Annotated in this window: 51 protein-coding genes, 1 tRNA gene, 1 pseudogene and 1 other annotated feature (2 of these 54 only partly in view); of the genes and pseudogenes, 36 read left to right on the top strand and 17 right to left on the bottom strand. The window is 56.5% G+C overall.

Annotation, left to right across the window (positions count from 1 at the left end; translation table 11 throughout):
- From CPJ18_RS10985 to atzF, 7 genes are all read left to right on the top strand, one after another.
- A protein-coding gene (locus CPJ18_RS10985) for a putative urea ABC transporter substrate-binding protein (protein ID WP_103658218.1) crosses the window boundary here: on the top strand, window positions 1–823 show its 3' portion. The gene continues 248 nt to the left of window position 1, outside the view; 823 of the gene's 1071 nt are visible here — the last part of the coding sequence; the start codon falls outside the window, past its left edge; it ends in the stop codon at window positions 821–823.
- A gap of 60 nt (window positions 824–883) precedes the next feature.
- A complete protein-coding gene (locus CPJ18_RS10980) occupies window positions 884–1702 on the top strand; it encodes an ABC transporter permease (RefSeq protein ID WP_103658216.1) in 819 nt (272 codons plus the stop codon).
- Window positions 1699–2442 carry an ABC transporter ATP-binding protein gene (locus CPJ18_RS10975; RefSeq protein ID WP_103658214.1) on the top strand — a complete coding sequence of 248 codons (744 nt, stop codon included), beginning with the start codon at window positions 1699–1701 and terminating at the stop codon, window positions 2440–2442. The genes CPJ18_RS10980 and CPJ18_RS10975 overlap by 4 nt, the downstream gene beginning before the upstream one ends.
- A gap of 83 nt (window positions 2443–2525) precedes the next feature.
- A complete protein-coding gene (locus tag CPJ18_RS10970; protein WP_103658306.1) occupies window positions 2526–3341 on the top strand; it encodes an urea amidolyase associated protein UAAP1 in 816 nt (271 codons plus the stop codon).
- Between the two features lie 16 nt (window positions 3342–3357).
- Entirely contained in the window at window positions 3358–4008 is a 651-nt protein-coding gene (locus CPJ18_RS10965; RefSeq protein WP_103658212.1) for an urea amidolyase associated protein UAAP2, read from the top strand.
- Window positions 4009–4012: 4 nt separating this feature from the next.
- Window positions 4013–7549 carry an urea carboxylase gene (uca, locus tag CPJ18_RS10960; RefSeq protein WP_103658210.1) on the top strand — a complete coding sequence of 1179 codons (3537 nt, stop codon included), beginning with the start codon at window positions 4013–4015 and terminating at the stop codon, window positions 7547–7549.
- A complete protein-coding gene (gene atzF, locus CPJ18_RS10955; RefSeq protein WP_103658208.1) occupies window positions 7549–9354 on the top strand; it encodes an allophanate hydrolase in 1806 nt (601 codons plus the stop codon). Before uca ends, atzF begins: the two co-directional genes overlap by 1 nt.
- Window positions 9355–9824: 470 nt before the next feature.
- On the opposite strand, the gene nagA is transcribed toward atzF, so the two are convergent.
- The 4 genes from nagA to CPJ18_RS10935 are packed head-to-tail and all read right to left on the bottom strand — an operon-like array spanning window position 9825 to window position 13687.
- Window positions 9825–10985 (bottom strand): N-acetylglucosamine-6-phosphate deacetylase, encoded by a 1161-nt coding sequence (gene nagA, locus CPJ18_RS10950; RefSeq protein ID WP_103658304.1) that lies wholly within the window; start codon window positions 10983–10985, stop codon window positions 9825–9827.
- Complete coding sequence (locus CPJ18_RS10945; RefSeq protein WP_103658302.1) at window positions 10982–12004, bottom strand: SIS domain-containing protein; 1023 nt, start codon at window positions 12002–12004, stop codon at window positions 10982–10984. Before CPJ18_RS10945 ends, nagA begins: the two co-directional genes overlap by 4 nt.
- Window positions 12005–12038: 34 nt before the next feature.
- Window positions 12039–12803 (bottom strand): GntR family transcriptional regulator, encoded by a 765-nt coding sequence (locus CPJ18_RS10940; protein WP_103658206.1) that lies wholly within the window; start codon window positions 12801–12803, stop codon window positions 12039–12041.
- Window positions 12800–13687: a glucosamine kinase nucleotide-binding domain-containing protein gene (locus CPJ18_RS10935; protein WP_103658204.1), complete on the bottom strand. Its 888-nt coding sequence runs from the start codon at window positions 13685–13687 to the stop codon at window positions 12800–12802. Before CPJ18_RS10935 ends, CPJ18_RS10940 begins: the two co-directional genes overlap by 4 nt.
- A gap of 206 nt (window positions 13688–13893) precedes the next feature.
- Between CPJ18_RS10935 and CPJ18_RS10930 the strand changes: the two genes are divergently transcribed.
- The 12 genes from CPJ18_RS10930 (at window position 13894) to CPJ18_RS27055 (ending at window position 26584) form a co-directional block, all read left to right on the top strand.
- Window positions 13894–14787, top strand: a complete 894-nt coding sequence (locus CPJ18_RS10930; protein WP_077103206.1) for an N-acetylmuramic acid 6-phosphate etherase — start codon at window positions 13894–13896, stop codon at window positions 14785–14787.
- Between the two features lie 61 nt (window positions 14788–14848).
- Window positions 14849–16108 carry an ABC transporter substrate-binding protein gene (locus CPJ18_RS10925; protein ID WP_103658202.1) on the top strand — a complete coding sequence of 420 codons (1260 nt, stop codon included), beginning with the start codon at window positions 14849–14851 and terminating at the stop codon, window positions 16106–16108.
- 146 nt (window positions 16109–16254) lie between these two features.
- The gene (locus tag CPJ18_RS10920) at window positions 16255–17202 is read left to right on the top strand and encodes a carbohydrate ABC transporter permease (protein WP_103586458.1); all 948 of its coding nucleotides are present in this window, start codon (window positions 16255–16257) and stop codon (window positions 17200–17202) included.
- A gap of 15 nt (window positions 17203–17217) precedes the next feature.
- Window positions 17218–18057 (top strand): carbohydrate ABC transporter permease, encoded by an 840-nt coding sequence (locus CPJ18_RS10915; RefSeq protein WP_077103212.1) that lies wholly within the window; start codon window positions 17218–17220, stop codon window positions 18055–18057.
- Window positions 18054–19112 (top strand): Gfo/Idh/MocA family protein, encoded by a 1059-nt coding sequence (locus tag CPJ18_RS10910; RefSeq protein ID WP_103658200.1) that lies wholly within the window; start codon window positions 18054–18056, stop codon window positions 19110–19112. Before CPJ18_RS10915 ends, CPJ18_RS10910 begins: the two co-directional genes overlap by 4 nt.
- Before the next feature lie 15 nt (window positions 19113–19127).
- Window positions 19128–20129 (top strand): ABC transporter ATP-binding protein, encoded by a 1002-nt coding sequence (locus CPJ18_RS10905; RefSeq protein ID WP_103658198.1) that lies wholly within the window; start codon window positions 19128–19130, stop codon window positions 20127–20129.
- Window positions 20130–20157: 28 nt separating this feature from the next.
- On the top strand, window positions 20158–20886 hold the full coding sequence (locus tag CPJ18_RS10900; RefSeq protein ID WP_103658196.1) for a copper homeostasis protein CutC: 729 nt from the start codon (window positions 20158–20160) through the stop codon (window positions 20884–20886).
- A 123-nt stretch (window positions 20887–21009) separates the two neighbouring features.
- Window positions 21010–21768 (top strand): SDR family oxidoreductase, encoded by a 759-nt coding sequence (locus CPJ18_RS10895; RefSeq protein WP_077103219.1) that lies wholly within the window; start codon window positions 21010–21012, stop codon window positions 21766–21768.
- Window positions 21769–21930: 162 nt separating this feature from the next.
- Window positions 21931–23325, top strand: coding sequence for a 2-oxoadipate dioxygenase/decarboxylase HglS (gene hglS / locus CPJ18_RS10890; RefSeq protein WP_077120001.1), 1395 nt, complete (start codon window positions 21931–21933; stop codon window positions 23323–23325).
- 11 nt (window positions 23326–23336) lie between these two features.
- A complete protein-coding gene (locus CPJ18_RS10885; protein WP_103658300.1) occupies window positions 23337–24755 on the top strand; it encodes an FAD-binding oxidoreductase in 1419 nt (472 codons plus the stop codon).
- Window positions 24756–24794: 39 nt separating this feature from the next.
- Window positions 24795–26321: an L-piperidine-6-carboxylate dehydrogenase gene (amaB, locus tag CPJ18_RS10880; protein ID WP_103658194.1), complete on the top strand. Its 1527-nt coding sequence runs from the start codon at window positions 24795–24797 to the stop codon at window positions 26319–26321.
- Window positions 26322–26425: 104 nt separating this feature from the next.
- Window positions 26426–26584: a hypothetical protein gene (locus CPJ18_RS27055; RefSeq protein ID WP_206780939.1), complete on the top strand. Its 159-nt coding sequence runs from the start codon at window positions 26426–26428 to the stop codon at window positions 26582–26584.
- Here CPJ18_RS27055 and CPJ18_RS10875 read toward each other — a convergent pair.
- On the bottom strand, window positions 26563–27981 hold the full coding sequence (locus CPJ18_RS10875; protein ID WP_103658192.1) for a helix-turn-helix domain-containing protein: 1419 nt from the start codon (window positions 27979–27981) through the stop codon (window positions 26563–26565). The two genes, CPJ18_RS27055 and CPJ18_RS10875, sit on opposite strands and share 22 nt — an antisense overlap.
- A 128-nt stretch (window positions 27982–28109) precedes the next feature.
- Between CPJ18_RS10875 and CPJ18_RS10870 the strand changes: the two genes are divergently transcribed.
- The 4 genes from CPJ18_RS10870 (at window position 28110) to CPJ18_RS10855 (ending at window position 32478) form a co-directional block, all read left to right on the top strand.
- A complete protein-coding gene (locus tag CPJ18_RS10870; RefSeq protein WP_077120008.1) occupies window positions 28110–29642 on the top strand; it encodes an acyl-CoA carboxylase subunit beta in 1533 nt (510 codons plus the stop codon).
- 105 nt (window positions 29643–29747) lie between these two features.
- A complete protein-coding gene (locus CPJ18_RS10865; RefSeq protein WP_103658190.1) occupies window positions 29748–31769 on the top strand; it encodes an acetyl-CoA carboxylase biotin carboxylase subunit in 2022 nt (673 codons plus the stop codon).
- Window positions 31769–32008 (top strand): hypothetical protein, encoded by a 240-nt coding sequence (locus tag CPJ18_RS10860; RefSeq protein ID WP_077103233.1) that lies wholly within the window; start codon window positions 31769–31771, stop codon window positions 32006–32008. The genes CPJ18_RS10865 and CPJ18_RS10860 overlap by 1 nt, the downstream gene beginning before the upstream one ends.
- A 287-nt stretch (window positions 32009–32295) precedes the next feature.
- Complete coding sequence (locus CPJ18_RS10855) at window positions 32296–32478, top strand: hypothetical protein (RefSeq protein ID WP_077103235.1); 183 nt, start codon at window positions 32296–32298, stop codon at window positions 32476–32478.
- 333 nt (window positions 32479–32811) lie between these two features.
- Here the strand turns inward: CPJ18_RS10855 and CPJ18_RS10850 are convergent, their stop codons facing one another.
- The gene (locus CPJ18_RS10850) at window positions 32812–33123 is read right to left on the bottom strand and encodes an ArsR/SmtB family transcription factor (RefSeq protein ID WP_103658298.1); all 312 of its coding nucleotides are present in this window, start codon (window positions 33121–33123) and stop codon (window positions 32812–32814) included.
- A 98-nt stretch (window positions 33124–33221) separates the two neighbouring features.
- On the opposite strand from CPJ18_RS10850, the gene CPJ18_RS10845 reads away from it, so the two are divergent.
- Together CPJ18_RS10845 and CPJ18_RS27620 are read left to right on the top strand one after the other, a co-directional pair.
- Complete coding sequence (locus tag CPJ18_RS10845; RefSeq protein ID WP_103658188.1) at window positions 33222–34313, top strand: NADH:flavin oxidoreductase/NADH oxidase; 1092 nt, start codon at window positions 33222–33224, stop codon at window positions 34311–34313.
- An 83-nt stretch (window positions 34314–34396) separates the two neighbouring features.
- Window positions 34397–34515: pseudogene (locus tag CPJ18_RS27620) on the top strand (IS3 family transposase); the annotation flags it as partial.
- A 220-nt stretch (window positions 34516–34735) separates the two neighbouring features.
- Here CPJ18_RS27620 and CPJ18_RS10840 read toward each other — a convergent pair.
- A tRNA-Ser gene (locus tag CPJ18_RS10840) sits at window positions 34736–34825 on the bottom strand.
- A gap of 201 nt (window positions 34826–35026) precedes the next feature.
- Between CPJ18_RS10840 and CPJ18_RS10835 the strand changes: the two genes are divergently transcribed.
- The 4 genes from CPJ18_RS10835 to CPJ18_RS10820 all read left to right on the top strand — a co-directional run bounded on the left by CPJ18_RS10835 (window position 35027) and on the right by CPJ18_RS10820 (window position 39474).
- Complete coding sequence (locus CPJ18_RS10835) at window positions 35027–35860, top strand: N-formylglutamate amidohydrolase (protein ID WP_245445388.1); 834 nt, start codon at window positions 35027–35029, stop codon at window positions 35858–35860.
- Window positions 35857–37731, top strand: a complete 1875-nt coding sequence (locus CPJ18_RS10830; RefSeq protein WP_103658186.1) for a flavohemoglobin expression-modulating QEGLA motif protein — start codon at window positions 35857–35859, stop codon at window positions 37729–37731. Before CPJ18_RS10835 ends, CPJ18_RS10830 begins: the two co-directional genes overlap by 4 nt.
- An 11-nt stretch (window positions 37732–37742) precedes the next feature.
- The gene (locus CPJ18_RS10825) at window positions 37743–38789 is read left to right on the top strand and encodes a glutathione synthase (protein WP_077103241.1); all 1047 of its coding nucleotides are present in this window, start codon (window positions 37743–37745) and stop codon (window positions 38787–38789) included.
- A gap of 61 nt (window positions 38790–38850) precedes the next feature.
- Window positions 38851–39474, top strand: a complete 624-nt coding sequence (locus CPJ18_RS10820) for a nucleotidyltransferase family protein (protein WP_077103243.1) — start codon at window positions 38851–38853, stop codon at window positions 39472–39474.
- Here the strand turns inward: CPJ18_RS10820 and CPJ18_RS10815 are convergent.
- Genes CPJ18_RS10815 through CPJ18_RS10805 form a run of 3 tightly spaced genes read right to left on the bottom strand, consistent with a single transcriptional unit; the run spans window position 39457 to window position 41095 of the window.
- Window positions 39457–40152, bottom strand: a complete 696-nt coding sequence (locus tag CPJ18_RS10815; protein WP_103658184.1) for an XdhC family protein — start codon at window positions 40150–40152, stop codon at window positions 39457–39459. The genes CPJ18_RS10820 and CPJ18_RS10815 overlap by 18 nt on opposite strands.
- Window positions 40152–40493 carry an XdhC family protein gene (locus CPJ18_RS10810; protein WP_077103247.1) on the bottom strand — a complete coding sequence of 114 codons (342 nt, stop codon included), beginning with the start codon at window positions 40491–40493 and terminating at the stop codon, window positions 40152–40154. Before CPJ18_RS10810 ends, CPJ18_RS10815 begins: the two co-directional genes overlap by 1 nt.
- A gap of 29 nt (window positions 40494–40522) precedes the next feature.
- Complete coding sequence (locus CPJ18_RS10805) at window positions 40523–41095, bottom strand: DUF6030 family protein (protein ID WP_146258672.1); 573 nt, start codon at window positions 41093–41095, stop codon at window positions 40523–40525.
- A 213-nt stretch (window positions 41096–41308) separates the two neighbouring features.
- On the opposite strand from CPJ18_RS10805, the gene paoA reads away from it, so the two are divergent.
- The 5 genes from paoA to CPJ18_RS10780 all read left to right on the top strand — a co-directional run bounded on the left by paoA (window position 41309) and on the right by CPJ18_RS10780 (window position 48259).
- A complete protein-coding gene (gene paoA / locus CPJ18_RS10800; RefSeq protein WP_103658182.1) occupies window positions 41309–41944 on the top strand; it encodes an aldehyde dehydrogenase iron-sulfur subunit PaoA in 636 nt (211 codons plus the stop codon).
- Window positions 41941–42891: an FAD binding domain-containing protein gene (locus CPJ18_RS10795; protein WP_103658180.1), complete on the top strand. Its 951-nt coding sequence runs from the start codon at window positions 41941–41943 to the stop codon at window positions 42889–42891. The genes paoA and CPJ18_RS10795 overlap by 4 nt, the downstream gene beginning before the upstream one ends.
- Window positions 42892–42894: 3 nt before the next feature.
- Window positions 42895–45093 (top strand): aldehyde oxidoreductase molybdenum-binding subunit PaoC, encoded by a 2199-nt coding sequence (gene paoC / locus CPJ18_RS10790; protein WP_103658178.1) that lies wholly within the window; start codon window positions 42895–42897, stop codon window positions 45091–45093.
- A gap of 342 nt (window positions 45094–45435) precedes the next feature.
- Window positions 45436–47202, top strand: a complete 1767-nt coding sequence (locus CPJ18_RS10785; protein WP_103658294.1) for a sensor domain-containing phosphodiesterase — start codon at window positions 45436–45438, stop codon at window positions 47200–47202.
- A 67-nt stretch (window positions 47203–47269) separates the two neighbouring features.
- Window positions 47270–48259, top strand: coding sequence for a sensor domain-containing diguanylate cyclase (locus CPJ18_RS10780; RefSeq protein WP_103658177.1), 990 nt, complete (start codon window positions 47270–47272; stop codon window positions 48257–48259).
- Between the two features lie 69 nt (window positions 48260–48328).
- On the opposite strand, the gene CPJ18_RS10775 is transcribed toward CPJ18_RS10780, so the two are convergent.
- Complete coding sequence (locus CPJ18_RS10775) at window positions 48329–48703, bottom strand: PAS domain-containing protein (protein WP_167397878.1); 375 nt, start codon at window positions 48701–48703, stop codon at window positions 48329–48331.
- 181 nt (window positions 48704–48884) lie between these two features.
- Window positions 48885–48940 (top strand) — a sequence feature (sul1 is cis-regulatory element that is thought to sense ions involved in sulfur or methionine metabolism; They are found in Alphaproteobacteria).
- 69 nt (window positions 48941–49009) lie between these two features.
- On the opposite strand from CPJ18_RS10775, the gene CPJ18_RS10765 reads away from it, so the two are divergent.
- Window positions 49010–50476 (top strand): SulP family inorganic anion transporter, encoded by a 1467-nt coding sequence (locus CPJ18_RS10765; protein WP_103658170.1) that lies wholly within the window; start codon window positions 49010–49012, stop codon window positions 50474–50476.
- 130 nt (window positions 50477–50606) lie between these two features.
- Here CPJ18_RS10765 and CPJ18_RS10760 read toward each other — a convergent pair whose 3' ends face one another.
- From CPJ18_RS10760 to CPJ18_RS10735, 6 genes are all read right to left on the bottom strand, one after another.
- A complete protein-coding gene (locus CPJ18_RS10760; protein WP_103658169.1) occupies window positions 50607–51452 on the bottom strand; it encodes a dipeptide ABC transporter ATP-binding protein in 846 nt (281 codons plus the stop codon).
- Complete coding sequence (locus CPJ18_RS10755; RefSeq protein ID WP_103658167.1) at window positions 51449–52303, bottom strand: ABC transporter ATP-binding protein; 855 nt, start codon at window positions 52301–52303, stop codon at window positions 51449–51451. Before CPJ18_RS10755 ends, CPJ18_RS10760 begins: the two co-directional genes overlap by 4 nt.
- 1 nt (window position 52304) lies before the next feature.
- A complete protein-coding gene (locus CPJ18_RS10750) occupies window positions 52305–53171 on the bottom strand; it encodes an ABC transporter permease subunit (RefSeq protein ID WP_407026484.1) in 867 nt (288 codons plus the stop codon).
- 67 nt (window positions 53172–53238) lie between these two features.
- Window positions 53239–54243 (bottom strand): ABC transporter permease subunit, encoded by a 1005-nt coding sequence (locus CPJ18_RS10745; RefSeq protein ID WP_077103267.1) that lies wholly within the window; start codon window positions 54241–54243, stop codon window positions 53239–53241.
- A gap of 148 nt (window positions 54244–54391) precedes the next feature.
- A complete protein-coding gene (locus tag CPJ18_RS10740; RefSeq protein WP_077103268.1) occupies window positions 54392–55990 on the bottom strand; it encodes an ABC transporter substrate-binding protein in 1599 nt (532 codons plus the stop codon).
- Between the two features lie 285 nt (window positions 55991–56275).
- Window positions 56276–56968: a superoxide dismutase gene (locus CPJ18_RS10735; RefSeq protein ID WP_103658165.1), complete on the bottom strand. Its 693-nt coding sequence runs from the start codon at window positions 56966–56968 to the stop codon at window positions 56276–56278.
- A 134-nt stretch (window positions 56969–57102) separates the two neighbouring features.
- On the opposite strand from CPJ18_RS10735, the gene CPJ18_RS10730 reads away from it, so the two are divergent.
- Window positions 57103–57671, top strand: the 5' portion of a protein-coding gene (locus CPJ18_RS10730) for an NAD(P)-dependent alcohol dehydrogenase (protein WP_103658290.1). It continues 502 nt past the right edge of the window; the window shows 569 of its 1071 coding nt (coding positions 1–569); the start codon lies at window positions 57103–57105; its stop codon lies beyond the right edge, outside the window.

The raw sequence follows: 57671 nt of genomic DNA, 5'->3' as shown, positions 1-57671 counted from the left end.
TGCCTATGACGCGGTGACCCTCACCAATATGGATGGCCTTTCCATTCCCGCCGCCGGTGGCGTCGACACCACCGCCGTGATCGTCGGCGATTTCTCAAACGGCAATGACGCAGTCATTCTGAAAGACAAGACCGAGCTTGCCGATATCAAGGGCCAGAACGTCAATCTGGTGGAATTTTCCGTTTCGCATTATCTGCTTGCCCGCGCGCTAGAGAGCATTGGTGCCTCGGAGCGTGACGTGAAGGTGGTCAACACGTCCGATGCCGACATGGTCGCGGCCTACCAGACGGCGGATGTCTCTTCTGTCGTCACATGGAATCCGCTTGTCTCGTCCATTCTCGAAAACGGTTCGGCAAAATCCGTGTTCGACAGTTCGAAAATCCCTGGGGAGATCATCGATCTGATGGTCGCCAATACGGATGTGCTGAAGGATAACCCGGATTTCGGCAAAGCGCTGTCTGGCATCTGGTACGACACGATGAAGATCGTGACGGCCGATAGCGCTGAAGGAAAGGCCGCCCGCGAGGAGATGGGCAAGGCGTCCGGCACGGATCTGAAGGGCTTCGAGGCTCAAATGGCCGCGACGAAGCTCTTCGATAATCCGGCGGACGCGGTCAGCTTCACGACATCGCCTGAGCTGCCCAAGACGATGGATCGTGTGCGCCAGTTCCTGTTCGACAAGGGCCTGCTTGGCAACGGCGCAACCTCGGTGGATGTAATCGGGATCTCGTTTCCGGATGGTTCGGTTCACGGCGACAAAGCCAATGTCAAGTTCCGCTTTGTGGCTGATTACATGGATGCCGCTGCAAAAGGGTCACTCTGAGCCATTCGTCGGGCCGCTCTGGTCGGCGGCCCTCCCAACCGGATAATTCTGGAGTTCCCAATGCGCTGGATCAATTCGCAGCCGTCGAACGGCGCGCGCCTTGCCCTTGGCATCATCCCGTTTGCCGCGATGCTGGTGGCCTACGCCATCGGTTCGGCGGCAAGGCTGGCTGAAAATCCAACCGACAAGCTTCTGCCGGGGCTTGTCAGTTTCGCAGATGCCATCAACCGCATGGCCGTCATTCCCGATGGTCGCACGGGCGACATCGTCCTATGGACGGATACGATGGCCAGCCTGGTTCGCCTCCTGTCCGGGCTGGGAATAGCCACGGCCCTTGCGCTGACGGTCGGCATGCTGATCGGAATGCTGCCCTATGCCCGGTCGCTGCTGGCACCCTTTGTCGGCGCAATATCGATGGTGCCGCCACTGGCCTTGCTGCCTATCCTGTTCATCATGTTGGGGCTTGGTGAAATCTCGAAAATCGCCCTCATCGTCATCGGTGTCATGCCGGTCATGATCCGCGATCTGGCTCTGAGGGCCATCGAGTTGCCACGCGAGCAGATCATAAAGGCCGAGACGCTGGGCGGAAACTCGCTGCAGATCGCCTTGCGCATTGTCCTGCCGCAAATCCTGCCGCGTCTCATCACCTGCCTGCGCCTGCAGATCGGTCCTGCCTGGCTGTTTCTCATCGCTGCCGAAGCGATATCGTCGGATTCAGGTCTTGGTTATCGCATTTTTCTCGTGCGCCGATATCTCGCCATGGATGTGATCTTTCCCTATGTCGTCTGGATCACCCTGATTGCCATCCTCATGGACTTTTTGCTGGAGCGCGTGCGTCTCGCCGTCTTTCCGTGGTCCGCGCCGGAGATCAAGCCATGAGCGCGATCCGTATTGACCGTGTCTGGAAGGAATATGGCGACCAGATCGTTCTGGAAGACATATCGCTGGACATCGAGGCCCGTGCCTTCGTCGCTCTTGTCGGTCCTTCGGGCTGCGGCAAGTCCACTTTCCTGCGTATGCTTCTTGGCCAGGAGAGACCGACCCAGGGCTCCATCCTGCTGGATGGCCAGCCGCTGTCGCCGGAGCCCGGGCCGGACCGGGGCATCGTCTTCCAGCGCTATTCGGTCTTTCCGCATTTGACCGTTCTCGGAAACGTGCTGATCGGCAAGGAACTGGCATCGTCCCGCTTTATCGGGAAGCTCATTGGGACGGCGCGCCGGGCCGCGATTGATGAAGCGCGGGCAATGATTGCCGATGTTGGTCTTGCCGGGACGGAACACAAATATCCTGCCCAGCTTTCCGGCGGAATGCAGCAACGGCTGGCGCTGGCGCAGGCGCTGCTGATGCGCCCGAAGGTTTTGCTGCTCGATGAACCTTTCGGCGCTCTCGATCCCGGCATTCGTGCGGAAATCCACCAACTCATGAAACGGCTGTGGAATGAAACGCAAATGACGGTGGTCATGGTGACGCATGACATGCGCGAGGCTTTCACGCTGGCAACGCGCGTCATTGCGTTTGAGCGCCCCCGCGACAGACCGGAAGAAAAGTTGCGTTACGGTGCCCGAATTACACGCGACCTGCCGATCTGGCCACCGCGCCGCGCCGGTGGCACGGCCTGAGACTTTAACGCCCAGCCGGGACGACCCGGCATCCGGGCAGATTGAATCGGGACGACCCGAACCAAAACGCCATGGAGAACCCCATGCATATAAGACGCTCTTCCGAAGAAATTGCCGCCAACCGCGCCCGCTATGACGAACACCAGAAAAAAGGGCTGGAATTCGCGCCGAAGGCTCTGCCGGGTTTCAGTCCTCTGCCTGAACCTGATATCGCGGAAACAAACATCATTCACCGCGAAGTCATTCCCGGTGGCTGGTACTGGTCCACGAATGTGCGCCGAGGGGAATTACTTCGCGTCAGCCTCCAGCAAGGGCATTCCGCCATTTCCGTCGTCGCCTGGTCGAGTTCGGATTTTTCCGAGCGCATGAACCTGCCCGATACGGCCAAAATGCAATGGACGACCGGGCTTTCCAAAGGGCGTGTCATTTTCTCCGATATGGGCCGGGTGATGTTTTCGATCATCGAGGACTCGTCCGGTGCGCATGATTGCCTTGTCGGAGGCTCCAATGCGGCCACCAATGCGCGTTATGACGGCATTCAACTGCGCGATACGCGTGACAATTTCGTCAAGCTTGCCATGAAGATCGGTCTAGACAGACGCGACATACCCGCAGCCTTCACGCTGTTTGCGCCTGTGCGCGTTGATGCCGAAGGTCGCTTTTTCTGGAACCAGGCCCTGCTCAATGGCAACGATTTCATAGAGCTGAGAGCGGAAATGGACATGGTTGTCGGCTTCTCCAACTGCCCGCATCCACTCGATCCGAGACCGGGCTATGAGCCAAAACCGGTTACGATCACCCGCATCGCCGCACAGCCTGTCGCCGTAGACGATCTCTGCCGCACGGCCACCGCAGAGGCGGTTCGCGGCTTTGAAAACAACGCGTTGGCAAATCTTTGAGCCGAGAGAAACAATCATGACAGACTTTATTCTGACCAACCCCTCCCGCACGCCTCAGACCGTCACGCAGGACCACCATGTTGCGGCCGAAAAGCCCTTTTCGACAGTGGTGCGCAAGGGCCAGACGGTGCGTATCGAGGACAGCTACGGCCAGCAGGCCATCGATACATTGTTCTATAACGCACAGGATTATTCGGAGCGCTATTCCAGCCAGGACACGGTGCGTGAGCAGAACGCCGCCTACATCTCTGTCGGCACCAAGATCATGTCGAATGACGGCCGGGTGATGTTGAAAATGACTGCCGACAGTTGCGGCCGCCACGATACGTCGGCCGGGGCGTGCTCATGCGAAAGCAACACCGTGCGCTTTGGTCACGGCACCAGATATCTCCATGCCTGCCGCGATAATTTCGTTGCCGAAGTCGCGAGATACGGCATGGGCAAGCGCGATATCCCGCCCAACATCAACTTCTTCATGAACGTTCCGATTTCGCCCAATGGCGGCATGACCATCGTCGACGGCATTTCCGCACCGGGAGACTATGTCGAGCTGGAGGCAGAAATGGACGTTCTGATGGTGATCTCCAATTGCCCGCAGATCAACAATCCCTGCAATGGTTTCGACCCCACGCCGATCCGAATTCTTGTCTGGAATGGGGAGGCGTGACGGCATGTTCAAAAAAGTTCTCATCGCCAACCGTGGCGAGATTGCCGTCCGTGTCATCAAGACGCTCCGGGCAATGGGCATTGCCTCCGTCGCCGTTTACTCTGACGCCGACCGATTTGCCAAGGCAGCCCTGCTCGCGGACGAGGCCGTTCGTCTTGGTCCCGCACTCGCCAGCGAAAGCTATCTGAATGTTGAGGCGGTGATTGCTGCCTGCAAGGCGACCGGTGCCGAAGCTGTCCACCCCGGCTATGGATTTCTGTCTGAAAACATTGGTTTTGCAGAGCGACTGAAGGCAGAGGGCATCGTTTTCATTGGACCGACACCGGAAAACATCGCTGATTTCGGCCTTAAGCACACGGCGCGGGAACTTGCTCGCAAAAGCGGTGTCCCCCTTTTGCCGGGCTCGAATCTGCTGGCATCGCTGGAGGAAGCGTTGAACGCAGCCGAGACGGTTGGCTATCCTGTCATGTTGAAATCGACGGCAGGTGGCGGTGGCATTGGCATGCAGCTCTGCCCGGATGGCCCGGCCTTGACGACTGCCTTTGAAAGCGTACAGCGGACGGCAAAGGCAAGCTTTGGCGATGCCCGTGTCTATCTGGAACGTTTCGTTGCCAAAGCCCGGCATGTGGAAGTCCAGATTTTCGGCGACGGACAGGGCCGCGTGATTGCGCTCGGAGAGCGGGACTGCTCATTACAACGACGAAACCAGAAGGTGATCGAGGAGACGCCCGCTCCCAATCTTCCCGATGCCGTGCGCAATCGGCTTCACGCCGCGGCGGTCGCCCTTGGTCGACAGGTGAAATACCAGTCGGCTGGAACGGTGGAATTCATCTATGACCCTGCTCGCGAAGAGTTCTACTTTCTGGAGGTCAATACCCGTTTGCAGGTGGAGCATCCGGTAACGGAAGCCGTGTTCGGCATCGATCTCGTCGAATGGATGATCCGCCAGGCGGCCGGCGAGGATGTTCTGACCGGCAAGGAAATGTTGGCCCCGAAGGGTGCGGCCATCGAGGCGCGGATTTATGCGGAAATGCCCCATGCCGATTTCCGGCCCAGCGCAGGGCTTCTGACGGAGGTGGTTTTCCCCGATGCGGTGCGTGTGGATGGCTGGATAGAGACTGGCACGGAGATCACGCCCTTTTACGATCCGATGCTGGCCAAGGTCATCGTGTCAGGCGAAACCCGTGACGATGCCATCGCCAATCTTCATGCCGCCCTTGTGGAAACGTCCATCTCCGGTATCGAAACCAACCTCGAATATCTCAAGGCAATCGCAGCGTCGGCCCTCTTCGGTAGCGGCGATGTGGCAACCACGGCCCTGAAGGACTTCGTCTTTGTCCCCGATGTCGTTGAAGTCGTCTCTCCCGGCGCGCAATCAAGTCTGCAGGAACTGCCGGGCCGTCTCGGCTTATGGCATGTGGGTGTTCCACCCAGCGGCCCGATGGACGAGCGTTCCTTCCGCCATGCCAACCGCCTTGTCGGCAATCACGACCACACGGTCGCGCTGGAACTGACCGTTTCCGGCCCGGTTCTGAAATTCTCGTCGGAGGTCACTATCGCGCTGGCCGGTGCGGATATGCCGATGAAGCTGGATGGTGAGCCGGTTTCTCACAATGCGGCCTTTACCGTCCGCGCTGGCCAGACACTTGCCATTGGACAGATCAAGGGTGCAGGCCAGCGGGCCTATCTCGCCGTGTCGGGAGGCTTTGCCGCACCTGTGGTGCTGGGATCGCGTGCCACATTCGGTCTGGGTCAGTTCGGCGGCAATGCTACCGGAACGCTGCGGGCTGGCCATGTCCTGCGTCTCGCCAAAGCGCCACAGACGGTTGTCCAACCGGCAACGCAGCCTGCAACGCTTGCCCGCGAATGGTCGGTGGGCGTGCTGTATGGTCCCCATGGCGCACCGGATTTCTTTCTCGACACCGATATCGAGACGTTGTTTTCTGCCGAATACGAGGTCCATTTCAACTCCGCCCGCACCGGCGTCCGTCTGGTCGGCCCGGCACCGAAATGGGCGCGCACGGATGGGGGAGAGGCAGGGTTGCATCCCTCCAATCTTCACGACAATGCCTATGCCATAGGCTCGATCGACTTTACCGGCGATATGCCCATCATTCTGGGTCCTGATGGGCCGTCGCTGGGCGGCTTCGTTTGCCCTGCAGTCATTGCAGCCGATGAGCAATGGAAGATGGGGCAGTTCAAACCGGGTGACAAAATCCACTTTCACGCCGTCGCGCGAACGCACGATCCGGTGGCGGGCCCTGTCGTGCACGGCATAGGTGAAACGGCAGGCTCTCCGATCCTCGGTGCGCACAGAGATCGCGACGTGCCGGTGGTCTATCGTCGCCAGGGTGATGATAATCTGCTGGTGGAATATGGCTCGATGCAGCTGGATGTTGGGTTGCGCCTTCGTGCGCATCTGTTGATGGAGGCGGTGAAAGAAGCAAAGCTTCCGGGCGTGATCGATCTGACGCCGGGCATTCGCTCGTTACAGATTCACTATGACGGATCCAACCTTGGCCGAACACGGCTTCTCGGGCTGCTTTCGGAGATCGAGGATACGATGCCTTCGGTGCAATCGGTGAAAGTTCCGAGCCGCACTGTCTGGCTGCCGCTCTCCTGGAATGACCCCGCCGCCGAACTTGCCATGCGCAAGTATCAGGAACTGGTTCGTCCCAATGCGCCTTGGTGCCCGTCGAACATCGAGTTCATCCGCCGCATCAATGGCCTTGCTGACGAGCAGGCGGTGAAACAGACCATTTTCGATGCGTCCTATCTCGTGATGGGGCTGGGAGACGTTTATCTCGGTGCGCCCGTCGCCACGCCTCTGGATCCGCGCCACCGGCTTGTCACCACGAAATACAATCCCGCACGCACCTGGACACCGGAAAATGCCGTCGGCATCGGCGGTGCCTATATGTGCATCTATGGCATGGAGGGGCCGGGCGGATATCAGCTTTTCGGTCGCACAATCCAGATGTGGAACACATGGCGACAGACACCCGTGTTCGGTAAGGACAAGCCGTGGCTGCTGGATTTCTTCGACCAGATACGCTTCTTCCCCGTCAGCCACGAAGAGTTGACGGAGGCCCGGGAAGTGTTCCCGCATGGCGGCTATCCGATCCGCATCGAGGAAGGCGAATTTTGCTATGCTGCCTATGAGGCAAATCTTGCGCGCAACGCCGCGGGCATCGGTGCTTTCAAAAATGGACAGCAGGCCGCGTTCGAAGCGGAGCGCAGCCGGTGGAAAGAACAGGGCCTGGATACTTTCGTGACAGATGAAAACGGCAGCGTCGGTCTCGCCGGTGATATCCCGCAAGGGTGCTTCGGCGTGGAGAGTGCCGTTCCCGGTAATGTCTGGAAAATACTGGTTGATGTCGGTCAGAAGGTTGATGCGGGTGAGACGCTCGCCATCATCGAATCCATGAAGATGGAAATATCCGTCACCGCCCATGCATCGGGCCGGGTCCGAGAGCTGCGTGCCGGGCCGGGTCGCACGATCAAAGCCGGCGATGTGCTGGTTATTCTGGAGGATGCTTGATGTTTCCCGCTTTTCTTGATCTCTCCTCGCTGAAGGCGCTCTATGCCAATGGGACTTCGCCGCTCGATCTTGTCGAGGAAGTTCTTAACCGCATTGCGGCTTCCGACGATCCCGCGATCTTTATATCGAAGACATCGGCCGATGATCTCAGGCATGCGGCCCGTGCTCTCATGGCGAAGGCACCGGAGCCGAACAGCCTTCCGCTTTGGGGCATACCCTTCGCGGTTAAGGACAATATTGATGTCGCAGGCCTGCCGACGACGGCTGCCTGCCCGGCCTTTGCCTACCAGCCGGAAAACGACGCGACCGTCGTCGCACGCTTGAAGGCGGCAGGGGGTCTCGTCATCGGCAAAACCAATCTCGACCAGTTCGCGACAGGGCTGAACGGTACCCGTTCCCCTTACGGCGCGCCACGATCCGTGTTCGACAAAGCCTATGTTTCGGGTGGTTCCTCTTCCGGTTCGTCCGTCGCGGTCGCTTCGGGGTTGGCAAGTTTTGCGCTGGGTACGGATACGGCCGGTTCCGGGCGTGTGCCGGCAGCCTTCAACAATATCGTCGGCATCAAACCGACGCCTGGGCTGGTGCCGAATGTCGGCGTGGTTCCCGCGTGCCGCTCGGTCGATGTGGTCACGGTCTTCGCCGGCACGGTCGGTGATGGTGTGGCGATCCGCGCGGTTATGGACGGTTACGATCCGGCCGACCCTTTCTCGAAAGTGGCAAAACCAGTCGGCCTGCCGTCGTCTGTCCTCAAGGTCGGCGTTCTCACTCAAGGGGAGAGGGAGTTTTACGGCAACAGCGCCTATGAAGCGCTTTATGACGCGGCCATCGAACGTGCAAAAGCACTGGGTGCCGAAATCGTGCCATTCGACTACGCGCCCTTCCGGGAAGCCGCCGAGCTGCTCTATAACGGCCCGTGGGTCGCCGAACGGCTGGCGTCGGTCAAGGACTTCTTTGTGTCCAACGCGACGGATTTCGATCCCGCCGTGCGCAGCATTATTTCTGGAGCTACGCAATATAGCGCAGTCGATGCCTTCGAGGGGCTCTACAGGCTGGAAGCGCTTCGCCAGAAGACATTGGCGGAGTCGGAAAAACCCGACGTGCTGATGCTGCCGACATCACCCACGACCTACACCGTCGATGCCATGCTGGAGCAGCCGATCGTCAGGAACGGGCATTTTGGCCGCTACACCAACTTCGCAAATCTGTTCGGTTATGCGGCAATTGCCATCCCGGCCGGGTTCGATCCCGACGGACACCTTCCGGCCGGTGTCACGCTCTTTGGCCCGGCCTTTTCCGATGATGCCCTTGCCCCTTTTGCGGACGCGATGCACAGAGCGCTTGCTCCCGGAATGGGGCGGGACACATCCGCGACCCTTCCGGATGCCTCGCGCGTTATGGAAGTGGACGACGGCTTGGTCCCGATCGTCGTCGTTGGCGCACATCTTTCAGGCATGCCGCTCAACCATGAACTGACCCGCCCCGGCGGTCGGCTGGTCAAGGCCTGCCGGACGGCAGCGAATTACCGACTGTTCGTGCTTCCCAATACGACGCCACCAAAACCCGGCCTCATCCGCGCTCCCGGCTTTGCCGGCCCAGGCCTTTCTGTCGAGGTTTGGAAGGTGACACCGGAAGCATTCGGCCACTTCGTCCAGAATATCCCCGCCCCACTTGGCATCGGCAAGGTTACGCTGGATGACGGCAGTCAGGTCTCCGGTTTCCTCTGCGAGCCCTATGCCACCGAAGGTGCCCGTGAGGTCACGCACCATGGTGGGTGGCGGGCCTATATCCAGTCAATCAAGCCATGAGGTTATCCGCATGAAAACATTCATTGGACGTTTGCTGATCTCTTGCAGAAGGATCCTGGTGGAGTTGTTGACTGCGCGAGCGAGGATGTATCGCTCCCGGCATCGATAGTCACTTGCTGCCAATTGCTGCGCCAACGGACGGGCGGTATTCGGGAGGCCATCACGAGTTACGTCATTTTTGCATGGCTGCGCTGCAATGACGTCTGTTTATTGTGCGCTGAGAAAGAGTATGTTTGTTTCATCGAAGTGATGCACCTCCTCCCGCAAAGCTTCGATTTCAGACGCCCCACTCCTCCTCCCAAGGGACGTCTGTCGGAACAGCGGCACTCCTCCTCCCAGCCGTTGTTCGGTTCTTTTCGAAAAGCCTGCCGCACCTCCTCCCGCGGCAGGCTTTTTCGTTTTGAAGAACCAAAATCTTGTAGAGCCCTGTTTTGACGTCCAGCCTTTGGTCAGGATGGCTCATGTTGTGGTCAGGCCTTGAAAACTTCTTCACCACCAATCCAAGTGCCTTTGATTTCATAGTCACTGTCTAGAATGACGAAATCCGCGTCATGGCCGGGTGTCAACTTTCCCTTGTGATCTGCGACCCCTACCGCTTCCGCCGGATAAAGGCTTGCCATGCGCACGGCTTCTCCGAAATCAACGCCCAGCTTCCGATGAACGAAAAGCACTGAAGAGAGCATGTCGATATCGGCACCGGCAAGTGTACCGTCTGCGAGTGTCAATCGTCCGTCCTTGCGATAGATTTGGCGGCCGTTCAGCGTCAGGCCAGTTAAGTCCGTGCCGATCGTCGACATGGCGTCTGTGACGATAAAGATTCGTCCTGGTCCGCGCTTGGCGCGCAATGCAGCGCCCAGTGATGCAGGGTGGACGTGATAACCATCGGTAATGATGCCCGCCGAAAAATTCCCCATGTCCAGGGCTGCGCCAACCAATCCCGGTGTGCGGTTTTCCAGTGGGCTCATGGCGTTAAACAGGTGGGTTATCGTGCGAGCGCCCGCCTTTGCGTAGGCCATTGCCGTTTCATAAGACGCATTGGTATGTCCGAGACTGACGATGAAGCCGCCATCCGCTAGCGCTCTCACTTGGTCTTCAGTGGTATTTTCCGGCGCAACCGTAATCATCAGTGCATTGAAGCTATGACCGATAGCCAAGAGGTTTTGGAGATCGATATCTTCCATGGGGCGGATAAGGCCCGGATGGTGGGTACCCTTGCGCGCGACAGAAAGATGCGGCCCTTCCAGATGCAGGCCAAGAAAACCGGGGACACCCGCGTCTTTGGCTTCCAAACCGGCTTTAATCGCCGCTGCCGTAATCTCCCGTGTATCGGTTATCAATGTCGGCAGAAGGGACGTCGTGCCGAATTTTGCGTGGGCCGCACAAATCTGTCGAATGCCCTCGACAGATTGATCGTCGTTCAGCATTACGCCGCCGCCGCCATTGACCTGAAGGTCGATAAAGCCCGGAACGATGATTGCACCATCGGTATCGATCTGCTCCAGGCCGGATGGAATATCCGTCACTGCCACGACACTCACGATCTTGCCGCCATCGATCAGCAGGGCGCTCTCGTCATGCCAGGCAAAACCATCGAAAATGCGGGCATTGGTCAGTGCTCTCATCATGATCAGCGGGTCTCCGTGACTTTCTTGAGGGCCGCCGGGGCGTCTGGATTGAAGCCGCGCGATCGTGACCAAGCTTCAACGAAGCCATAAAATGGAACGATGAGAGCGAGTGAATCGGTGAGGGGATGACCCGTTTCCACAAAGGGCAAACGGCGCGCACGGGCAGCGCCATCAGCCGTGATAAAGGCAAGTGCTCCTTTTTCGGCAAGGCCATCTGCCGTAGCACGGACGGATGTGAGGGCAGCGTCACGCGCCGCAAAGGTCACAACGGGGAAACGGCGATCTACCAGTGCCACCGGGCCGTGAAGAACCTCGGCACTGGAATAGGCCTCGGCGTGCATTTCCGATGTTTCCTTGAATTTCAATGCTGCTTCGCTGGCAATGGCAAGGGACGGGCCGCGTCCCAGCATGTAAAGGGAGTCCGCCTCACCAAGTTCATCGGCCAGCTCATGCCAATCCAGCGTCACGGCTTGCTGGAGTTTTTCCGGCAATTGCTGAATGGAGCGGTGCAGTTCGGTATCCACCGTCCACTCGGAAAGAATAGCCAAACCGGCGAGAACGGAGTTGAAGAAGGACTTGGTGGCTGCCACTGCAAGTTCTGGCCCGGCATTGATATCCACAGCATGAGCGGAGGCATCCGATAGCGGTGATGGCTGCGTGTTGGTCAGCGATATCGTGAGCGCACCCGATGCGGCTGCCGACTGGGCGAGGGCGACAATGTCGGGGCTCTTGCCGGATTGCGAAATCGAGATTGCCGCAGCCTGATCGAGTTTCAGCGACTTCCCGTAGATCGAGGCAAGAGATGGTCCGATGGAGGCCACAGCACGACCAGCCTGCTGCTCGATGGCATATTTCAGGAAGTGAGCCGCATGATCGGACGAACCGCGCGCGATGGTAATGAGAAAGGCCGGATCGCGCTCCCGCAGCGCTTTGCCCGCAGCTTGCAAAGCGTCATGCGAGTTGCTGAGCAGGCAGCTTGCGGCATCGGGGATCTCGTTGATTTCCTGGCGCATATGCGTTGACATGGCATTCTCTTTTCTTGTCGGTTCAATCGGCATATCAGCCATCTGTCAGTGTCATTTCGGCAACGAAATCATAGGCATCGCCGCGATAAAGCGAGCGCGTCAGTTCCACCACGCGGCCGGAATCGAGATAAGATATCCGCTCGATGGCAAGGCCCGCTGACCCTTCGGGAACGGCCAGAAGGGCTGCGTCCTCACGGGTCACGTTACAGGCAGAGATGCGCTGCACGGCGCGCACCGGCTTGTATCCGGTGCGGTGTAGTTCCGCATAAAGTGACGCGTCCACCGCTTTGGGGTCCGGCAGGATATCGCTGGCAAGGCTTGCGCGTTCGATAGCGAGCGGCAACTCGTTGGCGATGCGCAGGCGCTCCAGCCGTGCCACCATCATGTCGACCTTCAGGCCAAGCATCATCATCTCGTCCGATGAAGGATGGAAAAGCCCGCGGGCCAGCCACTCGGAGCGGGTGACATAACCGCGCCGGGCCATGTCTTCGGTAAACGAGGTCAGCCGTGACAATGGTTGTTGTAGACGCGAAACGGGCTTCATTACGAACGTGCCGGAACCATGCTTTCGGTTCAAAAGACCGTCCTTGACCAGATCGTCCACCGCTTTGCGAACCGTGACCCGGCTAACATTGGCAAATTCGGCAAGATCACGTTCGGGCGGTAGCGCTTGGCCGTGGGCGAGCTTACCTGATAATATCGCGTCTTCCAGCGATTGCCGCAGCTTCATATACAGCGGACCCGATCCGCTGGATTGCAGATCGTCTGGCGACAGGAACTGCGACAGCGTTTCCATCATACCGCAGTTTCCGTGACATTCGCGTAGGTCGCTTTCGCCAGCGCGATCGCTCCCGACAGGGCATCCTGCGCAGGTGGAACGAAGCGCTCCCGGTGACGGGCGGAGAGATAGGGTGCGTAAAGGCCAGACAGCCCGCCCAGTAGACACAGCCTGCCGCCGCCGGTGATCTGCGACATGCGGTCGAGTGCCAGATCGATGAAGCCTGCGGACTGGCGAAGAATCGCCAGCGCCGCCTCGTCGCCTGTTGCGGCAAATTCAAAAACGCGCGGTGCGTAGCGGCCATAATCGCCGGGCTTTGCTGCCTGGGAAAAAGCGACCATCTTGCGCGGATCGTGGTCGAAGTCATCGAGAAACGCGCGCGTCATGGCCGTTTGCGCAGCAATGCCGTCATGGCCAAGCAGGCATTGCTGCAATGCCATCTGGCCCAGCCGCGCGCCACCGCCCAGATCGCCCAGATGATAGCCCCAGCCGCCGAGATAGCGGATGTCGGCACCGGTGCGAGCGATATAGATGGTTCCCGTACCCAGAATGGCAACGGTTCCGTTGCCCTCGCCGAGCGCGCCCTGAAGCGCAATCAGACCATCGGATTCGATCACCGATTGACGAAACGGCAGACGCGGCATCACATAGGCAACGGTGTTTTCGACGTAATTTCCCGCAAGACCAAGATAGGCATGGGCGCTTTCGACCAGACTGGCATCAAGACCCGCGTCGATAAATGAAGCTCTTGCTGCTTCCGTCATATTCTCAATGGCCGTATCTGGCGCGGTCATGATGTTGGACGCGCCACTTTTACCACGGCCGATAATCCGGCCGTTTGCATCTGCGACTGCCGCCCGGCAACTGGTGCCGCCGCCGTCGATTCCCACGAGATATCGCTGCATGAACTGTCTCCTGAAAAGAAGATACCAAAAAAATACCAATATCCAAGAGTAAAAATCAATTTTCAATAAATATAAAAATATTCAACTAAATCAACTATTTGTGTTTGAGATGGCGTTTTTTTTCTCTTGAATTCGCATCTACTGTCAAAAGGTGCTGGACAATTGGTATTTTTTTGGCATTAAATTCGCGTGCAGGGAGTTTTGGAATGAGCGCTAGTGGGACTGAAGGTTTGCACGAAAAGGCGAAAGGCCTCGACACGATGGTGCCGGGGGAGATTCTGTCGCTTTTGAGTTCGGGCCAACAGCAAGCCGCGCAGTCCGTGGATGCCACACATGACGCCATCGCCGCAGCCTCAACGCTTGCGGCTGATGCCATCGCTGCGGGCCGCAAGCTTGTCTATGCCGGGGCCGGAAGCTCTGGGCTCATGGCCATGGCAGATGCGCTGGAGCTTCCTGGAACCTACGGCATTGCACGCGAGCAGATCGCTATTCTGTTTGCCGGCGGTGCCAGCAACGTGTCCGACATGCCCGGCGCGCCCGAAGACGACGCCGATCAGGCGCGAAAGGACGCGGAGGCCGTGATCGGTGCCGGTGATTGCGTGCTGGCGATTTCCGCCAGTGGATCGACACCACATGCGCTGGCAGTCGCCGCAGTGGCGCGTGAAAGAGGCGCAAAAGTCGTAGCTGTTGCCAACAACGCCAATGCCACGCTGTTCGACATATCTGACGTCGCTATTCTGTTGCTTACGCCGCCGGAATTCGTGTCCGGCTCGACCAGGATGGGGGCGGGAACGGCACAGAAGATAGCGCTTAATATGTTTTCAACGCTGATGGCCATCCGTCTCGGCCATGTGCATGATGGCTATATGGTCAATCTGCGGGCGGACAATAAAAAGCTCATCGAACGCGCCGCAAGGATCGTGTCGGGTGTGACAGGTGTAGATATCAACGAAGCTGGACGATTGGTGGAAAAGGCGTCCGGTTCCGTAAAAATTGCAATTCTGTTGGCAGCGGGTGCGAAGACTAAAGATTCGGCTGAAACCATGCTTGCGGAAAGCGGCCATAATGTCCGGCGCGCGCTTCAACTGATCAGCGGATAAGACAGGTAAAAATCACAGTTGATGAGCGCCGTGGCGGCGTTACACCAAGAGGGAGAACATAATGACCCGCACTATCACTAAGGTTTTGCTGCTGGGCGCAAGCCTTTTCAGCTACGCAGGCCTCGCATCTGCGCAAGACGTGACGCTGACCATCGAAAGCTGGCGTAATGACGATCTGTCGATCTGGAAGGACAAGCTTATTCCGGCGTTCGAAGCCAAGAACCCGGGCATCAAGCTGTCGTTCCAGCCAATGGCACCGACTGAATACAATGCTGCGCTGAATGCCAAGCTGGAATCCGGTTCTGCCGGCGACCTCATCACCTGCCGCCCATTCGATGCCTCGCTTGAGCTCTTCAAGAAGGGCTATCTTGGCGATCTGACCAAAAACGCTGGCATGGAGAACTTCTCCGACGTAGCCAAAACCGCATGGTCGACGGATGATGGTGCCCAGACGTTCTGCGTGCCAATGGCATCGGTCATTCACGGCTTCATCTACAACAAGGACGCTTTCGACGCACTGAAGATCGAAGTTCCCAAGACGCAAGCCGAATTCTTTGCCGCGCTCGACAAGATCAAGGCTGACGGCACCTATGTTCCAATGGCGATGGGTACCAAGGATTTATGGGAAGCCGCAACAATGGGCTACCAGAACATTGGCCCCAACTACTGGAAGGGCGAAGAAGGGCGTCTCGCACTGATTACGGGCGAGCAAAAGCTGACCGATGCCGACTGGGTCAAGCCCTATGAAGTGCTGGCCAAATGGAAGGATTATCTTGGCGACGGCTTCGAAGCCCAGACCTATCCCGACAGCCAGAACCTCTTTACGCTGGGTCGCGCAGCCATCTACCCCGCAGGTTCCTGGGAAATCTCCGGCTTCAACACACAGGCACAGTTCAAGATGGGTGCGTTCCCGCCGCCGGTCGAAAAGGACGGTGATACCTGCTACATCTCCGACCATACCGACATCGGCATGGGCGTAAACGCCAAGTCCAAGCATCCGGCTGAAGCTGCAAAGTTCCTGTCGTGGGTTGCTTCTGCGGAATTTGCCGATCTCTATGCAAATGCGTTGCCTGGCTTCTTCAGCCTGAACAAGACGGCTGTGAAGATGGCCGATCCACTCGCTCAGGAATTCGTGTCCTGGCGTGAAAAGTGCAAGCCGACGATCCGCTCCACCTACCAGATCCTGTCGCGTGGCACGCCCAACCTCGAAAACGAGACGTGGGTGGAATCCGCTAATGTGATCAACGGTACGGATACGCCAGCTGTTGCCGCTGAAAAGCTGCAAAAGGGCCTGGACGGCTGGTACAAGCCTGCCAAGTAAAGCTTGAGATGCATGGCGGTTAAGCAACCGCCATGCATCTGCCTATTGGCTTAAGCTCTGCTCTCTACAGCCAGATAAACGGCTTCGCGGGTTTGTGCCGACGTTACGTGCACCCCCATTTTTCCAAGACAGTTCGGACTGGTCCCATGAGCGCCGATATCACTTCAAACGATCAACGACCGATCCGGCGGCCCGTGCGCTGGCATATTCTCGTGTTCATGCTGCCAGCATTTCTGGTTTACACCGCAGTCATGATCGTTCCGCTCGGCAGTACACTGTGGCTTTCCTTCTTCAACCAGGTGGATGGGCAGAAAGTCTTTGTCGGCCTTCAAAATTTCAGAGCCCTGTTCGGTGAAGATCGCTGGGCCGTGAGTTTTTGGAACGCGCTTTTCAACAATATGATCTTCTTCGTGATCCATATGCTGGTGCAAAATCCTATCGGCGTGGCCCTTGCGGCATTGTTGTCGCTCCCCAAGCTCAGATTCTCAGCTTTCTACCGCACGGCCATCTTTTTGCCGACCCTATTGTCCTTCGTCATCGTCGGCTTCATCTGGAAGCTCATTCTGTCCCCGCTTTGGGGTGTCGCACCAACGCTGCTTGATCTCGTCTATTTGAAATCCCTGTTTGCGCCGTGGCTGGGCAGACCTGGCTCGGCGCTGATCGCGGTGTCGCTGATTTCGGTCTGGCAATATGTCGGCATTCCGATGATGCTGATATATGCCGCTCTTTTGAACATTCCAGACGAAGTGATCGAAGCAGCCGAAATGGATGGTATTACCGGCTGGAGCCAGTTCTGGAAGATCAAGCTGCCGCTGATCCTGCCCTCCATCGGTATCATCTCCATCCTCACATTCGTCGGCAATTTCAACGCCTTCGATCTGATCTATACCGTGCAAGGGGCGCTGGCCGGGCCAGATGGATCGACCGATATTCTGGGAACATTGCTCTATCGCACTTTCTTCGGCTTCCAGCTTCAACTCGGGGACCGGTCCATGGGCGCGACTATCGCGACAGTGATGTTCCTCATCATCCTTGCCGGGGTCAGCTTTTACCTATTTGCCATTCAGCGCCGCATGCGCCGCTATCAATTCTGAGGAGGGAGATAAGACATGTCCAAAGCTCGTTCCTCCTTCGCCCGCACCGCGTCTGCCCATGCCGTATTGATTGCGTATACGGCCATCGCGCTGTTTCCGGTGGTGCTGACGATCATCAACTCGTTCAAGTCGCGAAATGCCATCTTCCGCAATCCGATGCAGCCGCCGATGCCGTCGACCTTCGACCTGGTGGGATACACCACTGTGCTAGGGCAAGGCGATTTCGTGCATTACATGCAGAATTCGCTGATCGTCACTGTCGTTTCGATTGCGCTGGTATTGCTGTTTGGAGCTATGGCGGCGTTTGCGCTGTCTGAATACCGATTCAGGGGCAATACGCTGCTCGGTCTCTATATGGCGCTCGGGATCATGATTCCCATTCGCCTGGGAACTATCGGCATTTTGCAGGGGATGGTCGCGACTGGACTGGTCAATACACGCACCGCCCTCATTCTGGTCTATACGGCGCAGGGCCTGCCGCTTGCCATCTTTATCCTGTCGGAGTTCATGCGCACCGTGTCCGACGATCTCAAAAACGCCGGGCGCATTGACGGGCTGTCGGAATACAAGATTTTCTTCCGGCTGGTGCTGCCGCTCATCCGTCCATCCATGGCAACGGTTGCGGTCTTCACCATGATCCCGATCTGGAACGATCTCTGGTTCCCGCTGATCCTGGCACCGAGTGAGGCGACGAAGACAATCACGCTGGGCACACAAATCTTCATCGGCCAGTTCGTGACCAATTGGAATGCGGTTCTCGCAGCCCTTTCGCTGGCGATTGCCCCGGTTCTCGTTCTCTACACAATCTTCTCGCGGCAATTGATCCGTGGCATCACGGCAGGAGCAGTGAAATGAGCGAACGACCTCTGAAAGTTCTGGTTGCCGGTCTCGGCAATATGGGTATGAGCCACGCGCTGGCCTATGCCGCCAATCCGGGTTTCGACATCGTCGGTCTCGTCAATCGCTCGACGCCTGCTTTGCCAGAACAACTCGGCGGTTACCAGATCCTGCCGTCTTTCGATGATGCCTTGGCGGGACTGAAACCAGACTTGTGCTCGATCAACACCTATTCCGACAGCCATGCCGGGTTCGCGATCAAGGCCATGGAAGCGGGCTGCCATGTGTTCGTGGAAAAACCGCTGGCGACCACGGTGGCGGATGCGGAGCGCGTCATCGCCTGCGCCCGCGCCAATGGTCGCAAGCTGGTGGTCGGCTATATTCTGCGCCATCATCCCTCGTGGATCAAACTGATCTCGCTCGCCCGCGAACTCGGCGGACCTTACGTGTTTCGCATGAACCTCAACCAGCAGTCCTCCGGCAAAACGTGGGCTAAGCATAAGGCACTGATGCAGACCACGCCGCCGATCGTTGATTGCGGCGTCCATTATGTCGATGTCATGTGTCAGATCACCGATGCAAAGCCGGTGTCGGTTCGGGGCATGGGCCTACGTCTATCTGACGAAATTTCGCCTGATATGTACAATTACGGCCACCTTCAGGTGACTTTCGATGATGGCTCACTTGGCTGGTACGAGGCAGGCTGGGGTCCGATGATTTCGGAAACCGCGTTTTTCGTGAAAGACGTGATGTCGCCAAAAGGATCTGTGTCCATTGTGATGGATCCGAATGCGAAATCCGACGATATCGACACCCACACCAAAACCTCGACCATCCGCCTGCATAAGGCGAAAACCGGGCCGGATGGACAGTTTACAGAGCCTGACCAGCTTCTCCAGATGGAGGGTGAGCCGGGCCATCAGGAACTGTGCGACCGCGAACAGGCTTATGTTCTCAGAGCCATCCGCGAGGATATCGATCTCAACCGACATATGACCGACGCCGTACAATCGCTGCGCATCTGCCTTGCGGCGGATGAAAGCGCGCGAACCGGCCGTATGGTCGACCTCTGAATCTGGAGAAAATCCGTGGGTAATCTGACACTCAAATCCGTCGCCAAATCCTTTGGCACTGTCGAGGTGCTGAAGGGCATAGACCTCGAGGTCAAGGACGGTGAGTTCGTGATCTTCGTCGGCCCTTCTGGTTGCGGCAAGTCCACGCTGTTGCGCACCATTGCAGGGCTGGAAGATATCAGTTCAGGCGAGATCGTCATCGACGGTCGTGAAGTTTCGGCAGTGCCGCCTGCCAAACGCGGCATAGCGATGGTGTTCCAGTCCTATGCGCTCTATCCGCATCTGACAGTGAAGGACAATATGGGGCTTGGCCTCAAGCAGGCCGGAACGCCGAAAGACGAGATAGAAACACGGGTTGCCAAGGCATCTTCCTTACTTTCGCTTGAGCCCTATCTTGAGCGGCGTCCGGCAGAACTGTCAGGCGGCCAGCGTCAGCGTGTTGCCATCGGTCGCGCCATTGTCCGCGAGCCGACGCTGTTCCTCTTTGACGAGCCGTTGTCCAACCTCGATGCGGCACTTCGCGTACAGACCCGTCTGGAAATTGCTCGCCTGCATCGGCGTCTGAAAGCGACGATGATCTATGTGACGCATGACCAGGTCGAGGCGATGACGCTGGCCGACAAGATCGTGGTGCTCAATGCCGGTCGCATCGAGCAGGTCGGCTCGCCGATGGAGCTTTACAATCGCCCCGCCAATCTGTTCGTCGCCGGTTTCATCGGCTCGCCGCAGATGAATTTTATCGATGCTGAGCGTCTCGGTGAAAGTGGTTACAGGACACTCGGCATTCGCCCTGAGCATTTGGCGCTCTCACGCGACACCGGCACATGGTCTGGGAAGGTCGTGCATGTCGAACATCTGGGGGCTGACACCATCGTGTATCTCGAAAGCGACATCATCGGCCTGCTGACAGTGCGCCTGTTCGGCGAACATGCCTACGCGCCCGACGATGTCGTCTCTGCCTCTCCGACCGGTGGTGCGACCCATCGTTTTGGTGCAGATGGCAACGTCATCCGATAGGCAAGCCGTTGAATTATTGAGGCGGCCCATGGCTGATATTCTGCTGGAAGTATGTGTCGATGACGTCCAAGGCCTGCACGCCGCAATCGAAGGCGGCGCGGACAGGATCGAGCTTTGCAGCGCGCTCGCAGTGGGCGGATTGACGCCATCTGCGGGGTTGATGAGCGTCGCCGGACAGTCTCCCATTCCTTGCTATGCGATGATCCGTCCGCGTATCGGTGATTTTGTCTACACCGCAGACGAACTTGCCGTGCTGGAAAACGACATCAGTTTTGCCGCGTCATGCGGCCTGCGCGGTGTGGTATTCGGCGCGAACCTGCCTGATGGTCGACTGGACCGCGATGCCTTGACGAGACTGTCAAACGCCATGGGTTCAATGCCACGCACCTTGCACCGCGCCTTCGATCTCGTGCCTGACATGGCCGAGGCCATCGAAATTGCTATTGCCTGCGGCTTCGAGCGCATTCTGACATCGGGGCGCGCCGTCTCCGCTCTAGATGGGCTAACTGACCTGAAATCTGCAATCGAGAGTGCTTCAGGGCGGATATCCATCATGCCCGGCTCAGGTGTTACTCTCGAAACAATCGGTGCGCTGCTTGCGGAGCTGGATTTGACGGAAGTGCATTCTTCTTGCTCGTCTAGCGTGGATGTTGATAACCCGGTTGTCACAGCTTTTGGCTTTTCAGCACCTCGTGTCAAACAGACCAATGTTGAGATTGTGCGCTCTTTGAAGGCACGACTGAAGACCTCACAATAAACCTGTTGCTGTTTGCCTGGCTGAGTGAGCCGACCGTTTTCTGGGGGACCTGATTGGCATTCGAGGCTATTGATAAAACAAAACACCGAGAACACGCCTTTTCAAGGTGGAACGGAGGATGCCATGTCGTTGAGCCTTTTCGATCTCAAGGGAAAACGCGCCCTGATTACGGGTTCGTCGCAGGGAATAGGGCTGGCCCTCGCGAAGGGACTTCAAGATGCGGGTGCCAAAATTGTCCTCAACGGGCGTGATGAAACCAAGCTCAAGACGGCAGCGGAAGGGTTCGAGGCACCAGTCGATATTCTGGCCTTCGACGCTACGGATCACCAGGCGGCACGCGAGGCCATCGATCGTTTTGAAGCTGACACGGGTGCTATCGATATTCTCGTGAACAATGCCGGCATGCAGTTTCGTACTGCACTGGAAGATTTTCCAGCCGACGCATTCGAACGCCTGTTGCGCACCAACGTCTCAAGCGTCTTCAACGTTGGCCAAGCCGTTGCTCGTCACATGATAGCGCGCGGCAAGGGAAAGATTATCAACATCGCCAGTGTCCAGACCGCACTCGCTCGGCCCGGCATCGCGCCTTATACGGCCACTAAAGGTGCTGTTGGCAACCTGACCAAGGGCATGGCAACCGATTGGGCAAAATACGGTCTTCAGTGCAACGCCATCGCGCCAGGTTACTTCGATACACCGCTTAACGCGGCTCTGGTCAGCGACGAGACCTTCTCCGCCTGGCTGGAAAAACGCACTCCGGCCGCGCGCTGGGGTAAAGTCGAGGAACTTGTCGGCGCTTGTATCTTCCTAGCATCCGATGCTTCGTCATTCGTGAACGGTCACACGCTTTATGTCGATGGCGGCATTACTGCATCTCTTTGAGATAAAGTGGCAGGGTGCTTACAATGCGCCATTCCGTTCATCCGTAACCATTCTGTATTCGCATCAACATAGTCTAAAGAGTCGCGATATTTGTCATTATGGGGCTGGTATAGTGTCTTTAATGCATGAAGTTCATTATTCTATGCCACGAGGTAAAGCGCCGTGACAGTTTCTTTCATCTCTCCCGATGATATCCGTTCAGATTTTTCTATGGCCATGTCAGCGATGTACCGGGACGAAGTTCCGGCTTATGCCACGTTGATGTCTCTGGTCGCCAAGGTGAACAGTGCGACGCTCGCGGCGGATCAGCATCTCAAGGAGCGGTTGGAAGCAACGGATACGTTGGAGCGGATTTCGGAAGAGCGCCATGGTGCAATCCGGCTCGGCAGCCCGGAAGAGCTTTCCATGATGCGTCGCGTTTTCGCTGTCATGGGCATGTATCCGGTCGGCTATTATGACCTTTCCACAGCTGGTGTTCCCGTTCATTCCACGGCCTTCCGCCCAGTTGGAGAAAAGAGCCTCAACCGCAATCCTTTCCGCGTTTTCACCTCGCTACTTCGGCTTGATCTGATTGCGGACGAAGCGTTGCGCACGGAAGCTGCGACGGTTCTTGCCTCCCGCAAGATTTTCACGGATGTGGCGGTCGCGCTTGTCGAAAAGGCAGAACAGGAAGGCGGTCTCGATGCCGCAGATACGTCGCGTTTCATTCAGGAAGTGCTGGAAACCTTCCGTTGGCACGACAAAGCCATCGTCGATGTTAAGATGTACACGCGGCTGCATGATGCGCACAGGCTGATCGCCGATGTGGTGTCCTTCAAGGGACCGCATATCAACCATCTGACACCGCGCACCCTAGACATCGACAGGGTGCAGGCCTTGATGCCCGATGAGGGGATTGCGCCCAAGGCCGTAGTCGAAGGTCCGCCGACACGCAAATGTCCGATCCTTCTGCGCCAGACTTCGTTCAAGGCGCTGGAAGAAGCCGTATCCTTCATCGGGGCAGACGGCACATGGCAGGAAGGCTCGCACACGGCCCGTTTCGGCGAAATCGAGCAGCGTGGTGTAGCGCTGACGCCAAAGGGGCGGGCGCTTTATGATGCTTTGCTCAACGAGACGCGGACCCGAGTACGCCCTGCCGCAGATGGCTCGAATTCCGATGCCTATGAAGCCGCATTGGCCGATGTCTTCACGGCCTTCCCGGATGACTGGAATTCCATCCGCAAAGCCGGACTTGGCTATTTTAGCTATTCACTGACAGAGAAAGGCAATGTGGCAAAAGTGTCGGCGCTTGGTCTCGAGGACGCGATCGAGCAAGCTTATGTTCGCTTCGATCCCATCGTCTACGAAGACTTCCTGCCCGTCAGCGCTGCGGGCATCTTCCAGTCGAATCTTGGAGACGAGGTCGCGCAGGAATTCGTCGCAAGTCCCAATCAGGTCATGTTCGAGCGAGACCTCGGGGCAGGGGTACTGGACGAATTCCAGCATTATGCAGGCATCGAACGTGCTTCGCTTGAAGCATGCCTCACGGTCGTCCACAGCGCTGCTGCTGCGGAGTGACAGGTGCTGAGATGACGGAACCCCGGCATATCGAAGCGCTGAAGCGCATTCTCGGCGATAAGGGCCTGCTGACGGCGGTCGCTGACATGATCGCATATGAGACGGGTGCTCGTTACGATCAGGGAAAGGCAGCTTTCGTTGCGCGTCCGGCCTGTACGGCGGACGTCTCGGCGGTTGTTGCCTATTGCGTGAAGAATGGCATCGCGCTGGTGCCCCAGTCCGGCAATACGGGTCTCGTCTCGGGATCTACGCCTGACGGTTCCGGGCAGCAGGGTATTCTCAGTCTCGACCGGTTGACTGCACCCTATGAGCTTGATCGTATCAATCGCACCGTCAAGGCCGGTGCCGGGTTGAGACTATCGGACCTCAACGCGAAACTGGAAGAAAGCGGCCTGTTTTTTCCCATCGACCTCGGGGCCGATCCACGTCTTGGCGGCATGATTGCCACCAACACCGGCGGTTCACGCTTTCTGCGCTACGGTGATGTTCGTCGCAACACGCTCGGTCTGACCGTCGTATTGGGAGATGAAGCGGGCACGGTGCTGGACCTGTCTTCGGGCCTGCGCAAGAACAATACCGGTATCGACTGGAAACAGGTATTCATCGGCACATCAGGTGCTTTCGGCATCGTGACGGAATGCGTGCTCAATCTGGAGCCAGCGCCCCGGCAGACTGCGACCGCGCTGCTCGTTCCCGCCTCGCTGGATCAAGTCCCGGGACTTCTGATCGCGATGGAAGAGGCGCTTGGTAGCTATCTCTCCGCCTTCGAAGGCATGTCGTGCAATGCTGTGCGTGCGGCCCTGGACCATGTTCCATCGCTGCGCAATCCGTTCCAGAACGGTGCCGTTCCGGATTTCGTCATCCTTGCAGAGATCTCCCGTTCCAACGCACCACGCGAGGGTGAGCAGCCTCTGGATGCCGTACTCGAAGAGGTTCTGGGCGCGATCTGGGAGCGGGACGATGCGCCGCTTGCCGATGCTTTCGTCGGGCCGCCGCATGAAATATGGGCGCTTCGTCATGCTCTGTCGGAAGGCGTGAAGCATCTGGGACGGCTGATCGCTTTCGATCTATCCTTTCGGCGCGGCGATATCATGCGCTTTATGGACCGGATGAAACTGGAAATGCCGGAGGCTTTTCCTGATATCACGATTTGCGACTTCGGCCATATTGGCGATGGCGGTGTGCATTTCAATCTCGTGGTCGCGAAAGACGATCCGAGACTTGCCGATCCAGGCTTCGAACATGCTCTAAGAGAGTGGGTGTTCGAGGTCGCCGTGGAGGATTTCGGCGGAAGTTTCAGCGCCGAACATGCGCTTGGCCGCAAGAACCAGAGTTTTTACGAGAAATTCACGCCGCAAGACGTTCGCCGGTTGGCGGCGGGCTTGAAGGCTATGACATCGCCCACCTCGCTGGGCACCGTAACCTTCTAGCGTTACGTTCAACCAACATTTTTCAAATAGGGAACGAGTATGATGACGAAGATCGATGTGAAACAGGAAACAACGAAAATCCTCGATAAGCTTGGCGTGGCACGCAACGCCTGGAACGATGGCGACATGGTGTCTTTCAGCCCGGTCAGCGGCGAAGAGATCGCTCGGCTGAAGACGGTGTCTGCTGGCGACGTTGCTGTCATGGTTGAGAAGGCAGATGCCGCGTTCAAGACTTGGCGTCTGGTACCAGCGCCAAAGCGCGGCGAACTGGTCCGCCTGCTGGGTGAAGAACTGCGTGCTGCAAAGGATGACCTTGGTCGTCTCGTCTCGATCGAAGCTGGCAAGATCACGTCCGAAGGCCTTGGCGAAGTGCAGGAAATGATCGACATCTGCGATTTCGCGGTCGGCCTTTCTCGTCAGCTTTACGGCCTGACCATTGCGACTGAACGCCCCGGCCACCGCATGATGGAAACCTGGCATCCGCTGGGTGTCATCGGTATTATCTCGGCCTTCAACTTCCCCGTCGCCGTCTGGGCATGGAATGCCGCACTGGCCATCGTCTGCGGCAACTCCGTTGTCTGGAAGCCATCGGAAAAGACGCCGCTGACAGCGCTTGCCGTTCAAGGCATTTTCGAGCGTGCTTTGGCCCGTTTCGGTGATGCGCCGGAAGGTTTGAGCCAGGTCATCATCGGTGATCGCACCGTTGGTGAAGCGCTGGTCGATCATCCCAAGGTGCCGCTCGTTTCGGCAACCGGTTCCACCCGCATGGGCCGCGATGTTGGCCCACGCCTGGCCAAGCGTTTCGCCCGCGCCATTCTGGAACTGGGTGGCAACAATGCCGGTATCGTCTGCCCCTCTGCCGATCTCGATATGGCTCTGCGCGCCATTGCCTTTGGTGCCATGGGAACAGCCGGTCAGCGCTGCACCACGCTGCGCCGCCTCTTCGTGCATGACAGCGTTTACGACCAGCTCGTTCCGCGTCTGAAGAAGGCCTATGCGTCCGTTTCCATCGGCAATCCGCTAGAAACCTCAGCCCTCGTCGGTCCATTGGTCGACAAGGCGGCTTTCGATGGGATGCAGAAGGCGCTGGAAGAGGCAAAGGCCCATGGCGGCATCGTCGCCGGTGGCGAGCGCGTGACAGATGCTGGCAAGGATACGGCCTATTATGTGAAGCCAGCGCTGGTCGAAATGCCGAAACACGCTGGTCCGGTTCTGGAAGAAACCTTCGCGCCGATCCTCTACGTGATGAAATACAGCGATTTCGATCAGGCCGTCAGCGATCACAATGCTGTTGCCGCCGGTCTCTCGTCCTCCATCTTTACGCGTGATCTTCAGGAAGCTGAGCGCTTTCTGGCAGCTGATGGATCCGATTGCGGCATCGCCAATGTCAATATCGGCACATCGGGTGCGGAGATTGGTGGTGCGTTCGGTGGCGAGAAGGAAACCGGCGGCGGCCGCGAATCCGGTTCTGACGCATGGAAGGCTTATATGCGCCGCGCCACCAACACCGTGAACTACTCCAAGGCATTGCCACTCGCGCAGGGCGTTACGTTCGATATCGAGTAAACCGGAAAAGCGCGCCAACGAAAATAGAAGATGCGGGCTTCCGGCCCGCATCGCGGATCCTCGCTTTCGGTACATTTGAAAGCTGCAAGGGAGTGATCGCAAAGATGACGCCAAAGTCCAAGCGGATCGAGGCAAACGGCGATTTCACCGACTATCGTCTGGAACAGGCCTATGTTGCCGAGGCATTGTCGAATGCTGTCCGGCTCGCTGGAATGATATTCAGTCTGCCTTTCCTTGACTGCTACCGGTCGCCAAGGGTGTAAGGCAAAATTGTTCTCGTATCGTGGTCCACGCGCAGTTCTCGCATCAACGGCGGGACGGCTCTCTGCGGGCATTTGGGTCGCTCGCAGATCCGACAGGAAATCCCTATTGATGCAAAATTTGTTCTTGCCGAACGATCGAGATCATCTGCATAGACGAAAGCATGCGCATAGGAGATTTCGCAACCGAAAGCGATGGCATAGCGCGGCTGAGGGCTGTGGTAACCGGCCCCGGATTTCGTGATTTGCGTGGCAAGACAGAGATATCGCACTCCATCCGGCGTCTCGGCAAGTTGGCGAATGATCCGGCCTTGCGTTTTAAATGCCTCATGAACATTCCATAAAGGACAGACTGCACCGAACCGCGCGAATTGCAGCTTTGTGGAACTATGCCGTTTCGTGATGTCGCCGGCGCGATCGATCCGCGCGAAGAAGACCGGCACCCCCTTATTCCCGGCTCGCTGTAGCGTGCTCAGCCTGTGGCAAACCTGGTCTACGCTGGCACCGAAGCGGGCTGCGAGCAGATCGATATCGTGGCGCAGGCGATTTGCGGTCGATAGGAACTCTCCATAGAACAATATCAATGCTCCTGCGAAATAGTTCTGGAGGCCGATCTTGCAGATTTCCACGGATTCGACCGTGCGGAAATTGGCATCTTGGGCGATGGACTGAATAAGATCGGGAATATGGAGTTGCGCGATCTGGAAGGCGATCTGGAAATCCCGTGTCGATGCCGGCGCATAGCGGTTGATGGAGAGAATGCCGGAGGATCGGTAGAACCGGCGTAGCGCATCGTTTTCCGCTTCGGAGCGCCTGACCTCTACCTGATGCTCAGATTTGAGAAAGCGGGACAGGGCCGAGTAATTGTCTCCGTCTCCCAGACCAAGTTCACTTGCCAGTTTCTCCTCCGCAATATCGAGCGCGTATATGTAATTATCGACAAAATGAAAGAAATCCCTGACTTCTTCATAAGGCGTTGTTTCGGCTAGAGAGGCAGAGCGTCCGAGGCTGTCGCTCAAACCGACGAGCTGCTCGTTGTTGCGCTTGTATCCCTGATGCGCCTGGATGAAGGCACGTGCCAGATTGGGTGCGCTTTGGGTGATGAGCTTCAGTTCCTGAAAACTGGGGCTGAGGTTTTCAAACAAAGGGTCCGTCAAGGCTTCTGTGATGGTAGATAGTAGCCTATCACCTTCGCCGGATGAAAGCTCACTCATATTGATCTGGAATTTTTCAGCCGGAGCAACAAGAACCGCTGCCGATACGGGCCGCTGATCGTTTTCGATCTGATTCAGGTAACTGGTGGAGATCCCGATCCGCTCGGCAAACTGTGCCTGGGTTGCCCTATTCGCATCCCTGAGTTCCCGGATTTTGCGCCCGATGAAAAGTTTGCCGATGGCCATGTTAGCAACTTCGCAAATTTTAATTTGCATTTTTATGGTTTACACAATCATGCACGATCAACTGTTTTGTGAACCTTCTTCGTCAGGTACACATGGTTCACCATCAAAGCGTTTGAAGTGGAAATGACATGCGGTCCGTTCTCGAGCAGCTTGAGTCGCGAAGAGCCGAAGCCAGGCTGGGCGGGGGGCAGAAACGCATCGATGCCCAGCACAGCAAGGGAAAGCTCACCGCAAGGGAACGCATCGAAATTCTCCTCGATGAGGGGTCGTTCGAAGAATACGACATGTATGTCACGCACCGTGCTGTTGATTTCAACATGGCGGAGCAAAAGATCGCTGGGGATGGTGTCGTTACTGGCTGGGGAACCATCAACGGTCGGCAGGTCTATATTTTCTCTCAGGATTTTACCGTCCTCGGCGGCTCCCTTTCGGAAACCCACGCCCAGAAAATCTGCAAGATCATGGACATGGCGTTGAGAAACGGCGCGCCCGTGATCGGCCTCAATGATTCCGGCGGGGCGCGCATCCAGGAGGGCGTCGCCTCGCTGGCCGGTTATGCCGATGTGTTCAAGCGCAACGTCGATGCCTCAGGCGTCATTCCGCAGATATCCGTCATCATGGGGCCGTGTGCGGGTGGTGCGGTCTATTCGCCTGCCATGACGGATTTCATTTTCATGGTTCGAGACAGCTCCTACATGTTCGTGACAGGCCCCGATGTGGTCAAGACCGTGACCAATGAAATCGTGACGGCAGAGGAGCTGGGGGGCGCGCGCACCCATACCGCAAAGTCGTCCGTCGCCGATGGTGCATTCGAAAACGATGTGGAAGCACTCGAACAGATCCGTCTGCTTTTCGATTTTCTGCCGCTGAACAACCTCGAGCAAGGTCCTGTCAGGCCATTTTTCGGTGAGACCACGGCTCTTGATCATCGGCTCGATACGCTGGTTCCGGACTCGTCCAGCAAGCCATATGATATGCGTGAACTTATTCTCGCACTCGCAGACGAGGGCGATTTCTTCGAGGTTCAGGCCGCATTTGCGCGCAACATCATCATCGGGTTCGTGCGCATCGAGGGTCGCTCGGTTGGCGTTGTGGCCAATCAGCCCATGGTTCTGGCAGGGTGCCTGGATATCGATTCATCCCGAAAGGCAGCCCGTTTCGTGCGGTTCTGCGATGCGTTCAATATTCCCATCCTCACATTGGTCGATGTTCCCGGCTTCCTGCCCGGCACATCGCAGGAATATGGCGGCGTCATCAAACACGGAGCCAAGCTGCTGTTTGCCTACAGTCAGGCAACGGTGCCGATGGTGACGCTGATCACCCGCAAAGCCTATGGTGGGGCCTATGATGTGATGGCTTCCAAGCATATCGGGGCCGATATCAACTACGCCTGGCCCACTGCCGAGATTGCCGTGATGGGTTCAAAAGGTGCCACGGAAATCCTCTACCGGTCGGAGCTTGGGGATGCGGACAAGCTCGCCGCGCGCACGCGGGAATATGAGGAGCGGTTTGCCAACCCCTTCATCGCCGCAGAACGCGGCTTCATCGACGAGGTGATCATGCCGCATTCCTCGCGTCGGCGTATTGCACGGGCCTTTGCATCCCTGCGCAAAAAGCAGGTCGATGTCCGGTGGCGCAAGCACGACACGATGCCATTGTAATCGCAATGAGACTCGGAAATTTCATGATGCGTCGGGGCTTTCAGCGACAATCCAACATGAACGGTCGGCACCAACTTCAGGCAGGCAAAATTGGCGGGACACGCAATGTTTAAGAAAATTCTTATTGCCAATCGCGGCGAGATCGCCTGCCGCCTCATTCGCACGGCCAAGGCCATGGGGATTGCCACGGTCGCGGTCTATTCCGATGCCGACGCCAATGCCCTGCATGTCACGCTGGCGGATGAGGCCGTGAATATTGGTCCTGCGCCGTCCAGCCAGTCCTACATCGTCATCGACAACATCCTCGATGCGATCCGCAAAACCGGCGCCGATGCGGTGCATCCGGGTTATGGGTTCCTGTCGGAAAATGCTGCATTTGCGCTTGCGTTGGAAAAGGAAGGCGTCACCTTCATAGGCCCGCCACCGGGCGCAATTTCCGCAATGGGCGACAAGATCACCTCCAAGAAGCTGGCCGCCGAAGCAGGCGTGTCGACCGTTCCCGGCCATATGGGGCTGATTGCCGATGCAGACGAGGCGGTCGAGATATCATCCGCCATCGGCTATCCCGTGATGATCAAGGCATCCGCCGGCGGCGGCGGCAAGGGCATGCGCATCGCGTGGAACGATGCGGAGGCACGCGAAGGTTTCCAGGCGTCAAAGAATGAAGCGAAGAACTCGTTTGGCGACGACCGCATCTTCATCGAAAAATTCGTTACCCAGCCGCGGCACATCGAAATCCAGGTGCTTGGCGACAAGCACGGCACCGTGCTTTATCTCGGCGAGCGCGAATGCTCCATCCAGCGGCGAAATCAGAAGGTCATCGAAGAGGCTCCGTCGCCATTCCTCGATGTACAGACCCGCAAGGCCATGGGTGAACAGGCAGTGGCTTTGTCGAAAGCGGTGGGATATTATTCTGCTGGCACGGTGGAATTCATCGTGGATGGCGCACGCAATTTCTATTTTCTGGAAATGAACACCCGCCTTCAGGTGGAGCATCCGGTGACGGAACTCGTCACCGGCATCGACCTGGTGGAACAAATGATCCGCGTTGCCGCTGGTGAAACGCTGTCTTTCGCTCAGGGCGATATCAAACTGAACGGCTGGGCTATCGAAAGCCGGCTTTATGCCGAAGACCCCTATCGCAATTTCCTGCCCTCCATCGGCAGGCTGTCGCGCTACCGACCGCCGGCCGAAGGGCAGGCAGCCGATGGCACGATCATCCGCAACGATACAGGCGTGTTCGAGGGTGGCGAGATCTCGATGTATTATGATCCGATGGTCGCCAAATTGTGCACCTGGGCACTGGAAAAACCGGGCGCACCAGCGCGCCTGGCTGCCATCGATGCCATGTCGGCAGCTCTCGATAATTTCGAGGTCGAGGGCATTGGTCATAACCTGCCTTTCCTGTCGGCTGTCATGCAGCATCCCCGATTCCGTTCGGGTGCCATCACGACGGCCTTCATCGCCGAGGAGTTCTCGGAGGGGTTCCACGGGGTCGAGGCGGATCCGGAATCGGCACGGAAGCTTGCGGCGGTGGCCGTGCTTGTTCATCAGGCGCTGCAGGATCGCGCAGTGCAGATTTCCGGCACCATCGGCAACCAGCGCCGGGTGATCGGCAAGGACTGGGTCGTCACCTTTGCCGATCAGGAACATCCACTCACCCTCAACGCCTCTGACGATGAACCTTCGGTCCAGTTCCCGGATGGAACCGCGTTTGGTGCCACTGGTGATTGGGTGCCTGGCCGTAGCCACGCGACATTCCATATCGATGGGATGGTGATGGGGGTGAAAACCGATCTTGCGGGTACCGGCATCCGCCTGCGCTGGCGCGGCATGGATGTGACCACCCACGTGCGAACACCCCGTGTTGCAGAACTTGCCCGGCTGATGCCGAAGAAGCTGCCGCCCGACACATCCAAAATGCTGCTCTGCCCCATGCCGGGCGTCATGACATCCGTCTCTGTCGTTGAAGGTGAAACCGTGGAGGCCGGCCAAGCGCTCGCCATCATCGAAGCGATGAAGATGGAGAATACGTTGCGCGCCGAGAAGCAAGGAAGGGTCAAGCGTGTGGTTGCGGTGAAAGGCCAAAGTCTGGCCGTGGACGAACTGATCATGGAGTTCGAGTGATGCCGGAAAGCAAGACCCTTGCGGACTGGCAGGCGTTGGCGGAGCGCGAACTGAAAGCAGCGTCGGACACCCTCATCTGGCACACGCCCGAAGGCATCGATATCAAGCCACTCTATACCGCAGAAGACATCGAGGACGTCCAACATCCCCAACGCATACGATTGGCGTGGAATACGCAATTACTCCCCGCAGACGATGACCATGAGAGTCCTGTCCACCTGTGTCTGACAATCCACTAAGTTTGCTATGACACCGACGGGATAGAGGGCTTCAAGAGTGCTGAGTTGATCGTCGGTGCCATGCCCCTAGGCGACGAAAAGCACATATTTTCGAAGATATTATAATATCCCGAATCGGATATGCCTGACACAATGTCCCGGTCTTTTAGGGGAAAACCTCGTCTTTTTCGTTACATGGCCTTGCAGCGTTTCAGCGATGCAACTTTAAGAGTTTCCCGAACTACATAGTGATCAAGCACGGACTCTCACGCTAGAGGGGGCGTGCAACCATTCGAAAGGTTCTAGACATGATGTCACTCCCGGCTATCGTTGGCATTTCCCTAGGGGTTGCGGGCGTCGTTGCGTTCAGCCGCAAGAAACAGCCGCAAAGCACGCTGAAGAAGATTGGCGTCTTCCTTCTGGCTTCCATCGGAATGCTCGTCGTGATGCTGGCGGTCAATTTTGCCATCTTCTACGCGGCTCAAACCTGAAACGACTGGGTGGGAGGCAAGGGACTAAGTCGCCTCTTTCGGACCTAGGCTGCTCGATGCGGCTTAGGTCCGACCTGCTAAACGAGCATGGGGCCACCCTGAAAAGCCAGCCCGGACGATACAAGCTTCGTTTGGTTGGTTAGCGACCCTCCCAAGTCGCTCGTCAAGGGCCGGATATCCTCTAAAAAACAAGACGCAAGCGTCAGCAAAATAAGCATAAGTTGCTACAAAGCGTCACTGATTTCTGCACTGATATCAGTGTAATCGGCATGCAAAATTCAATGACGGCTGTTCAGATCGCGCGTCTTTCGACTGTGGTGAAAGCGTTCAATATCAGCCCGCTTCGTCCGATGCCGGAAGTACGGCGTCCAATAGGCCCGGAAACCGCTCATCTATCTCTTTACGACGCAGTTCATTCAGGTGCGCTGGTCCATCCGTGCGGGTGAAAACCAGACCGCCCTCCCTTAAGACTTTAAAGTGGTGGGACATGCTGGACTTGGGCCGGCCACCATCCAGTGCGGAACATGTGGCCTGTCCCCCATTTGCCAACTGACGCACGACTTCGAGCCGTACAGGATCACTCAGTGCATAGAGCACCTGGGTGAGGTTCACGTCTTCGAGGGCGGGATGTGGAATGGCGCGCATGACCCAACATAGCATTAGAGAATGTTATTTGATAGTTCGATTGTAATCGAAATACCGAAGAATTATATGAATATTGCTAATTATCAGTTGGAGCTCTCATGTCATCCCTATTTACCTCTTTTACTATCAAAGACGTAACGTTGCGAAATCGTATAGTGGTGTCGCCTATGTGCCAGTATTCTGCCGAGGACGGCATTATAAATGATTGGCACCATGTCCATCTTGCCGGATTGACGCGCGGTGGTGCAGGCTTGGTGGTTGCCGAAGCGACGGCTGTATCACCGGAGGGTCGCATCACGCCCGGATGCGCAGGGATCTGGAGCGATGAGCAGATCGAGCCTTGGAAAAAATCTGTGGGCTTGATGAAGGCTGCAGGTGCGGTTCCTGGAATCCAGATCGGACACGCTGGCCGGAAAGCGAGCGCGAACCGTCCATGGGAGGGCGACGACCATATCGCCGCTTCTGATCCGCGCGGCTGGGAAACGTTGGCGCCATCAGCCGTTGCGTTCGGAAGAAACCTTGGCAAAGTGCCACAGGCCATGACGCTTGCTGATATCGAGCGGGTCAAGGCGGACTTCGTCTCCGCTGCTAAGCGGGCGCTGGCCGCCGGCTTTGAATGGCTTGAGCTTCACTTCGCTCATGGTTACCTTGGGCAAAGTTTCTTTTCGACGTGGTCTAACAAACGCACAGACACCTACGGCGGTGACTTTGACGGACGAGCCAGATTTCTACTTGAAACACTGGCTGCTGTTCGCGAAGTCTGGCCTGAGCACCTCCCCCTTGCCGCCCGCTTTGGCGTGACTGAATTCGACGGTTCTGATGATTTGGAAGAGGGGATCGAGATGGTTCGTCGCTTCAAGGCTGGCGGCCTCGACATTGTCGATGTCAGCATTGGTTTCTCTACGTCGACTGCCAATATTCCTTGGGGCCCTGCTTTCATGGCACCCATCGCCCAGCGGGTACGGCGCGAGGCTGGGCTTCCCGCAACGACGAGCTGGTTCATTAGCGAACCAAAGCAGGCTGATGCGCTGATCACAGACGATCTCGTGGATCTGGTGTCACTCGGGCGCCCGCTGCTTGCCAACAGCCATTGGCCTTACCAGGCAGCGTTTGAACTTGGTGTCGATAAACCATCCTGGACGCTACCCGCGCCATACGCTCACTGGCTAGAACATTACAGAACGGCCTAACTCTGGAAAAAAAGCTGCACCATACTGGCCGCTGCGGTTGACGAACCGCAGCGGCCACATCTGTGTTCTTTCTTGACCGTCCCATCGGCTACAAACGCTGCCCTGCTATCCATGGCGGCAGGCCATCTGTCACCCTCGATAACACCCTTGTCGGTAATTCGACGAGACGGCTCCTAACACAACTTCGGTGAGGGAAATCACAATAGGCAACCTGTCATTGTATGTCGAAAGCAACAACGCACGCCGGCGAGCGTTCATCTTGAATGCTCAGGCAGATATGCAATGGCCATTTCCAGCAGCAGCATCATTGGCGCACCGCCTTGAGTGTGGCCTTGTGGCAAGAAAATTGCAGGTGGAAGATGGTACAGATCAACTCTGGCTCTGGTTTAATAAGGGGAAACGTTCGAGCTCAGCGTGACTTATGGCGGAGAGGGTGGGATTTGAACCCACGATACCCTTGCAGGTATGCCGCATTTCGAGTGCGGTGCATTCGACCACTCTGCCACCTCTCCGCGGGCACGAAGCTTTGAGGAGCGTGCGGGCGTTCTCATAACCAGCAATTCTCGGGCATGCAAGGGTTAAATGTTTGATATGGTGGTGCTCATGGAAGTTTTCTATAATTTTATGAAGCGGCGTTGGTGCCGGCGTTAGCGGTGCGCTCGTAAAGCATAATCAAATCGGAACAAAATTTATCCTTCTGATGTTTGCCGTCCATGGACAACGAGGCGGGGATGGGTGTGACGGCGACGATTGAGGAAATGAAACAGCGGTTCTGGTCTGTCGAGCGTGGACTTTCACCGATCATTGGAACGGCTATCCATGATGGGCACGGCACGAGAGACGATGTGCTTCCGCTGATGGCGCTGCCAGATGATGAACGGCTGCGTGAAGAAGATCCTTTTACGGCAGACATGATTTCTGGCCTTGTCAATCAGATCGTTGTGCATCGTTCTCGCTTCGAAATCGATCTCAACCGCGACAAGTCTCAGGCGGTTTATCTGAGCCCTGAACAGGCTTGGGGGCTGGAGGTCTGGAGAGAAAAGCCGCAGGAAGAGGTGTTGCGCCGGTCATTTGCATTTCATGATGATTACTACGCCATGTTGCGCCAGATGCTGGGGGCTGTGGAAAAGCAGCATGGAACATTCATCGTTTTGGATGTGCACAGTTACAACCACCGACGCGACGGTATCGACGCCGCTCCAACCGCCCAAGAGAAGGCGCCAGATATCAATATCGGCACCTCTTCAATGGATAGAGACCGCTGGGCAGATGTGATCGACACCGTGATCGACCAATTCAGTCAGGCTCCCATCGGTGGTCGGCAACTGGATGTGCGGGAGAATATCGCCTTTCAAGGCAAAGGAGAGCAAACTCGGTTTATCCATGAGCATTTCCCCAAGAACGGTTGCGCCATAGCAATCGAGTTCAAAAAAATTTTTATGGATGAGTGGACGGGACAGCCACATAAGGATGTCATTCAAGATATCCGCGACGCGATAACAACGTTGGAGCCGGTGTTGGAGGAATTGCTGAGGGCTCGGAAATGACGATAGCTGCCGCCCATAGGCTTTCCGGAATATCTGATGTGCTGGCCCATGTTGTTGACTATTTGGCGGAAGAAAAGGCTATTCGTCAGGACATTGGGGTCGATGGACGCCTTCATATCGATCGCCCACTTCCGTTTCTGTGCCTGCATTTGACCAATAGCTCAAAAAATCTGGCGGCCAGAGATATCGCTTCGGCTCATGCTTCCTATTTGATCGCTTCCAACATTTCCGAGGCTGTGCCAATTTTGGCAGCCGTCGGGTCAGAAATGAAGAAACGGTTCGGCACTTTTATCGTGCTGGATGTCGGTGAGCTCGAACACGACATTCTTCTCGCAGATGACTCACCGTTCTTGCCGCATTATGAGGTTGCTGTCTCGGCGACCCCGGAGCCTGCGACGCAGGATGCCAAACGCGTTTTTATCAAAGCTATTTGCGATGCCGATATAAGGTTCCGCACCCCGCGTATCACACGCCCGGACGAGGCGAATGATTACGTTTCGAAATTGAAAGCGGCGGGGCTCGAATTTCCCTGTATCAGCGTGCGTTTTGCGCCAATTTATCGTCAACCGGAATCGGGTGCCGATTATCCCGGCCTTCGGGAAACGATGATCGCTGATCTGTTCGATGCGGGGCTTCGGGCGTTTTCGGCCTTCTCAAGTCAATCTGAAGCATTGAAAATTACGTCACATCGCGCTCTTGGTCGCAAAGCCTTTGTGGATGCCGTGCGCCGTGCGGATCGTTCGGTCGATGATATCGCTGCCTCGTTCGATTTTTTGCTGTCCGTGACGCCCATTAATGCGCGCAAGGCCTTTGCTGATTTTAGCGAAGGCAATTTCCAATATGCGCCGCATTTCCTTTATCGGCCACTCGGGGTCGATGTTGAAGAGCAGAAACGTAAGCTCTATTCTGTTGCATTTGATCACCTCGAGGACCCCGTTCTGTATCACCTCTACCGTGAGAAACAGCAGGAACTCGACCTGCAACTGACGATGCTGGCACATTTGCATAAGCGGCAGTTCACGGATTTCAGCCGTGCATTATATGGATCGGTAGAGCCATCCCTGCTGGCACTTGCAGAGGATGTTTTGGCCCGCTGCCCTCGTACGGACGATGCTTCCGAAATCGCTATGGTCGATTGTTACGAGGTGACGAAAAAAGCGCGGGAAATGGTGGATGCCTACCGCGACGAAAATCCCGAGTTCAAGGCACGGGTCGACATTCGCGATGACTTGCCGCCGGGATTGATGGTGACGGGCGAAAAGTTGCTGGTGTCCCGTCACACGGTGATGGAGCGGCGGCGTCTGGATGCGCTTTTGCACCACGAGATCGGCGTGCACCTGCTGACATATTTCAATGGCTCCGCTCAAGGTCTCAGGCTTTTTCGCACCGGCCTTTCCGGCTATGAAGGGGTACAGGAAGGTCTGGCTGTGCTAGCTGAACATCTTTCCGGCGGCATGACACGGGAAAGACTGCGTCTCATCGCAGCGCGCGTCGTTGGCTGCGCTGCCATGCTCGACGGCGCAAGTTTTGTCGAGACGTTTCGTATCATGACACAACAGCACGGGTTTGAAGCGGCCAATGCCTTCAATATGGTGCTGAGAATCTACCGGGGTGGGGGGCTTTCCAAGGATGCGATCTACCTGCGCGGCCTCAGCGAGATTCAAGAGCATTTGAGAAAGGGTGGAGCGCTTGATCCATTCTGGATGGGGAAAATTTCTGCGGCACATTTCCCTGTTATGCAGGAACTCGCGCTTCGTGGTCTTCTTCACCCGCCTGGCATACGTCCGGCGTTTCTTGCGCCTGCAAAGGCCAATGAGCGATTAGAAAAAATAAGATCAGGTTTATCGATAGCTGAAATGGCAACTTTATAAGGGAGGGACCTATGCGTATTGCATTTTTCGTCAATTCAATCGAGGGCGAGCAACCGACCTTTGCGACTGGGCTTTTGGCGATGGCTGCACTCAACCGTGGTCATGAGGTCGTGTACCTCACACCGGGTGATTTCACCTTGCGACCGGATGATAGTCTGGTGGTTCACGCTTTGGTTCTGCCACGCCAGAAATACAAGAAGATCGAAAATTTCTACGCGGTCTTGCAAGACAAAAAATTCGAACGTCAAACCATCGACGTTGAGGATATCGACGCGCTGATGTTGCGCAATGACCCATCGCTGGATCAAACATCGCGGCCTTGGGCTGTGCATTCCGGCATTCTGTTCGGTCGTCTTGCGGAACAGCGTGGGGTTGTCGTTTTGAACGATCCCGAAGGCTTGGCCCTGGCGCAAAACAAACTCTATTTTCAGGGTTTCCCGGAGATCGTACGGCCGACGACCTTGATCTCCCGTAATGTCGAGGAAATAAGGGCTTTTGCAGATTCGCATCCGAAGGGCGTTATCGTCAAACCTCTTCAGGGATCCGGCGGTAAGAATGTTTTCAAGATCGGTTCTAGTAAGGAAACAAACCTTAACCAGATATTCGAGGCCGTCAGCGTCGAGGGTTACCTCATTGCACAGGCCTATCTCCCAGCCGCAAAAGGCGGAGACATCAGGTTTTTCATGATGAATGGTATACCGCTGATGCGGGATGGCCACTATGCCGCGTTGCGTCGTGTTCCTGCGGAAGGAGACCTCCGCTCGAACATTCATGCCAGTGGAACGGCAGAAGCTGTGGAGGTTTCGGACGAGGTGCTGGCGCTTGCCGAAATGATGCGCCCGAAGCTCGTTGAAGATGGCATGTTTCTGGTTGGCCTGGACATCGTTGGAGACAAGATTTTGGAGGTCAACGTCTTTTCACCCGGTGGCCTGTCTCATATCCGCGATCTCACCAAAGTGGACTTCACCGAGACAGTCATTGAGGCCATCGAGAAGAAGGTCGCCATGCAACAGGCTTCTGCGGGGATTTTGAGCAATCGGTTGTTGGCGACTTTGTAAAGCTGAAAACGCTGTGGAACTCGCGCGTTCATGCGTCGCTCGTGGGGAAGAGGAGAACCGAATGAATGTTGCGATCATTCTTCTAGCGGCCGGCAAATCCAGTCGCACCAGTAAAGGCGGTTTTCATAAGCTTTTAGCAGAGTTTGATGGCATTCCCCTTTTACAGCAAATGGCAACGGTGGCCATGGAAAGCGACGCGTCGTCGGTTACCGTTGTCCTGGGTCACAGGCACGAAGAATTGCGAAACGTCCTGTCGGGCATTGACGTTGAGACGGTCGTCAACCCGGACTATGCTTTGGGTATGTCGAGTTCGCTTGCGGCAGGTCTTGCAACGACCAAGGTGCAGGACGCGGATGGCGTTATGATTATGTTGGCGGATATGCCTGGTATCACCAGCGAACATTTGAACGAAATGATCTTCACTTTCAAAAAATCTGGGGGTACTGCGATTACACGCGCTGTCGCAAATGGAAGCCCCGGCAATCCTGTCATCCTGCCCCGTTCATTGCGGGAAGCCGTCTCGCAGATAAAAGGAGATGTCGGTGCCCGTGACGTGATCAAGTCTTCCGGTTTGCCAATCATAAATGTCGAAATCGGGCATGCAGCGGAAATCGATGTGGATACGCCCGAAGCGATTGCCGCAGCGGGTGGCATGTCGCCGGGTGCATCACGTGGTCCGCTTTAGGTCGTTTGATCGCATCGTTTCGATGATTTCTGCCAGAATGGAAACCGCAATCTCGGCGGGACTTGCTGCTCTTATATTCAGCCCAACTGGTCCATGGATCACGGCTAGATCGGCTTCCTGAAAGCCCAGCTCTCGCAAGCGCTCCAGTCGAGCCTGATGGGATTTGTGACTGCCAAGTGCTCCCACGTAAAAGCATCCCGCTCGCAAGGCTTCCGCGATTGGAAAATCGTCTATTTTCGGATCATGCGTCAAAGCAACGAGGGCCGTATGGCGGTCCAGCGGCCTGACATCCAGGACATCTTGTGGCCAATCCGCTATGAGGTCGGTGCCGAGGAAACGCTCTGCTGTCGCAAATGCCGTGCGTGGATCGATGATGGTAACGTCAAAGCCGGTGAGTTTCGCCATCGGCACAAGTGCCTGACTGATATGGACCGCGCCGATGATGACGATCCGAGGCGTGGGGACATAGGCGTTGATGAAATAGGACACGTCTTCGATTGTGACGCTGCCTGATTTACCGGACTTGAGCGCTGTTCCAACGGCTTCAGCTAAAGCGCCATCGAATGCCATTGCGTCTGTGACGACGGTGTTTATGCCACTTTTGATATTCGTAACGACTGCCACGGGTATGCGGGCATTGCGATGGGCGTTTAGTTTTTCGAGGGCGGCAATATCCATTATTGCAGCCTTTCGACGTAGATACGGATGCGACCACCGCAGGACAGGCCAACAGACCATGCGGTTTCGTCTGCCACGCCGAATTCGAGCATTTGCGGGGTGCCGTCCATAATAACGTCAACAGCAGCTGAGATGACAGAACCTTCGACGCAGCCTCCTGAAACAGAGCCCTCGAAATGCCCCTCAGAGTCAATCACGAGATGGCTGCCAACGGGTCTAGGCGCTGATCCCCAGGTTTCGATGACCGTTGCAATCGCAACCTCGCGGCCGCTCTTCTTCCAGTCTTCGGCGCAAACCAAAGGGTCGTCTGTTTGATGGTGATTGAGTGTCTCTGACGGCATCTCTTATTCCTTCGCCATTCGACCGCGGCTTAGTCGGGCTTGTTCGCATTCTTCTCTGGGCCCAATTTTTTGCTGCCGAACAGATTGAAGCGATTACTATCGGTACGTTCCTGCCTGTATTTCAGCGTTACGTCATCGAATGTCATTTCCAACTCGCGTCCTGCAGCCAACATGGCATCTAAATCCCGAACGGGCGTGTTCGTTCCGATTAGGAGATAGACGAGGTCCGCGGCTTGCGCGCCCAGAACCTGACGTGACAAAGGTGAGCCAAAATTCAGCTTCAGTCTGAAGCTGCTCCAGATGCCCGGGTCTAGCCCGCGTATCTGAATGAAGAGCGACGGCTTATGGCCCGTCTCGGAATATTCAATGAGATAGGTGCATTCCCATTCGCCATTTTCTGTAACGGTAAAGACCGGCCTGCTGGACACCGATAGGTCAGCAATGCTCCGGCACTGGGATTCAGCGAAGCTGGGTGAGTTGCGAGGAGGTACCTTCCATTGCACGTGCTCTACCCTGGCAGGATGACGTGTTTTGTTATCAGCCGTGCCGGGTTGTGCCAAGCCGCTAACGAGATACAGGGAAATGATCAAAGGAATTAACATGCTATATGAAGGCCATCCGCGCGGATGCGGAGTGTACTCTGCTGGACGGGATGTACAAGACGGCACACAACCTTAAACAAGCAGAGAGCTTTCGAACGAACCGCTGCGAGAGCACGATGTGATCTGCAGTCATCAACTTTTCGTTCGGCACGGCACCTTTCACAACTGACTTCGTTACCTTGGTATCTCAAACCATCGAAGCGGAGCCAAGGTATGCAAGACGGCAGCCTACTGGAACTTTCCAGACGGAACTTACTTATCTCTTCGGCTGCGACAATCGCGGTCACAGGTGTCGCCGGCAGCGCGGCAGCGCAGTCTCCGGGGAGCCAGATGAGTCATACATCCAAAATTTCATTCACAGTCAACGGTGAAAACCTCCACCTTGAGGTGGATAACCGCACAACATTGCTGGACGCGTTGCGCGAGCATTTGCATCTGACAGGCACGAAAAAGGGCTGCGATCACGGCCAGTGCGGTGCCTGCACCGTTATGGTCGATGGGCGTCGCATCAACTCTTGTCTTTCTTTGGCCGTGATGCATGAGGGCGATGAGGTGACGACCATCGAGGGGCTGGGCCAGCCTGGCAACCTGCACCCGATGCAGACCGCCTTTGTCAAACATGATGGATTTCAGTGCGGCTACTGTACACCCGGGCAAATCTGTTCCTCCGTGGCCGTGCTTGAAGAGATCAAGGCGAACATCCCAAGCCACGTTACCAATGATCTCAATGCCCAGGCAGAGCTCACAGCGGCAGAAGTTCGCGAGCGCATGAGCGGCAATATCTGTCGATGCGGGGCTTACTCCAACATTCTCGATGCGATTTCGGAAGTTGGAGGGATCAGAGCATGAAAGCCTTTACCTACGAACGCCCTTCTTCAATTGAGGCCGCAGCCAGCGCAGCGGCGGCGAACGCACAGGCGAAGTTCATCGCAGGCGGTACCAATCTGCTGGATCTCATGAAGTTGGAGATCGAGACGCCAACGCACCTGATCGATGTCAACGGCTTGGGCTTGGACACGATTGAAGTCACCCCTGAAGGTGGGTTACGTATCGGTGCGATGGTCAGAAATACCGATCTTGCAGCAGACACGACCGTTCGTCGTGACTACGGCCTGCTCTCCAGAGCGCTTGTCGCAGGTGCGTCCGGGCAGCTTCGCAACAAGGCGACGACCGCTGGAAACCTGTTGCAACGCACGCGCTGTCCGTATTTCTATGACACCAACCAGCCGTGCAACAAGCGCCAGCCCGGAAGCGGCTGCTCGGCAATTGGCGGGTTCAGCAGGCAGCACGCTGTCGTGGGTGTCAGTGAGGCCTGTATAGCGACCCATCCCAGCGATATGGCAATCGCGATGCGTGCGCTCGACGCGACGGTAGAGACAGTGAAGGCGGACGCAACCCGTCGGTCTATCCCCATTGCCGATTTCTATCGCTTGCCTGGAGATACGCCCCATATCGAAACTTCTCTCGAACCCGGTGAGTTCATCACTGCTGTTTTGCTTCCGCCGCCAGTTGGTGGGAAACACATCTATCGTAAGGTGCGCGACCGTGCGTCCTACGCATTTGCGCTGATTTCGGTCGGTGCGATCGTGCAGCCGGATGGAACAGGTCGTGTCGCGGTTGGCGGCGTTGCGCACAAGCCGTGGCGGGTCGAAGCGGCAGAGGCCGAACTTCCAAACGGCGCGCGCGCGGCATCAAACGGTATTCTCGCAGATGCCCATCCTACGGAACAGAACCGGTTCAAGATCGCTCTCGTCGAGCGAACGATCGGTGCCGTTCTTTCAGAAGCAAGGGGTTGAGCCATGAAGTTCGATACACCAGCAACGACAAACCCCATTGATCGTCTCAAAGTCGTCGGTCAGCCGATCCATCGTATCGATGGTGAGCTGAAGACGACAGGTCGCGCAATGTATGCCTATGAGTGGCACGACCCGAATCATAAATATGCTTACGGTTACCCGGTCGGGGCCGCTATTTCCAAGGGAAAGATCAAGTCCATGGACGTGTCCGCAGCGAAAGCTGCGCCAGGCGTGCTTGCGGTGGTCACCGCGCTTGACGTGGGGAAACGCGAAAAAGGCGAATACAACACCGCCAATTTGTTTGGTGGAGATGAGATCGAGCACTATCACCAAGCTATCGCGCTTGTGGTCGCCCAGAGTTTCGAGCATGCCCGTGCCGCCGCATCTCTTATCAAGGTCGTTTACGCGGAAGAGAAGGGCGTGTTCGATCTGGAGACGCAAAAAGCATCAGCTGAAAAGCCGGATGAGTCCCAGAAGCCCGACAGCGCAGTGGGTGATTTCGATGGCGCTTTTCGTTCTGCTGACGTCACATTCGATCAGACTTACACAACGCCCGACCAGTCTCATGCGATGATGGAACCGCACGCCTCTATCGCTGCTTGGAATGGAGATGAACTGACCCTGTGGACTTCCAGTCAGATGATCGACTGGTGGCGGTCTGATCTGGCAACCACGCTAGGCGTGGAAAAAGACAAGATACACCTTATGTCACCCTTCATCGGTGGCGGATTTGGTGGGAAGCTGTTTCTCCGGGCTGATGCGGTCTTGGCCGCATTTGGTGCGAAGGAAGTTGGCCGCCCGGTCAAAGTGGCCTTGCCTCGTCCCTTGATGATCAACAACACCACGCACCGTCCCGCAACCATCCAGCGCATTCGGATTGGCGCTGGCAAAGACGGCAGGATTACTGCAATTGCGCATGAAAGCTGGTCGGGCAATCTTCCTGACGGAGCGCCGGAAACTGCGGTCAACCAGACGCGTCTTCTCTATGCCGGAGCAAACCGCATGACGGCGATGCGGCTGGCTACATTGAACCTGCCTGAAGGCAACGCGATGCGCGCTCCGGGCGAGGCACCCGGCTTGATGGCACTCGAGATTGCCATAGACGAGATGGCGGAAAAGGTCGGAATTGACCCAATCGAGTTCCGTATCATCAACGACACGCAAGTCGATCCGGAAAATCCCGAACGCCCCTTCTCGCATCGTGATCTCATCGGATGTCTCAAACGTGGTGCTGAGCGGTTCGGTTGGAACAACAGACCGAAGGTGGCGTCCAGACGCGAAGGCAACTGGCTGATCGGTATGGGCGTGGGCGCTGCCTTTCGTGACAATCTCGTGCTTCCCTCCGCCGCGCGGGTTAAGCTCGGCAAGGATGGCATCATTACGGTGCAGACCGATATGACCGATATCGGTACCGGCAGCTACACGATCATCGCGCAAACCGCTGCCGAAATGATGGGTGTCGCAGTGAATAGAGTAGCCGTAGAACTTGGCGACTCCCGTTTCCCTATCTCTGCCGGGTCAGGCGGGCAGTTCGGTGCAAACTCATCGACCTCGGGTGTTTATGCTGCCTGTGTCAAACTTCGCGAGGCCATCGCCCAAAAGGTCGGTTTTAATTCTGAAGATGCTGTTTTCGAAGATGGCATGGTCAAATCAGGCAATCGCACGGTCCCGCTTGCCGAGGCGGCGGGTGCGGATGGTTTGGTTGGCGAGGACAAAATGGAGTGGGGGGACCTCACGAAGACCCATCAGCAATCCACCTTCGGAGCCCATTTTGTGGAGGTGGGTGTCGACATCGCAACCGGTGAGACGAGAATCCGTCGCATGCTGGCGGTTTGCGCTGCGGGGAGAATACTCAACCCTATTACTGCGCGAAGCCAGGTTATTGGGGCAATGACGATGGGTGCCGGTGGCGCGTTGTCGGAAGAGCTCGCTGTGGACAAAAATCGCGGTTTCTTCGTCAACCACGATCTCGCAGGCTACGAAGTCCCCGTTCATGCTGACATTCCGCATCAGGACGTGATCTTTCTCGATGAAACAGACCCAATGTCATCGCCGATGAAAGCCAAGGGTGTCGGTGAACTCGGTTTGTGCGGCGTGTCTGCTGCTATCGCGAACGCGATCTATAATGCGTCGGGCGTCCGCGTGCGTCACTATCCGATAACGCTGGACAAGTTGATCGACGGATTGCCAGCCGTCGCTTGAGTCAAACATATCGAGCTGGCCTGTTTCTTCGATTGATGAGGAGGCAGGCCGCCACTCGATTTGACGATCAAAGCTGGCATTTGTCCGGCTGTTCTTACCGTTCCCTAACCATGTCTGGAACTGCCAGGGAACGATTTATGTATGATTCAATTATTATCGCGTAGAACGTTTTTAGACGAAAATAAACGAAATGGCTTGGGCATGACGCCCAACACTGTCCGGTCACGCCTCCCTGAAATGGGTTCCAAGCCGTCGGCATCGCTGCATTAAAAATGACCCCGACCCCAATTTGTGTACCGCGAACGTACGAGTATGTACGACGGCCCTGCCATGGATTTTACAATGCAGAACGAGATTGCACGCCTTGCAAGCCTTAGAAATTTGCGGTTGCTCGATACCCTTCCCAGTGAGAACTTCGACCGGATCACCCGACTTGCGGCCGACATTTTCGGACTTCCAATTGCCGCGGTGTCGCTGACTGACACGAACCGTCAATGGTTCAAGTCCAAAGTCGGCGTCGATCATAATGAAATTCCCCGTGATAAAGCGCCCTGTGCCAACGTCGCGGAAACAAAACAGCCCTTCGTCATCCGGGATTTTCAGCAGGACGACACTTACGCAGAAAGCACGCTGGGCAGCGCGGGTATTCGTTTTTATGCGGGCGCGCCTCTGGTGACGGTCGATGGCTTTGGGTTGGGTGCCTTGTGTGTACTCGGCACGGAACCGCGCGAGATCACGGAAAAAGAGATGGCGACATTATGCGACCTCGCTGCAATGGTCATGGACCAGGTGGAACTGACACACGCACTTGGACGCATCGAGCCCTCCAGCGGTCTTCCAAACCGGTTTCAGCTCATAAATGATTTGTCGGATTTAGCGCTCAGCGTGGATATGGGTGAACGCATCATAAGTCTGCTAGACCTTGCGCAGACCGAACAGTTTGAACGTCTTTCGCGCGTGCTCGGCCCATCTTATCTGGATAACGTGATCCATGCCGTATCCGGTCTTCTAAGGCAGCATGTCGGGCTTGCCACGGTGCCTTATCATGTCGGGCCAATGCAGTTTGCTTTCTTTGCACCTGAAAATGACGGAGTCGAGAGCTATATGGCTTCGCTGAAGGAGTTGCTTTGCCAAATAGACAGCAACGCCGAGACTCCAATCTCCATGACGTCGGCCATCGGAATTGTTTCTTACGACCCACAGATGACGCCGCCGGAAGATGTTTTGAGATCTCTGCAAAGTGCTGTTCAGGATGCGCGTGAAAGTGCAGCGAAGATCGAACTGTTTTCCCCGGCGATGGATTTGCGCCACCGACGCAATTTCAGAATTCTGCAGGATTTTCGTTCGGCGCTGGCTGCGCCAGACCAGTTGTCGCTGGTATTCCAGCCACGTATCGACGTGGCCACGGGTCATATTTGCAGCGCGGAAGCATTGTTGCGATGGGACCACCCGGTACTCGGCCCTATCTCGCCTGTCGAATTCATTCCCGTTGTAGAAGCTTCCGCTTTCGCTCGAGAATTGACCGACTGGGTCATGGATGAAGCCATGGCACACATCGCGTCATGGGCCAAAAAAGGACTACGCTTCAAGCTTTCGCTCAACCTCTCCGCCCTCAACCTTGAGGAGCATGACTTTTTCGACAGGCTGATGGCGAAGCTCGAACGCTTCGATGTAGAGGCTGACCAGATTGAGCTCGAACTGACCGAAACCGTGATGATGAAGGAAACTGAAGGTGCCTTCGATCTTCTCAACCAATTGAAGGCGGCGGGCGTGCAACTCGCCATCGATGATTTTGGAACCGGCTATAGCAGCCTTGCCTATTTGCAGAAACTGCCAGCCGATGTCGTCAAGATCGACCGCTCCTTCGTGGCTGACATGGAGAACGGGCATCGTGAAAGGGTGCTTGTCCGCTCGATGATCGATCTTTCTCACAGCCTTGGATACCGGGTTGTCGCGGAGGGTGTGGAAACGCAAGAGGCGGCAAACCTGCTGGAGCTTATGGGATGCGACGAAATTCAGGGTTATTGGTTATCGCGCCCTGCCAGAAGCGAAACGCTGTTCGATTGGTTGATTGAGCGTGAACGCCCCGCGGCCCTACTGGCTGGATAGATTCGCCCCTACGCAATGTGTTGTTTCGCGACGTCTCTTGGACCGGACCCTAAGAAAGGGTGATGACATGAAACATATTTTTGAGCGAATGGTGAGTGGTACGCATAGGCTCGACGACGAGCTCCTGATCATCCTTGATGCTCTGCCCATACCGCTTTCCTGGACCTCCTTAGCCGACGGCCACGTGCGGTTCGTCAATCGTGCCTTTACGAAAACGTTTGGATATCAAAACGGGCGCTTCGCCACGGTCGATCAATGGATCGACGAAACCTATATTGACGAGACCGAGCGCGAACAAGCGCGGCAGCGTTGGGAGTGTCTTTGGATTGCCGAAGGTGAGGGCATAACAGAGATAGAACCCTTCGAAGTGCGGGTCAGGCATGATGACGGAGACATGGTGCCTGTGCTTCACAGAGGTATCGTTCTGCACGACTTCGGCTTGGGCATTGCGACGTTCGAAGATTTATCATCTCAAAAACTGGCCGAAACCACGCTGCGACGGATAGCCTATGAAGATCCTTTGACCGGACTTGCCAACAGACGCGTTCTTCAGGAACGTTGGGATGCTGAGATGGCAAAAAGTGCCATGGACCGCTCGCGTACCATGGTCGCGCTTCTGATGATAGACCTCGACAACTTCAAGCCTATCAACGATTATTTTGGCCATGCTGCCGGTGACGAAATTCTCAAAAAGGTAGCAACCCGGCTTCGCCAATCCGTTCGTCATGATGATACGGTGGTGAGAATGGGCGGCGACGAGTTCGTTATCCTGCTGACCGACCTCGAAGACCAGGCTGTCGCGGAGAAAATATGCCAGCGAATTGCTGAGGCTTTTGCTACCCCGTTCACCATTCAAAATCAGACGATAAAGGTTGGAGCGACAGTTGGTGCCAGTCTTTACCCGCATCATGCGGGGGATCTTGAGGCGCTGTTGCACGCGGCAGATCAGGCGCTTTATCGCATGAAGCGCAGCGATAAAGAGAACTGGGCTTGGTTCGACCGTTCGTTAGAGGCTGCAAACGAACCGCAGCTTCTATCAGGCGCAGTGACAGCCTAGCTCCGCTGTCGTAGCCCCAGACGCTAATTCCATAAGTATTGGAACTGCGCTTTATCGTTTCCGAAACTGCTACTGAAGCCCTCTCACAGGATAGATGATACCTGAGTAGAGCGATGGATTTCCGGCAGGGTCACGGAAACACCGACCGACAGCCATGACAAATTCGAACTCGTTCAGCGCGTTTCTGACACGATATTCTGCGCTGTAGGGCAGGCCGTCTTGGACTGCTTTTGCGATAAGAGCAGTCAACAGGGGTTGGTCGCTAACATGCACTCTATCAATGTAGCTGCTGAGTGGCAGACCCCGGATTGTTTGCAAAGGATCGAGCCCGAACAGTGCCGCAATCGCGGTGTCACCGTATAGCCGATCATCGGCAAGCGACCACGTATAGATGCCTGCCTCCATGTCGATGTCGGCAGGGTTCTCCCCATGTGTCAATTTCATTCCCTCCTGCAGGCATTTTTTGAGGTTCCCGGAGGGCCCACCCATTTTTGCCGTTATTTCATTTGTATCACCAAAATTTTCTTAACCACATAGCAGTTTCCCTCGCATTTTCTGGTTCTCCCCATTCGCTCTCGATTACGTGTTGCATCGCAAGATTTATTCGATATTTAAGGAGTATCACCACGGACCCGGTGAGATTCCGGGTGGCTCTTCTGGCCGCCGATCCGCCAGACAACGCAATAACTGCATGCCTTTCAATGAAACGCTCTTAAGAGCGCATTCGCATGCCTTGCGGGACTTCAACATATGCAACTTACCTCTATTCGCCGGGATTGGATTGCCAATCCAACTCGAGAAATGCTTGCCGGAGCGGTCGCGACCTTCGCGCTGATACCGGAAGTCATCGCTTTTTCCTTCGTCGCCGGTGTCGATCCGCAGGTCGGCCTGTTTGCGTCTTTCGTCATTGGCATCGTGATCGCTTTCACTGGCGGTCGCCCCGCCATGATCTCGGCCGCCGCCGGCTCAGTGGCGCTGGTCGCAGCACCCTTGGTTCACGCACACGGGCTGGCTTACCTCTTTGCCGCCGGTTTGCTTGCGGGCGTGCTGCAAATTCTGTTCGGGCTGCTCCGTCTCGGTGTTCTGATGCGGTTTGTTTCAAAATCTGTCCGTACAGGCTTCGTCAACGCGCTGGCGATCCTTATTTTCGGGGCTCAACTTCCGCACATTATTGGCGGCGACGTCTTGGCTTACGGCATGCTCGCAGCAGGCCTTGCCATCATTTATCTCGTCCCCAGGCTGACGAGGACCATCCCTTCACCGCTGATCTGTATTCTCGTTCTCACGGCGGCATCCATGTCGTTGGAACTTCCCGTCATGACAATCGCAGATCTGGGGAAATTGCCTGACAGCCTTCCGATCTTCAGTTGGCCAGCAGTTCCACTGATTTTGGAAACTCTGAAAATCATTGCAGGGCCAGCACTCGCCATTGCTATGGTTGGCTTGCTCGAATCCATGATGACGGCGAGCGTCGTCGACGATCTGACGGGTACGCCCAGCTCGAAGAACCGCGAATGCACAGGCCTTGGCTTGGCCAACACAGCCGCAAGCCTGTTTGGCGGCATAGCCGGGTGCGGCATGATCGGTCAGACTGTTAGCAACGTTAAATATGGCGGGCGCGGCCGCCTTTCCACTCTATTCGCAGGCGCATTTCTGCTCGTGCTGATGGTCCTTTTGAAGCCTTGGGTTTCTCAAGTCCCCGTTGCGGCATTGGTTGCCATTATGGTCATGGTATCCATCGATACGTTCGATTGGTCATCTGTGAAAACGCTGGTCGTACACCCCAAAATGTCGAGTGTGGTGATGGTTGTAACCGTTCTCGTAACGGTGTTCAGTGCTAATCTCGCCTTGGGTGTAACAGTAGGCGTCCTTCTCTCCGGTGTGTTTTTCACCTTCAAGGTTGCCCGACTGTTGCAGGTCGATGCCGAGCGAAATGACGTCGCGCGCCGTTTGACGTATCGGGTATCAGGCCAAGTCTTCTTCGCGTCGGCGGACGTCTTCGTAGATGCGTTTGACATCGAAGAAGCCGATGGCATGTCAGTCCTGATCGACGTCTCGCAGGCCCATTTCTGGGACATCACCGCAGTGACCGCATTGGATAAAGTCGTGGATCGTTTCCACAAGCACGACATCCCCGTCACCGTTGTCGGCGCAAATGACGCCAGTGCGACGTTGATTGGTAGCCTCAACGGCGGGGTGAGCCTCAAAGACCTCTGAGTGGAGGTCGTCTGGATTATGATCGGATTTGGCGCGGCGGCTGTGGGACATTGCGTCCACGCAGCCTAACTCAAATCACCATGTTTGAAAGGCGAAGTGAGAGCCTGGTTGTGCCAGGCTCTCGTTCATCTTAACCGGCCTTCGCCAAAGCCTTGGCGGCAACGCGCGCGCGGATGGAATCGACATCTGCTTTGGGTGTCGCTGCAAACAGCGAGCGCGTGTAGGAATGCTGCGGGTTGGAGAAGACCTCCTCGCGCGTGCCATATTCCACCGCTTCGCCGAAATACATCACCATCACTTCGTCTGCGATATATTTCACCACCGACAGATCGTGGGAAATGAAGACGTAGGTGAGGCCGAATTCGTCCTGAAGGTCGGACAGCAGGTTCAACACCTGTGCCTGCACCGAAAGATCGAGCGCCGAGACAGGCTCGTCCAGCACCAGCAGTTTCGGGTTCAGCATCAGCGCACGGGCAATGGCGATACGCTGGCGCTGACCGCCGGAGAACATGTGCGGGTAGCGGTTATAGTGTTCCGGTCCCAGACCGACGCGCACCAGCATGTCATTGGCTTTTTCACGACGTTCGGCGGCCGATAGCTTGGTGTTGATCAGCAGAGGTTCGCCTAAGACGTCACCGATCTTCTGGCGTGGGTTGAGCGAGCCGTAGGGGTTCTGAAAAACGATCTGCACCTTCTGGCGCATTTCGGATGTTAGGTGACCGGGGCGCGTATCGACCTTCTGGCCGTCGATCAGAAGATCGCCGGATGTCGGTTCATCGATGAAAGTCAACATACGGGCGAGCGTAGACTTGCCGCAACCACTTTCGCCGACAATGGCCAGCGTCTTGCCGGTTTCGAGCGAAAAGGACACGCCCTTGACCGCATGAATGGTCTTGGCCTTCTTCATGAAGCCGCCCGGAAGATGATAATCACGCTTCATATTGCGGATTTCGAGCATGTTTTTGGTTTCGGTCATGCCGGTTCTCCCGCAGCTGCTGGCGTACCATCGAAGAATTGCGACACGGTGGTCAGGCGATCACCCGTCGCATTTTCAGGAAGGGCGGCCAGAAGCGCCTTGGTGTAGTTGCTCTTGGGGTTTTCGAACAGGGAGAGCACGTCTGCCTCCTCCATTTTTTTACCCTTGTATTGCACAATCACGCGGTCCGCCGTTTCAGCCACAACACCCATGTCGTGGGTGATCATGATGAGGCCCATGCCGGTTTCGGCCTGAAGCTTCATCAGGAGATCGAGGATCTGCTTCTGGATCGTCACGTCGAGCGCTGTTGTCGGCTCGTCGGCGATGAGAAGTTTCGGGTTGCAGGCAATCGCGATGGCGATCATCACGCGCTGGCACTGGCCACCGGACATTTGATGCGGGAAGTGCTTCAAGCGCTCTTCCGGGTCCGGCAGACCGACGAGGTTGAATAGCTCGATGGCGCGGGCGTGGCGCGTCTTCTTGTCCATGCCCATGTGGATACGCAGGACTTCCTCGAGCTGGAAGCCGACCGTGAAGCAAGGGTTGAGGCTTGCCACCGGTTCCTGGAAGATCATGGCGATATCCTTGCCGATCAGCTTGCGTCGCTCGGACGCGCTGAGCTGCTGGATATCCTTGCCCTGAAACAGCATACGGTCGGCGGTGATGCGGGCTGTCCAGGGCAGAAGACCCATGACTGCGAGCATCGAGACCGATTTGCCCGAGCCGGATTCTCCGACGATGGCCAGAACTTCACGCTGTTCGACCGAGACGGAAACGCCGTCTACGGCGCGAAACCAGCCGCTGGCCGTTTCGAATTCGACGGTGAGATTATCGATTTGCAGAAGTGCCATATCAGGACCTCTTCAGTTTCGGGTCGAGGGCATCGCGCAGACCGTCGCCCATCAGGTTGATGGCGAGAACAGTAATGAGGATGGCAAGACCGGGGAAAGTGACGACCCACCAGGCGCGCAGAATGAATTCACGCGCTTCGGCTAGCATGGTGCCCCATTCTGGTGCCGGTGGCTGTGCGCCCATGCCAAGAAAGCCGAGTGCTGCGGCATCGAGAATGGCATTGGAGAAGGACAAAGTCGCCTGAACGATGAGCGGAGCCGTGCAGTTGGGCAGGATCGTCTTAAACATTAGACGCATTGGTCCGGCACCGGCCAGACGCGAGGCGGTGACGTAATCTTTGCTCTTTTCGGCCATGACGGCGGCGCGGGTGAGACGCACGAAATGCGGCTGCAAGACCAGCGCAATCGCAATCATGCCGTTGGTCAGGCTGGGGCCGAGAATGGCAACCAGCACCAATGCCAGAAGCAGCGATGGGAAAGCGAGGATGATGTCCATGAGACGCATGATCATCGTGTCCAGCCAACCGCGGTAATAACCGGCGATGACGCCGATCAGAATGCCGGTCGTCAGCGAAAGCGTGGTCACGAAGACACCGATGAACAGCGAATATTGCGCGCCGTAAATCAGGCGGGACAGAATATCGCGGCCAACCGGGTCCGTTCCCAGCAGGTAAGAGGTGTTGCCACCTTCCATCCAGAAGGGTGGAAGCAGCACGACATCACGATATTGCTGGAACGGTGAATGCGGAGCGATGACAGGCGCGAAGACGGCGACGATCACCAGGGCGATAAAAACATAGAGCCCGATGACGGCACCCTTGTTTTCCGAAAAATAGAACCAGAATTCCTTCAGCATCTGCTTGCGCATGGCGGAGGAGGAAACCGGCTCGGCTGTTTTTGTAATGGCGGTATCGGCCATGAAACGATCCTCTTCTTTAATGCCGGATGCGCGGATTGATGAGGCCATATAGGAGATCAACGATGAGGTTGACGACCATGATGATGCCCGCAATCAGCAGGAGACCACCCTGAATGACAGGGTAATCGCGGCGGAAGACGGAATCGACCATCCACTTGCCGATGCCCGGCCAGGAGAAGATCGTTTCGGTGAGGATGGCACCGGCCAGCATGACGCCGACCTGAAGACCAATGGTGGTGATGACAGGGATCATGGCATTGCGCAGCGCATGGATGCCGATGACGCGGAAGGGGGCAAGACCCTTGGCGCGGGCGGTGCGGACGTAATCTTCCGAAAGCACTTCCAGCATGGCTGACCGCGTTTGGCGCGCAATGACGGCCAGCGGAATGGTGGCCAGCACGATCGACGGCAGGATGAGGTGGCTGAGCGCCGAAGAGAACGCGCCCTTTTGTCCAGACAGCAGCGAGTCGATCAGCATAAAGCCGGTGACAGGCGGGAAGTAGAACATCAGCGAGATCCGGCCAGATACCGGTGTCCATTGCAGGATGCCGGAAAACAAGATGATGAGCAGCAGTCCCCACCAGAAGATCGGCATGGAATAACCGACAAGTGCGACGCCCATTAGGCCCTGATCGAAAGCCGATCCGCGCTTGATGGCGGCGATGATGCCAGCTGGAATGCCGATGGCGATAGCGATGAGCATGGCGCAGAAGGACAGTTCCACGGTTGCGGGAAACAGCGCCTTGAACTGCGTGAGGATAGGCGTCTTGGACACGATGGACGTGCCGAAATCGCCCATGACGATGCCCTTGAGATAATCCAGATACTGGATGATCATGGGTCGGTCCATGCCGAGAGCCGCGCTGATTTGCGCATGCCGCTCCGGCGACATCACGCGCTCACCCGACAGGAGGGCGACCGGATCTCCCGGCAAAAGACGGATGAACAGGAACGCGATAATAGAAACCCCGATGAAGGTCGGGATGAGCACGGCGATGCGCCGCACGAGAAAGCCAATCATGAGAAACCTTCGATCTGTTCCTTGAGGAACCTATGCGCTGGTAGTAGCGACCTTTTCGGTCTGCTTCTTTGTTGTTTAGAGATGCTTCAGAACGCAAGTGCCGCGCGCCTTGAGACAAGACACGCGGCATTTTCAGATGCGTCGAATATTACTCGGCGATATCTACGTTTTCGAAGGTAAAGTCACCCAGCGGGCTCTGGACAAAACCAGTGACTTCCTTGCGCATCGGAACGACGGACAGGGAGTGGTCGATGGTGGCCCAAGGTGCCTGCTTCTTGAAGACGACCTGTGCTTCTTCGTAAAGCTTGGTGCGTTCTGCCTGATCGGTGGTGATCTTGGCCTTCTTCACGAGAGCGTCGAAGTCCTTGTCGCACCACTGAGCGCGGTTGTTGCCGCCAACGGCATCGCAACCGAGCAGCGTGTCGAGGAAGTTGTCCGGATCACCATTGTCACCGGTCCAGCCGAGGAACACGGCACCGTCACGGTCCTTTGCCTTCGAACGGTCCAGATATTCGGCCCATTCATAGGAAACGATCTCAACCTTTACGCCGATCTTGGCGAAATCATCCTGGATGACTTCTGCAGCGCGGCGGGCGTTGAGCATGTATGGACGCGAAACCGGCATCGCCCATACCTTCATCGATAGGTCCTTGACGCCTGCGTCTGTCAGCATCTTCTTGGCTGCTTCCAGATCGTAGGTGTCGTCTTCGACCTTGTCGTTGTAGGACCACATTGTCGGTGGCAGCGGGTTCTTGGCAGGTGTTGCCATGCCCTGGAACACGGCGTCAACGATGGCCTTCTTGTTGATGGCCTTGTTCAGCGCCTTGCGGACTTCCGGCTTGTCGAAAGGAGCCTGCGTGGTGTTGTAGGCGAGGTAGGCAACGTTGAGGCCTTCCTGCTCCAGAACCGTCAGGGTCGGGTCTTTCTTCATGGAAGAAACGTCGGCAGCGTTCGGGTAAGGCATCAGGTGGCATTCGCCAGCCTTCAGCTTCTGGAAGCGAACGGCGGCATCGGTGGTGATCGCGAAAACGAGATCATCGATCTTTGGCGCGCCGCCCCAATATTCCTTGTTGGCCTTGTAGCGGATGACGGCATCCTGCTGGTAACCAACGAAAGCGAATGGACCAGTGCCAACTGGCATCTGGTTCAACTGTGCCTGCTTGCCTTCAGCAGCCAGCTTGTCTGTGTATTCCTTCGAAATAATCGAAGCGAACGGCATGGCAAGGTTGGCGAGGAAAGGTGCTTCAGGACGGTTCAGAGTAAACTTGACCGTCATGTCGTCGACTTTTTCGACAGACTTGATCAGCTTGGGGAAGCCCATGCCTTCGGCATATTCCCAGGACGTGCCTGGTACATACTGGTGCCATGGGTTGTCGGTCTTGATCTGACGCTCGATGGACAGAACGACGTCATCTGCATTGAGTTCACGGGTTGGCGTGAAGAATTCTGTGGTCTGGAATTTTACGCCCTTGCGAAGCTTGAACGTGTAGACCGTGCCGTTTTCCGATACTTCCCAGCTCTCGGCAAGACCAGCAACTGGCTTGGTTGTGCCGGGTTCGAATTCCAGCAGGCGGCTGTAAACGGTGTGTGCCGAGGCATCGAAAGTGGTGCCGGCGGTGTAGAGACCGGGGTCGAAACCTTCCGGTGAACCTTCAGAGCAGTATACGAAGGTTTTTGCGCTTGCCGCAGGTGCAAAGCACGTCGCCGAAAGCAGCGCTGCGGCGATTAGGCCAAGTTTATATCTCATGATTGAGCTCCCAATTTTTGTCTCCGGCCCGCTTATTCTGCGACTACCGATGCAACGTGGTTATAAGAATCTTTGCACATACTCAAGCGGGCATCCAAAGCGAATTCAGTGGTTTTTGACCAAAAGTTCAACTTTCCGCGAGTTTGATGCTAATTTAGGCTTAGTGTTTAGAATCATTTGTCGTGCAGGACAGGAAATAACCACTGTCTTTTTGTCGGAAACCATTGTGATAAACGCAAAACGCCCCGAGCTTGTCGGGGCGTTCACAACGAATAGAGCGAATATTCAAGCTTTGGTGATCTTATCACCCACCACACGCCAGTTCACGAGGTTTTCGAGAACCACCTTGATATGCTCAGGCTTGCGGTTTTCGTAATCGACGTAATAGGCGTGTTCCCAGATATCGATGCCCAGATAGGCGGGGCGGCCAACAGCCACGGGGTTGTTGCCATCTTCATAGCCGAAGAGAGCGAGCTTGTTCTGGTCGTCACGCGTCAGCCAAACCCAGCCTGTGCCGAAGACTTCGTCAGACGTCGCGACCGCCTTTTCGATGAATTTGCCGTAGTCACCGAAGCTGGCGTTCAGTTCTTCCGCGACTTTGCCTTCCGGACGTTTCGGGCCGCCAGGCGTGAACTGCTCCCAGTAGACTACGTGGTTCCAAGCCTGGGCTGCGTTGTTGAAAATCTTCTTGTCGGCCGTTTTGCCAGCAGAAGCCTTGACGATCTCTTCCAACTCCATGTCGGCGTAAGGGGTGCCTTTGGCCAGCGTGTTCAGCTTGTCGAAATAGGCCTTATGGTGCTTGCCGTAGTGCAGGCCAACTGTTTTGGCGGAGATATGAGGGGCCAGCGCATCCTCTTTGAAGGGCAAAGCGGGTTGTTTGAAAGGAAGTGCTGCCTGGGCAATCGATGGCGCGGAAAGCGTCGCTGCCGCCGCCGTAGCGGCAGTGGCGGCCATGACGGCGCGTCTGGTCATTAACATGTCTCATTCTCCCGGTTGATGTCCAAGTCAGGCAAACCGGTTGGAGCGGGAAAAGTTTCTTTTCGACCTTGCTTATTAACGCTGTTCCCGGTTTTGTTATCGCAAACGCATCGTTCATGGTCGAGGAGGACCGCATGCAGTCGCAAGGAATATCCGTAACGGGTGAAGAGCGCGCGCTCGTTCTGGAGGAACTGGGAAAACTATCGCTGCGGCCGTTTCCGCTGGACGAACAGGTCGGCCCGCATGATGTGCGCATCGCCATCCGCACCGTCGGTATTTGTGGCAGCGACGTGCATTATTACACTCACGGTGCCATCGGCAATTTCGTGGTGCGCGAGCCGATGATTCTGGGCCATGAGGCTTCCGGTACCGTGACCGAGGTCGGCTCCGGCGTAACGAACCTGTCGGTGGGCGACCGTGTGTGCATGGAGCCGGGGATCCCGGACCCGATCAGCCGCGCAAGCCGCATCGGCCACTATAATCTCGATCCTGCCGTGCGTTTCTGGGCGACGCCTCCCATCCACGGCGTGCTGCGCGCATCTGTGGTGCATCCAGCCGCCTACACGTTCAAGCTGCCTGACAATGTGTCCTTTGCCGCGGGGGCGATGGTGGAGCCGCTGGCCGTTGGCGTGCAGGCGGCGACACAGGCCAAGGTCAAGCCGGGCGATAGCGCTGTCGTTATCGGCGCGGGCCCGATTGGTCT

The organism is Agrobacterium rosae (assembly GCF_002915175.1).
Lineage (GTDB): Bacteria > Pseudomonadota > Alphaproteobacteria > Rhizobiales > Rhizobiaceae > Agrobacterium > Agrobacterium rosae.
This window is presented reverse-complemented; position numbering and strand designations above follow the sequence as displayed.

Coding starts and splice junctions, on each gene's coding strand:
- CPJ18_RS10980 (WP_103658216.1), top strand. CDS start 884: ATGCGCTGGATCAATTCGCAGCCGTCGAACGGCGCGCGCCTTGCCCTT.
- CPJ18_RS10975 (WP_103658214.1), top strand. CDS start 1,699: ATGAGCGCGATCCGTATTGACCGTGTCTGGAAGGAATATGGCGACCAG.
- CPJ18_RS10970 (WP_103658306.1), top strand. CDS start 2,526: ATGCATATAAGACGCTCTTCCGAAGAAATTGCCGCCAACCGCGCCCGC.
- CPJ18_RS10965 (WP_103658212.1), top strand. CDS start 3,358: ATGACAGACTTTATTCTGACCAACCCCTCCCGCACGCCTCAGACCGTC.
- uca (WP_103658210.1), top strand. CDS start 4,013: ATGTTCAAAAAAGTTCTCATCGCCAACCGTGGCGAGATTGCCGTCCGT.
- atzF (WP_103658208.1), top strand. CDS start 7,549: ATGTTTCCCGCTTTTCTTGATCTCTCCTCGCTGAAGGCGCTCTATGCC.
- CPJ18_RS10945 (WP_103658302.1), bottom strand. CDS start 12,004: ATGTCAACGCATATGCGCCAGGAAATCAACGAGATCCCCGATGCCGCA.
- CPJ18_RS10940 (WP_103658206.1), bottom strand. CDS start 12,803: ATGATGGAAACGCTGTCGCAGTTCCTGTCGCCAGACGATCTGCAATCC.
- CPJ18_RS10935 (WP_103658204.1), bottom strand. CDS start 13,687: ATGCAGCGATATCTCGTGGGAATCGACGGCGGCGGCACCAGTTGCCGG.
- CPJ18_RS10930 (WP_077103206.1), top strand. CDS start 13,894: ATGAGCGCTAGTGGGACTGAAGGTTTGCACGAAAAGGCGAAAGGCCTC.
- CPJ18_RS10925 (WP_103658202.1), top strand. CDS start 14,849: ATGACCCGCACTATCACTAAGGTTTTGCTGCTGGGCGCAAGCCTTTTC.
- CPJ18_RS10920 (WP_103586458.1), top strand. CDS start 16,255: ATGAGCGCCGATATCACTTCAAACGATCAACGACCGATCCGGCGGCCC.
- CPJ18_RS10915 (WP_077103212.1), top strand. CDS start 17,218: ATGTCCAAAGCTCGTTCCTCCTTCGCCCGCACCGCGTCTGCCCATGCC.
- CPJ18_RS10910 (WP_103658200.1), top strand. CDS start 18,054: ATGAGCGAACGACCTCTGAAAGTTCTGGTTGCCGGTCTCGGCAATATG.
- CPJ18_RS10900 (WP_103658196.1), top strand. CDS start 20,158: ATGGCTGATATTCTGCTGGAAGTATGTGTCGATGACGTCCAAGGCCTG.
- CPJ18_RS10895 (WP_077103219.1), top strand. CDS start 21,010: ATGTCGTTGAGCCTTTTCGATCTCAAGGGAAAACGCGCCCTGATTACG.
- CPJ18_RS10885 (WP_103658300.1), top strand. CDS start 23,337: ATGACGGAACCCCGGCATATCGAAGCGCTGAAGCGCATTCTCGGCGAT.
- amaB (WP_103658194.1), top strand. CDS start 24,795: ATGATGACGAAGATCGATGTGAAACAGGAAACAACGAAAATCCTCGAT.
- CPJ18_RS27055 (WP_206780939.1), top strand. CDS start 26,426: ATGACGCCAAAGTCCAAGCGGATCGAGGCAAACGGCGATTTCACCGAC.
- CPJ18_RS10875 (WP_103658192.1), bottom strand. CDS start 27,981: ATGGCCATCGGCAAACTTTTCATCGGGCGCAAAATCCGGGAACTCAGG.
- CPJ18_RS10870 (WP_077120008.1), top strand. CDS start 28,110: ATGCGGTCCGTTCTCGAGCAGCTTGAGTCGCGAAGAGCCGAAGCCAGG.
- CPJ18_RS10865 (WP_103658190.1), top strand. CDS start 29,748: ATGTTTAAGAAAATTCTTATTGCCAATCGCGGCGAGATCGCCTGCCGC.
- CPJ18_RS10860 (WP_077103233.1), top strand. CDS start 31,769: ATGCCGGAAAGCAAGACCCTTGCGGACTGGCAGGCGTTGGCGGAGCGC.
- CPJ18_RS10855 (WP_077103235.1), top strand. CDS start 32,296: ATGATGTCACTCCCGGCTATCGTTGGCATTTCCCTAGGGGTTGCGGGC.
- CPJ18_RS10850 (WP_103658298.1), bottom strand. CDS start 33,123: ATGCGCGCCATTCCACATCCCGCCCTCGAAGACGTGAACCTCACCCAG.
- CPJ18_RS10845 (WP_103658188.1), top strand. CDS start 33,222: ATGTCATCCCTATTTACCTCTTTTACTATCAAAGACGTAACGTTGCGA.
- CPJ18_RS10835 (WP_245445388.1), top strand. CDS start 35,027: ATGGACAACGAGGCGGGGATGGGTGTGACGGCGACGATTGAGGAAATG.
- CPJ18_RS10830 (WP_103658186.1), top strand. CDS start 35,857: ATGACGATAGCTGCCGCCCATAGGCTTTCCGGAATATCTGATGTGCTG.
- CPJ18_RS10825 (WP_077103241.1), top strand. CDS start 37,743: ATGCGTATTGCATTTTTCGTCAATTCAATCGAGGGCGAGCAACCGACC.
- CPJ18_RS10820 (WP_077103243.1), top strand. CDS start 38,851: ATGAATGTTGCGATCATTCTTCTAGCGGCCGGCAAATCCAGTCGCACC.
- CPJ18_RS10815 (WP_103658184.1), bottom strand. CDS start 40,152: ATGGATATTGCCGCCCTCGAAAAACTAAACGCCCATCGCAATGCCCGC.
- CPJ18_RS10810 (WP_077103247.1), bottom strand. CDS start 40,493: ATGCCGTCAGAGACACTCAATCACCATCAAACAGACGACCCTTTGGTT.
- CPJ18_RS10805 (WP_146258672.1), bottom strand. CDS start 41,095: ATGTTAATTCCTTTGATCATTTCCCTGTATCTCGTTAGCGGCTTGGCA.
- paoA (WP_103658182.1), top strand. CDS start 41,309: ATGCAAGACGGCAGCCTACTGGAACTTTCCAGACGGAACTTACTTATC.
- CPJ18_RS10795 (WP_103658180.1), top strand. CDS start 41,941: ATGAAAGCCTTTACCTACGAACGCCCTTCTTCAATTGAGGCCGCAGCC.
- paoC (WP_103658178.1), top strand. CDS start 42,895: ATGAAGTTCGATACACCAGCAACGACAAACCCCATTGATCGTCTCAAA.
- CPJ18_RS10785 (WP_103658294.1), top strand. CDS start 45,436: ATGCAGAACGAGATTGCACGCCTTGCAAGCCTTAGAAATTTGCGGTTG.
- CPJ18_RS10780 (WP_103658177.1), top strand. CDS start 47,270: ATGAAACATATTTTTGAGCGAATGGTGAGTGGTACGCATAGGCTCGAC.
- CPJ18_RS10775 (WP_167397878.1), bottom strand. CDS start 48,703: ATGAAATTGACACATGGGGAGAACCCTGCCGACATCGACATGGAGGCA.
- CPJ18_RS10765 (WP_103658170.1), top strand. CDS start 49,010: ATGCAACTTACCTCTATTCGCCGGGATTGGATTGCCAATCCAACTCGA.
- CPJ18_RS10760 (WP_103658169.1), bottom strand. CDS start 51,452: ATGACCGAAACCAAAAACATGCTCGAAATCCGCAATATGAAGCGTGAT.
- CPJ18_RS10755 (WP_103658167.1), bottom strand. CDS start 52,303: ATGGCACTTCTGCAAATCGATAATCTCACCGTCGAATTCGAAACGGCC.
- CPJ18_RS10750 (WP_407026484.1), bottom strand. CDS start 53,171: ATGCGCAAGCAGATGCTGAAGGAATTCTGGTTCTATTTTTCGGAAAAC.
- CPJ18_RS10745 (WP_077103267.1), bottom strand. CDS start 54,243: ATGATTGGCTTTCTCGTGCGGCGCATCGCCGTGCTCATCCCGACCTTC.
- CPJ18_RS10740 (WP_077103268.1), bottom strand. CDS start 55,990: ATGAGATATAAACTTGGCCTAATCGCCGCAGCGCTGCTTTCGGCGACG.
- CPJ18_RS10735 (WP_103658165.1), bottom strand. CDS start 56,968: ATGTTAATGACCAGACGCGCCGTCATGGCCGCCACTGCCGCTACGGCG.